52 protein-coding genes and 1 tRNA gene (2 of these 53 only partly in view) are annotated in these 57,671 nt (G+C 46.9%); 35 read left to right on the plus strand and 18 right to left on the minus strand.

Translation table 11 applies throughout. The features are described from left to right. Positions 1-63 carry the 3' end of a MipA/OmpV family protein gene (locus tag HHX48_RS04010; RefSeq protein WP_191022402.1) on the plus strand. It extends 765 nt beyond the left edge of the window, so 63 of the gene's 828 nt are visible here — the last part of the coding sequence; its start codon lies beyond the left edge, outside the window; its stop codon occupies positions 61-63. A gap of 218 nt (positions 64-281) precedes the next feature. Here HHX48_RS04010 and HHX48_RS04015 read toward each other — a convergent pair whose 3' ends face one another. Further along, entirely contained in the window at positions 282-1,322 is a 1,041-nt protein-coding gene (locus HHX48_RS04015; RefSeq protein ID WP_191022404.1) for a zinc-dependent alcohol dehydrogenase family protein, read from the minus strand. A gap of 142 nt (positions 1,323-1,464) precedes the next feature. Between HHX48_RS04015 and HHX48_RS19020 the strand changes: the two genes are divergently transcribed. Beyond that, the gene (locus tag HHX48_RS19020; protein WP_191022406.1) at positions 1,465-1,929 is read left to right on the plus strand and encodes an Lrp/AsnC family transcriptional regulator; all 465 of its coding nucleotides are present in this window, start codon (positions 1,465-1,467) and stop codon (positions 1,927-1,929) included. A gap of 241 nt (positions 1,930-2,170) precedes the next feature. On the opposite strand, the gene HHX48_RS04025 is transcribed toward HHX48_RS19020, so the two are convergent. The 3 genes from HHX48_RS04025 to HHX48_RS04035 form a co-directional block, all read right to left on the minus strand. Beyond that, positions 2,171-2,731 carry a hypothetical protein gene (locus tag HHX48_RS04025; RefSeq protein WP_223857988.1) on the minus strand — a complete coding sequence of 187 codons (561 nt, stop codon included), beginning with the start codon at positions 2,729-2,731 and terminating at the stop codon, positions 2,171-2,173. 816 nt (positions 2,732-3,547) lie between these two features. Further along, entirely contained in the window at positions 3,548-12,091 is an 8,544-nt protein-coding gene (locus HHX48_RS04030) for a GH36-type glycosyl hydrolase domain-containing protein (RefSeq protein WP_191022408.1), read from the minus strand. 329 nt (positions 12,092-12,420) lie between these two features. Continuing rightward, complete coding sequence (locus HHX48_RS04035; protein WP_397541062.1) at positions 12,421-13,134, minus strand: Crp/Fnr family transcriptional regulator; 714 nt, start codon at positions 13,132-13,134, stop codon at positions 12,421-12,423. A gap of 1,281 nt (positions 13,135-14,415) precedes the next feature. Between HHX48_RS04035 and hflK the strand changes: the two genes are divergently transcribed. From hflK to HHX48_RS04070, 7 genes are all read left to right on the plus strand, one after another. Then, positions 14,416-15,483, plus strand: a complete 1,068-nt coding sequence (gene hflK / locus HHX48_RS04040) for an FtsH protease activity modulator HflK (RefSeq protein WP_191022411.1) — start codon at positions 14,416-14,418, stop codon at positions 15,481-15,483. Continuing rightward, the gene (hflC, locus tag HHX48_RS04045) at positions 15,476-16,453 is read left to right on the plus strand and encodes a protease modulator HflC (protein ID WP_191022412.1); all 978 of its coding nucleotides are present in this window, start codon (positions 15,476-15,478) and stop codon (positions 16,451-16,453) included. The genes hflK and hflC overlap by 8 nt, the downstream gene beginning before the upstream one ends. A gap of 162 nt (positions 16,454-16,615) precedes the next feature. Next, complete coding sequence (locus HHX48_RS04050; RefSeq protein ID WP_191022414.1) at positions 16,616-16,804, plus strand: hypothetical protein; 189 nt, start codon at positions 16,616-16,618, stop codon at positions 16,802-16,804. After that, a complete protein-coding gene (gene nhaA, locus HHX48_RS04055; protein WP_191022416.1) occupies positions 16,782-18,149 on the plus strand; it encodes a Na+/H+ antiporter NhaA in 1,368 nt (455 codons plus the stop codon). Before HHX48_RS04050 ends, nhaA begins: the two co-directional genes overlap by 23 nt. A gap of 499 nt (positions 18,150-18,648) precedes the next feature. Continuing rightward, entirely contained in the window at positions 18,649-19,173 is a 525-nt protein-coding gene (locus HHX48_RS04060; protein WP_317983471.1) for an Hsp20/alpha crystallin family protein, read from the plus strand. 79 nt (positions 19,174-19,252) lie between these two features. Next, positions 19,253-20,674, plus strand: a complete 1,422-nt coding sequence (locus HHX48_RS04065; RefSeq protein ID WP_191022418.1) for an MBL fold metallo-hydrolase RNA specificity domain-containing protein — start codon at positions 19,253-19,255, stop codon at positions 20,672-20,674. A 111-nt stretch (positions 20,675-20,785) separates the two neighbouring features. Continuing rightward, positions 20,786-21,052, plus strand: coding sequence for a superinfection immunity protein (locus HHX48_RS04070; protein ID WP_317983472.1), 267 nt, complete (start codon positions 20,786-20,788; stop codon positions 21,050-21,052). Between the two features lie 104 nt (positions 21,053-21,156). Here HHX48_RS04070 and HHX48_RS04075 read toward each other — a convergent pair whose 3' ends face one another. Continuing rightward, complete coding sequence (locus HHX48_RS04075; protein ID WP_191022420.1) at positions 21,157-22,161, minus strand: adenosine deaminase; 1,005 nt, start codon at positions 22,159-22,161, stop codon at positions 21,157-21,159. Positions 22,162-22,504: 343 nt separating this feature from the next. On the opposite strand from HHX48_RS04075, the gene HHX48_RS04080 reads away from it, so the two are divergent. Further along, on the plus strand, positions 22,505-23,836 hold the full coding sequence (locus tag HHX48_RS04080; protein WP_191022421.1) for an NCS2 family permease: 1,332 nt from the start codon (positions 22,505-22,507) through the stop codon (positions 23,834-23,836). Between the two features lie 41 nt (positions 23,837-23,877). Here HHX48_RS04080 and HHX48_RS04085 read toward each other — a convergent pair whose 3' ends face one another. Together HHX48_RS04085 and HHX48_RS04090 are read right to left on the minus strand one after the other, a co-directional pair. Next, positions 23,878-24,132, minus strand: coding sequence for a DUF3862 domain-containing protein (locus HHX48_RS04085; protein WP_191022423.1), 255 nt, complete (start codon positions 24,130-24,132; stop codon positions 23,878-23,880). Positions 24,133-24,321: 189 nt separating this feature from the next. Next, positions 24,322-24,981, minus strand: a complete 660-nt coding sequence (locus HHX48_RS04090; RefSeq protein ID WP_191022425.1) for a TetR/AcrR family transcriptional regulator — start codon at positions 24,979-24,981, stop codon at positions 24,322-24,324. Positions 24,982-25,188: 207 nt separating this feature from the next. Here HHX48_RS04090 and HHX48_RS04095 point away from each other — a divergent pair, with 207 nt between their 5' ends. Together HHX48_RS04095 and guaD are read left to right on the plus strand one after the other, a co-directional pair. After that, on the plus strand, positions 25,189-25,641 hold the full coding sequence (locus HHX48_RS04095; protein ID WP_191022427.1) for a 2-oxo-4-hydroxy-4-carboxy-5-ureidoimidazoline decarboxylase: 453 nt from the start codon (positions 25,189-25,191) through the stop codon (positions 25,639-25,641). Positions 25,642-25,765: 124 nt separating this feature from the next. Beyond that, positions 25,766-27,058: a guanine deaminase gene (gene guaD, locus HHX48_RS04100; protein WP_191022429.1), complete on the plus strand. Its 1,293-nt coding sequence runs from the start codon at positions 25,766-25,768 to the stop codon at positions 27,056-27,058. Positions 27,059-27,141: 83 nt separating this feature from the next. Here guaD and HHX48_RS04105 read toward each other — a convergent pair. Next, a tRNA-Val gene (locus HHX48_RS04105) sits at positions 27,142-27,218 on the minus strand. Positions 27,219-27,353: 135 nt separating this feature from the next. Then, on the minus strand, positions 27,354-28,430 hold the full coding sequence (locus HHX48_RS04110; RefSeq protein WP_191022431.1) for a patatin-like phospholipase family protein: 1,077 nt from the start codon (positions 28,428-28,430) through the stop codon (positions 27,354-27,356). 490 nt (positions 28,431-28,920) lie between these two features. On the opposite strand from HHX48_RS04110, the gene HHX48_RS04115 reads away from it, so the two are divergent. After that, complete coding sequence (locus tag HHX48_RS04115; RefSeq protein ID WP_191022433.1) at positions 28,921-29,304, plus strand: ACT domain-containing protein; 384 nt, start codon at positions 28,921-28,923, stop codon at positions 29,302-29,304. 5 nt (positions 29,305-29,309) lie between these two features. Beyond that, positions 29,310-29,774, plus strand: coding sequence for a PTS glucose transporter subunit IIA (locus tag HHX48_RS04120; RefSeq protein WP_191022435.1), 465 nt, complete (start codon positions 29,310-29,312; stop codon positions 29,772-29,774). 3 nt (positions 29,775-29,777) lie between these two features. Here the strand turns inward: HHX48_RS04120 and HHX48_RS04125 are convergent, their stop codons facing one another. Continuing rightward, positions 29,778-30,209, minus strand: a complete 432-nt coding sequence (locus tag HHX48_RS04125; RefSeq protein ID WP_191022436.1) for an OsmC family protein — start codon at positions 30,207-30,209, stop codon at positions 29,778-29,780. A gap of 285 nt (positions 30,210-30,494) precedes the next feature. Between HHX48_RS04125 and HHX48_RS04130 the strand changes: the two genes are divergently transcribed. From HHX48_RS04130 to HHX48_RS04145, 4 genes are read left to right on the plus strand one after another with little or no spacing between them, the layout of a single operon-like run. Next, positions 30,495-30,848: an ArsC family reductase gene (locus HHX48_RS04130; protein ID WP_191022438.1), complete on the plus strand. Its 354-nt coding sequence runs from the start codon at positions 30,495-30,497 to the stop codon at positions 30,846-30,848. Beyond that, positions 30,841-31,974, plus strand: coding sequence for a succinyl-diaminopimelate desuccinylase (dapE, locus tag HHX48_RS04135; protein ID WP_191022440.1), 1,134 nt, complete (start codon positions 30,841-30,843; stop codon positions 31,972-31,974). The genes HHX48_RS04130 and dapE overlap by 8 nt, the downstream gene beginning before the upstream one ends. Next, entirely contained in the window at positions 31,971-32,645 is a 675-nt protein-coding gene (locus tag HHX48_RS04140) for a M15 family metallopeptidase (RefSeq protein ID WP_191022442.1), read from the plus strand. The genes dapE and HHX48_RS04140 overlap by 4 nt, the downstream gene beginning before the upstream one ends. Beyond that, positions 32,642-32,791, plus strand: a complete 150-nt coding sequence (locus tag HHX48_RS04145) for a DUF2897 family protein (RefSeq protein ID WP_191022444.1) — start codon at positions 32,642-32,644, stop codon at positions 32,789-32,791. Before HHX48_RS04140 ends, HHX48_RS04145 begins: the two co-directional genes overlap by 4 nt. A gap of 6 nt (positions 32,792-32,797) precedes the next feature. Here HHX48_RS04145 and HHX48_RS04150 read toward each other — a convergent pair whose 3' ends face one another. The 4 genes from HHX48_RS04150 to HHX48_RS04165 all read right to left on the minus strand — a co-directional run bounded on the left by HHX48_RS04150 (position 32,798) and on the right by HHX48_RS04165 (position 35,945). Then, the gene (locus HHX48_RS04150) at positions 32,798-33,124 is read right to left on the minus strand and encodes a heavy metal-binding domain-containing protein (RefSeq protein ID WP_191022446.1); all 327 of its coding nucleotides are present in this window, start codon (positions 33,122-33,124) and stop codon (positions 32,798-32,800) included. After that, complete coding sequence (locus HHX48_RS04155) at positions 33,096-33,536, minus strand: HIT domain-containing protein (RefSeq protein ID WP_191022447.1); 441 nt, start codon at positions 33,534-33,536, stop codon at positions 33,096-33,098. The genes HHX48_RS04150 and HHX48_RS04155 overlap by 29 nt, the downstream gene beginning before the upstream one ends. Next, positions 33,529-34,563 (minus strand): succinylglutamate desuccinylase, encoded by a 1,035-nt coding sequence (gene astE / locus HHX48_RS04160; protein ID WP_191022449.1) that lies wholly within the window; start codon positions 34,561-34,563, stop codon positions 33,529-33,531. Before astE ends, HHX48_RS04155 begins: the two co-directional genes overlap by 8 nt. 65 nt (positions 34,564-34,628) lie before the next feature. After that, positions 34,629-35,945 carry a putative bifunctional diguanylate cyclase/phosphodiesterase gene (locus HHX48_RS04165; RefSeq protein ID WP_191022451.1) on the minus strand — a complete coding sequence of 439 codons (1,317 nt, stop codon included), beginning with the start codon at positions 35,943-35,945 and terminating at the stop codon, positions 34,629-34,631. A gap of 434 nt (positions 35,946-36,379) precedes the next feature. On the opposite strand from HHX48_RS04165, the gene betB reads away from it, so the two are divergent. The 11 genes from betB (at position 36,380) to HHX48_RS04220 (ending at position 46,682) form a co-directional block, all read left to right on the plus strand. Continuing rightward, positions 36,380-37,843 carry a betaine-aldehyde dehydrogenase gene (gene betB / locus HHX48_RS04170; RefSeq protein WP_191022453.1) on the plus strand — a complete coding sequence of 488 codons (1,464 nt, stop codon included), beginning with the start codon at positions 36,380-36,382 and terminating at the stop codon, positions 37,841-37,843. A 9-nt stretch (positions 37,844-37,852) separates the two neighbouring features. Further along, on the plus strand, positions 37,853-39,532 hold the full coding sequence (gene betA / locus HHX48_RS04175) for a choline dehydrogenase (RefSeq protein WP_191022455.1): 1,680 nt from the start codon (positions 37,853-37,855) through the stop codon (positions 39,530-39,532). A 255-nt stretch (positions 39,533-39,787) separates the two neighbouring features. Continuing rightward, on the plus strand, positions 39,788-40,489 hold the full coding sequence (locus HHX48_RS04180) for a TorF family putative porin (RefSeq protein ID WP_397541056.1): 702 nt from the start codon (positions 39,788-39,790) through the stop codon (positions 40,487-40,489). A 113-nt stretch (positions 40,490-40,602) separates the two neighbouring features. Then, positions 40,603-41,142 (plus strand): Na+/H+ antiporter subunit E, encoded by a 540-nt coding sequence (locus tag HHX48_RS04185; protein WP_191022457.1) that lies wholly within the window; start codon positions 40,603-40,605, stop codon positions 41,140-41,142. Further along, positions 41,139-41,420 (plus strand): monovalent cation/H+ antiporter complex subunit F, encoded by a 282-nt coding sequence (locus HHX48_RS04190; RefSeq protein WP_191022459.1) that lies wholly within the window; start codon positions 41,139-41,141, stop codon positions 41,418-41,420. Before HHX48_RS04185 ends, HHX48_RS04190 begins: the two co-directional genes overlap by 4 nt. Beyond that, positions 41,401-41,691 (plus strand): cation:proton antiporter, encoded by a 291-nt coding sequence (locus HHX48_RS04195; RefSeq protein ID WP_223857990.1) that lies wholly within the window; start codon positions 41,401-41,403, stop codon positions 41,689-41,691. Before HHX48_RS04190 ends, HHX48_RS04195 begins: the two co-directional genes overlap by 20 nt. Further along, a complete protein-coding gene (locus HHX48_RS04200; RefSeq protein ID WP_191022461.1) occupies positions 41,691-41,963 on the plus strand; it encodes a Na(+)/H(+) antiporter subunit B in 273 nt (90 codons plus the stop codon). Before HHX48_RS04195 ends, HHX48_RS04200 begins: the two co-directional genes overlap by 1 nt. Further along, positions 41,941-42,615 (plus strand): MnhB domain-containing protein, encoded by a 675-nt coding sequence (locus HHX48_RS04205; RefSeq protein WP_191022463.1) that lies wholly within the window; start codon positions 41,941-41,943, stop codon positions 42,613-42,615. Before HHX48_RS04200 ends, HHX48_RS04205 begins: the two co-directional genes overlap by 23 nt. Continuing rightward, positions 42,612-42,917: an NADH-quinone oxidoreductase subunit K gene (locus HHX48_RS04210; protein ID WP_191022465.1), complete on the plus strand. Its 306-nt coding sequence runs from the start codon at positions 42,612-42,614 to the stop codon at positions 42,915-42,917. The genes HHX48_RS04205 and HHX48_RS04210 overlap by 4 nt, the downstream gene beginning before the upstream one ends. After that, complete coding sequence (locus HHX48_RS04215) at positions 42,901-44,367, plus strand: complex I subunit 5 family protein (RefSeq protein WP_191022467.1); 1,467 nt, start codon at positions 42,901-42,903, stop codon at positions 44,365-44,367. Before HHX48_RS04210 ends, HHX48_RS04215 begins: the two co-directional genes overlap by 17 nt. Beyond that, on the plus strand, positions 44,352-46,682 hold the full coding sequence (locus HHX48_RS04220) for a proton-conducting transporter transmembrane domain-containing protein (protein ID WP_191022469.1): 2,331 nt from the start codon (positions 44,352-44,354) through the stop codon (positions 46,680-46,682). Before HHX48_RS04215 ends, HHX48_RS04220 begins: the two co-directional genes overlap by 16 nt. A 38-nt stretch (positions 46,683-46,720) precedes the next feature. Here HHX48_RS04220 and HHX48_RS19130 read toward each other — a convergent pair whose 3' ends face one another. Next, positions 46,721-46,900: a hypothetical protein gene (locus HHX48_RS19130; RefSeq protein WP_191022471.1), complete on the minus strand. Its 180-nt coding sequence runs from the start codon at positions 46,898-46,900 to the stop codon at positions 46,721-46,723. A 49-nt stretch (positions 46,901-46,949) separates the two neighbouring features. On the opposite strand from HHX48_RS19130, the gene HHX48_RS04230 reads away from it, so the two are divergent. The 4 genes from HHX48_RS04230 (at position 46,950) to HHX48_RS04245 (ending at position 50,752) form a co-directional block, all read left to right on the plus strand. Next, complete coding sequence (locus tag HHX48_RS04230; RefSeq protein ID WP_191022473.1) at positions 46,950-47,480, plus strand: hypothetical protein; 531 nt, start codon at positions 46,950-46,952, stop codon at positions 47,478-47,480. Between the two features lie 11 nt (positions 47,481-47,491). Beyond that, positions 47,492-48,430 carry a universal stress protein gene (locus HHX48_RS04235; RefSeq protein ID WP_191022475.1) on the plus strand — a complete coding sequence of 313 codons (939 nt, stop codon included), beginning with the start codon at positions 47,492-47,494 and terminating at the stop codon, positions 48,428-48,430. 83 nt (positions 48,431-48,513) lie between these two features. Beyond that, positions 48,514-50,094 (plus strand): sensor histidine kinase, encoded by a 1,581-nt coding sequence (locus tag HHX48_RS04240; protein ID WP_191022477.1) that lies wholly within the window; start codon positions 48,514-48,516, stop codon positions 50,092-50,094. Continuing rightward, a complete protein-coding gene (locus HHX48_RS04245) occupies positions 50,072-50,752 on the plus strand; it encodes a response regulator transcription factor (protein ID WP_191022479.1) in 681 nt (226 codons plus the stop codon). Before HHX48_RS04240 ends, HHX48_RS04245 begins: the two co-directional genes overlap by 23 nt. Here HHX48_RS04245 and HHX48_RS04250 read toward each other — a convergent pair. Further along, a complete protein-coding gene (locus HHX48_RS04250; RefSeq protein WP_191022481.1) occupies positions 50,745-51,581 on the minus strand; it encodes a delta-class carbonic anhydrase in 837 nt (278 codons plus the stop codon). The two genes, HHX48_RS04245 and HHX48_RS04250, sit on opposite strands and share 8 nt — an antisense overlap. A gap of 427 nt (positions 51,582-52,008) precedes the next feature. Between HHX48_RS04250 and HHX48_RS04255 the strand changes: the two genes are divergently transcribed. Together HHX48_RS04255 and HHX48_RS04260 are read left to right on the plus strand one after the other, a co-directional pair. Further along, complete coding sequence (locus HHX48_RS04255) at positions 52,009-52,728, plus strand: hypothetical protein (protein ID WP_191022482.1); 720 nt, start codon at positions 52,009-52,011, stop codon at positions 52,726-52,728. A gap of 167 nt (positions 52,729-52,895) precedes the next feature. Next, the gene (locus tag HHX48_RS04260; RefSeq protein WP_191022484.1) at positions 52,896-53,909 is read left to right on the plus strand and encodes an NAD-dependent epimerase/dehydratase family protein; all 1,014 of its coding nucleotides are present in this window, start codon (positions 52,896-52,898) and stop codon (positions 53,907-53,909) included. Between the two features lie 85 nt (positions 53,910-53,994). Here the strand turns inward: HHX48_RS04260 and HHX48_RS04265 are convergent, their stop codons facing one another. Both HHX48_RS04265 and HHX48_RS04270 read right to left on the minus strand, forming a co-directional pair. Beyond that, positions 53,995-57,120: an efflux RND transporter permease subunit gene (locus HHX48_RS04265; protein WP_191022487.1), complete on the minus strand. Its 3,126-nt coding sequence runs from the start codon at positions 57,118-57,120 to the stop codon at positions 53,995-53,997. Next, on the minus strand, positions 57,113-57,671 hold the 3' portion of the coding sequence (locus tag HHX48_RS04270) for an efflux RND transporter periplasmic adaptor subunit (protein WP_191022489.1). Its footprint extends 695 nt past the window's final position; only the last 559 of its 1,254 coding nucleotides appear in the window; the start codon falls outside the window, past its right edge; the stop codon is at positions 57,113-57,115. The genes HHX48_RS04265 and HHX48_RS04270 overlap by 8 nt, the downstream gene beginning before the upstream one ends.

The following is a 57,671-nucleotide window of genomic DNA, read 5'->3' on the forward strand; positions in this document are numbered from 1 at the left end:
AGCCCGATTGCCCGAAGTGATTATGAGACCGAAGTGGGGGTTGGTGTTATTTATATATTCTAATCTTGACTGATACGGTGTAAGCAGCGCCTTCGTAAATGAGGGCGCTGGCAAACCCGTTCGGGCGTAGCGTTGTGTCACTTGCGGACATTGACCGTGAGGCAACCGGTGCACCGTTAATCCACAGATCCAGATGCGCTTTCATCCGCTTTCTTGTGCCCTGATGCTCATCGGTTTTTTTCTTTGCCGTTCTGGCAACTCAACAACAGACTGACCATCCCTTAAAATTGCGTCACCACCGTTACGCCAGGTGAACTTGTCTGGTCCATTGATGTTAACGCTGAGATCGATTCTTCAAGGGAAATAGAGCGGCCCAGAAGTTTTTCCGGAGCGAGCGTACCCGACAGAATCATGTTGAGCATTGCATCATACCGATGCGCTTGCATGCCGTGACTACCGAGTATCATAAGTTCATTTGCAACCACCTTATCCATAGGAATAGGCGGCGTAGATTGATCCGCTAGTAACAGCCCTACCTGGATATGCCGCCCCAGGCGCCGGAGTGATTTGACCGAATTAACGGCTGTAACCGGATGACCCAGTGCATCGAGTGAAACGTGTGCACCGCCTTTTGTCAGTTCGAGAATTGCCTCAACGACGTCTTCCACCTGATTCGCATTGATTGTTGCGGCAGCGCCAAATTTGTCGGCTAATTTCAGCGCTTCATCAGATAGGTCGATTGCGATAACGCGCGCGCCTAACGCGGCGGCAATCATAATGGCAGAAAGACCAACACCACCACAGCCGTGAACGGCAACCCACTGCCCAGCCGACACGGCCCCCTGATCAACCACGGCATGGAATGATGTAGCGAACCGGCACCCCAGACTGGCTGCCGTAGAATAGGCCATCTCTTCAGGTAGCGCGATCAAGTTTGCATCCGCATGATCAATGGCAACAAACTCGGCGAATGACCCCCAGTGTGTAAATCCTGGTTGCGTCTGATTTGAGCAAACCTGCTGATTACCAGAGGCGCAATCGCTACACCTGCCACAGGCGCTGATAAAAGGCGAAGTGACGCGGTCACCAACTTTGAAACCACGTACATTTTTGCCAGTAGCTTCAACGATACCCGCAAATTCGTGCCCCGGAACATGTGGTAGTACGATATCCGGATCATGTCCCATCCAGGCATGCCAGTCACTGCGACAAACACCTGTTGCTTTAACCTTGATGACAACGCCATCGGGATGAGGCGCAGGATCATTAACCTGCATGAGCTTCGGTGACTCTCCGAATTTTTCAAATACCACAGCTTTCATTGATTTCCACCTCTCAGTACCATTGATTGAGTCATCTCAGTTTACCTATATGGTGTGAAATTACTTTTCCATTAACTGTTATTTATTACGCAGTCGTGTAAACATCTTTCTTTATAAACACCCAATACGAAGGATTCTTTAAGTGGAGCAGCTTGATAGCAAAGATATAGCGATTTTAAAGCGTCTGCAGTCAGATGGTCGATTGTCCAACGCCAAAATTGCAGCCGAACTTTCAATCAGCGAAGCGGCGTGCTGGAGGCGAACGAAAAGTCTGGAACAAAAGGGCTATATACACGGGTACCAGGCAAATCTTGATCGCCGCAAGCTGGGATATGGCGTTGTTGCCTTCGTACAACTGACATATGTTGATCATGATACTGAGACCACAGCGCATTTTGAGCGGGTTATCAAAGAGTCTGAGCAGGTGTTGTCCTGTCATAATACGACCGGCGATGCCGACTTTTTATTACAGATCGTAGCCAAAGATCTTGATGAGTACAGCCGGTTTGTCGAAGAGGTGTTGAGAAAGTTAAAAGGTGTATCGACGATTAGCTCAAGCTTGTCGTTAAGAGAAATAACCTCATCTACCCGGCTGCCGCTTCGGTGAACCAAATGACATTTTATCTTTATTTGCCGCTGAAAACAGACCGTTGCCTCGGCCATGAGCCATGCACCCGTTGTAACCTTTACTGTAGATAACGAGCCATGCCAAGGGAAAGAATAAAGAAAAATCTCGAATTGGGGCCTTTCCCCCCCCCCACGATTGCGAGTGAGTCAATTTAAGACACCACAAGCGGCAGGTTTTGGCACCTGCGCACGCGTAAATGTCCGTGCGCAAGTAACAAGTATTACTGCTTGGTAATAACGGCTTTACCTTCTAACGCGACCGGCACCATGATATGGGCATAAGGCGTGTCTGCCCACATCACATAGGGGCCGCCTTCATTAGGGTCAGTGGTAATGCCCTTTAACAGCGCTTTTGGAACAATAATCATAAGGTGCGGCCCTGTTTCTACATAGTCTTCCGCCTGTTTATGATTAGGGTGATGTGGCGAGGAATTACTGACGCCCGACCCTGTCGGTTCACCCTGCAACATGTAGGAGATGCCGATTTTGTCAGCAACAAAGTCAGACTGGCTACCAACAGCAGTCATCATTTCCATCCATGTTTCATCATTACACATCGGGGCCTTGTCACCCTCCAGTGTATCTGGTAAACACGTCCATCCATTGGTCCCTTCTTGTAAAATCGTGCCGTCGCCGTCCATCACAGTCGCCTGCGCACTGACAGAATCAGGGGCCGCTGATAATGCGCGCGCTATTTTGGCTTGCTTGGATTCTTCGGCCATTCCCACAGCGCTCAGAGGGGCTATCGCCATTAAGAGTAAAAGTCTTAAGCGGATATTCATTTTTGGTTCCTCCCAGAATGGTGACTCTATTTACCAACTCGTACCAGAATGGCAAACTTCCCTGCGCTGCACGCAATAAAGTCTGTTATTTGCCGGAAAAGTCCAGCCTTAAAAGTATCGTACATTTTTTGTACAATACAATGTTTACTGGAATTATTGCCACTAAACGAAAGCTATACTCACTGCTGCCCCCCCCCGTTCGCATCCTCTCCCTTCCAACCACGCACAGATAAGATCAGACATATTTGTGTCTGTCAGATTCCTAATATAATTGCCTGTATAAATCGTGCGGCATGCTATTGAACCCTGTGACACGTCCTCAATGTGCAAAGTAGCCAGATCAGCCCCCTCCGATATAACCGCGAGCGTTGAGATCGGCTTCTTGTTTATGGCGAGGCGTGTCATCGTTTTGGGTCACCTTTCGCTCATTAAGAACTTTCGCGTCAACCGTCTATTGAGTGCCGGTAGCCCCAATTCAGGTAGATGTTGATTACATCAATCTGCATTATCGTTCACCCGCCTGCTTAGCGAGCGCTTTAGCGTATGATTTTCGAGCGTTAAGCTGTACTGCGCTGATACTGATTTCGTAACACGAGGTTTTAAGATCCACCTCGTTCAACAGTTAAGTTTCATTAACCGGAAGCGGATTGCCTCGGAAAATGAATAGGATCTACATCGTTTTTTACTGACGCTTTAGTAAAGTTGAAGTGTGCCGACCGATTTACCGCTGTGCTTTGCATTTTTGGATTATGAAATCGTTCAATATATTTAAAAATATCCGCTTTGATTTCTATCATTACCCGGCGCTACCGATAGTTAATGCTTATTATGGAGAACGATTTTCACGGCATGACGCCCCGGCTGTACGCAAATACACAACGCTGTCCCCTCCACCATATGATATTCACCATCGATCTGGCTTTCTGAACGCCTGGCGTTTGCGCAGCTTCGTCTGATAGAAATCGCGTATTGAGACTTTTTGGTTTTAATTGTTGCGGTAAATCCCGGCCACGATGAAGGGATACACGGATGAATAATAAGCTTTTTGTTTCTAAGCTGAACACCTAGAATTGCTTCTAACCCTGCTCGGAACATCCAACCGGCAGCACCGGTGTACCAGCTCCACCCTCCCCGACCGATATGCGGCGCGACAGAATAAACATCAGCTGCAACTACATAAGGCTCTACACAATACCTCAGGCACGTCTCAGCCGAATTTGCATGAGTTACAGGATTGAGCATGTCAAACAGCGCATGTGCTGATTCATTGTGATGTAGCTTTGCCAGCGCAAAAATGTTCCACATTGCGGCATGACTGTACTGGCCACCGTTTTCGCGGAAGCCTGGTGGATAGCCTTTGATATAGCCGGGTTCAAGATCGGTATTATCAAATGGTGGTGTAAACAGCAAGCTTATTCGGTATTCTGGCTTTAAAAGCCATTTTTCTACCGATGCCAAGGCACGCGCCGATTTTTCTACAGGGCCGTTAGCCAATACAGCCCAGGATTGACATATAGAATCGATACGACAGGCGTCATTTTCTGAAGTGCCCAGCCACTGGCCGTTGTCAAATATCGCCCGTTTATACCAGTTGCCGTCCCATGCGTTTTCAAGTGCTTGGCGTAAATGCTCTGATTGTGTTTGCCATTGCTTGCATCGTGACTGGTCAAGCGGCGTGTTTCGCATCCGGGCGATGCTTTCAAACTCATCGAGCGCATAACAAAGCAGCCAGCCCAACCAAACGCTTTCTCCTTTGCCTTGGTTGCCCACAGTGTTCATACCGTCATTCCAATCCCCTGTACCCATTAATGGCAGACCGTGCGCCCCAAGCGTATCTAGGCTACTTTGCAAGGCCAGCACACAATGTTCGTACAAACTATCGGTGTTCGTGGATATAGCCGCGACAAAAAATGCATCATGCTCAGACTGTGCTAATGATGGTCCTTCAATATAAGGGATTTCTTCAGTCAGTACAGACGTATCCCCTGTTGATTGCACATAGTTTGCAGTGGCAATCGCCAGCCATACACGGTCATCGGAAATATGTGTTCTCACCCCTTTGCCAGAATGGCTAAGCCACCAATGCTGCACATCCCCTTCTTTAAATTGGCGCCCGGCGGCGCGTAGGAGATGCGCTCGAGTCAAAGCAGGCTGACACAATGTGAGCGCCATCCCGTCTTGCAACTGGTCGCGAAAACCGTAGGCGCCGCTGGCCTGGTAAAGCCCACACCGCGCAAATATCCGACTGGAAAGAGTTTGATATGAAAGCCAGCCGTTGAGCATGATATTCATTGCGCTATCAGGCGTGTTGACATGGACGTTACCCAGTAAATCCGCCCACTTATGCTTAACATCAGTGAGTTCCTCACAAAATGACCGCTTTTGATAACGATGAATAAGCTGATTCGCTTCTTCCAGCGTATCTCCCTGGCCCATAACAATGACCAGATTGTGTTCTGAGTGGCCTTTCAATGTCACTGTCTGCTGTAATACCGAACAAGGATCAAACCCCTCACCTGTTGAACCGGACAATTTTGTTTTCGAGGTAAGCGCCAAAGGATGAGCATGAGTACCGTGTCGCCCGAGAAATTCAGTTCTATCGCCGGTCCAGGCTGTAACAGGTGCTTGCATCATAATAAAGGCAGTTGCACCGGCAAACTCGTTAGACCAGGGGTTTTGGATAGTCATCGCCCCTGTCGCTTGGTCAAACGTAGTGATGAGAAAAGGCGCATTTGCAGATCGGTTTTGGCCTAATACCCACTCTGTATAGCTGGTAATCGAAAGCCTGCGGACTTTAGAAGTAAGATTAGTTATACACACGTTGATCAGCTTAACCGGGTCACTGTTAGTGACCAGATGTGTAGCGGTTATTGTAAGATTATTTGCCTCATGAGAAAACACGCTATAGCCCCAACCGTGCCTAATCGTATAGGTTCCATCATCCCTGACAGGATTACTCGTTGGCCCAGTTAATGTATTCGTTTCTTCATCCTTAATATAAATCGCTTCTGCGCAAGGGTTTGTTGTAGCATCATTGAACCAGGGGGTCAGCTGATTATCTCTGCTATTTTGCGCCCAGGTGTATCCACAACCATCTTCTGCCAACAAGCAGCCAAACCTGTCGTTGGCGACCACATTGATCCAGGGAGCAGGCGTGTTCCTATCAGCCGTCAAAACAATGATGTACTCCTTCCCCTCCTCACCAAAGCCCCCAAAGCCATTAAAAAATTGCAACTTTTCAGGGTCAATATCATTAGCATTACTACCAACGGCGGGCTCGACGGATTCGCTATAGTGAGCATCTGGCTTCGATTCGTTATTTTCTGTCAGCCAGTCCACCTGTCGTCCAATACTGCCCTGACTGGCTGATAACGAAAGTCTTGCGACACTCATCAGCAGCGAGTGTACGCCTGAATGAAGCAGGTCAGAACGCAAAACATATACGTTACCCCGGGCTACTGCATCATCATGTTTGGAAGTGACGTGTGGACGTGCCTGGTTGCGACGAAGCGCCGATTCAATTGTCGTCTGTAAATCCTGGAAATAAGATGCCTGATGTTCATTAATTATTATCAAATCAACAGCTACCTGTTTCATTGTCCAGTACTCGTGAGCACTGAGAAGCAACTCCACCTGGCTCATGTCTAGAACATCATCGATTCGAATTAACACGATGGGCAGGTCACCAGAGATACCCTCTTTCCATAATAATGATTGGTTTTGCAAGTTAGAGTCACGTCTGTGTGCAACGTTTCGATAGCGCCTATCGAGGTAAAGCACGGGCGCGAGCATCTGCTGAAAAAGCGCCGCCTGCCCTGATTCAATATTCATATGTCTTAACTGAACCTGGGCTTGCGTCCAGGCTAAAGTTTTGGCTCTGGCGAAGCCGTTAGATTCGTAGTGTCTGTCGATAAGCTCTATTAGCGCCTGACGGGAAGACGCCACCACTATCCAAAACGAAACGCGGGCGCACCCGCCTGCAGGAACTATGACATGCTTTCGAACAGAGAAGACAGGGTCTATTACCGAGCCCAGTGACTGGCTTAACGGCGTGCTCCCTGACTGCCCTTTTATAGCCATAGCAGCGGCACTATGAATGCTGTTGCCACGACCGATGAATGACTGACGGCTTGTATCATATTGTTCTTTAGCAAACTCCTGGCCTTCAACTACCGCGAAATGTGCAGCCCAGATTTCGGGCTCATCAAGGGTTCGCCGTCGGCGCCGGGCAATCAACGCGCCAGAATCTTTGTGCAGGAAGGTTTGTATAAACAGTTTTGAAAATGCGGGGTGAGCGTTATCGTTCGCTGCATTTCCTAAGACAAGTTCAGCATAGGAAGTCAATTCCAGTTTCTTTGACTTAAGACCGTTGTTATGCAACGAAACACGCCGGACTTCTCCATCATCTTCTCCTGAAACTACCACTTCCATAGTACTGGTTAACGTTTGCTGTCGATGTGAAAATTGCGCATAATCTTCAGCGAAACGTCCGTTTTGGCAATATGCACTGGAGCCAATAGGCTGTAACGTTGTCGACCACAGTTTATCAGTTGCGGTATCACGGATAAAAATAAAAAAGCCATCGCTATCACAGGTGCTGTCAGCCTGCCAGCGAGTGATTGCCATGTTTTTCCAGTGACTGTAACCTGCACCTGCCGCGGTTAACATGACACTGTATCTGCCGTTTGATAGTACGTGTGTTTGCGGCGCGCCAGGTGCTTTGGGATCTAATACTCGTTCTACATTAGTTTGTGTTTTCCTGATTTCTTCTGATGCATTAATTTCCATCGCAGGGTGACTCAAGGCAACGTTACGGGGCAATCTTTCTTGGAGCAGCGAGTTACACGCCTGGATCATTGGTTCGCGGTGAAAGCGGTTGCGCATCAGGCCCCCATGCAACGCATTAAAAATAGCAACGATGGTCATACCCTGATGATGGGCCATAAAATTACGTACGATGCAGGTTGTTGTGTTGGCAGGCAGGCGACTGATGGTAAAGTCCAGCGCTTCATAAAAACCAAATCTGCCGCGGCCACCTAAATCTGCAATCCTGCGATAATTTTTACACGCTGCCTTAGGCTGTATCATTGTTGCTAAACCACTGGCATAAGGTGCAATTACTCGATCTTCAGCAAGCCCGCGTTTTAATCCCAGTCCGGGAACACCAAAATTTGAATATTGATAGGTGAACTCTAAATCCCGAGCAAAAAAAGCCGATTCTGAAATCCCCCACGGCATAGATAGCTGCCTGCCGTATTCTTGCTGACAATGGACTACCAGGCGATTTGTTTGTTCAATCAGGCTACCAGAAGGCGCCCTCATCACCAGTGAAGGCATTAAATACTCAAACATGGAGCCTGACCAGGAAAGTAGCACTGCACCAAAGCCAACAGGCGTCGCGCTGCGCCCTAATCGGAACCAATGTTTGGTAGGAATATCACCTTTAGCAATCGCAAAAAGGCTGGCCAGCCGAGCTTCTGAACCAAGAAGGTCATAACAACCGGCGTCACGGGAGTTCTCCTGTATAGAAAAGCCAATAGAAAGTAACATTCTTTCTTCATTGAGCAATACTTTAAAATTCATCGCCAGAGCCATCGCTCTTGCACGATTGCACATATCGTTAATTCTTTTTGTTAATCCTGGACTGTCATTAAGTATCAGTCGTTTATCGTCATTATATTCCAATAGCCGACGAACACAGGCGTTGATGCAAAAACGAGCATCTTGCGCTTGCTCAGCACCAACCGAATTGATCATTGTGCTAATTTTATTTACCAGAATTTGAACTGGTTGAAGTTCAGTGAGCTCGAAAGCAGGCGATTCCGTCAGTTTCCCATTTAGCTCGTCTAAAAGCTTTTGCAGCGGGTTGGCAACGCTATGGAAAGCATCTTCATGAGTTTGGATCTGCACGCGTAGCAGCCTGACATTATCCTGTAATCCGGCCAATAGCTGATGGTCGTACGCCAGGCTATGCCACTCTTCGCACGAGTTTGCGAGCGCAATCAAATGCCCTGCCAAATTTCCGCTGTCTACAGAAGAAACATATTCGGGTAATAGCGACTCCAGAGATTTGGTACCATACCAGTTATAAAAATGCCCCTTAAATTTTGGCAGTTTATCCAGCGTATCGAAGGTACCTTCGAGTCGCTGCAGTGCAGCGTCTAATCCAATCCAACCGAAATCTCTGGCGCAACATACCGATAGTAAATATAGGCCTATATTTGTCGGAGAAGTCCGATGAGCAACCTGTGGCTTTGGATCTTCCTGAAAATTATCCGGCGGTAACATGTTGTCACCAGGAGTAACGAACTGTTCAAAGAATCGCCAGGTACTGCGTGCGATGTCTCTGAGCTCTTTTCTACAACTATCTGAGGCTGGTAAAAAAGCACTGAAACGAGGACGGCTGATCCAAAATGCAATAGCTGGCGCGCTTATCCATATGAGTGCAAAGGGCAGCACCAGTGGCCATACCGGTGGTAAAACGATGACGGTTAACAGGCACAAAATTATCGACAACGTTGTACCGAAGACCATTCGTTTATAACACTGAGTAATGGAGAGATAAGGGCTACTCTCCTGCTGCGCGGCGGGCATCCATTGCAACATATTTTTGTGGCTATAAATGACACGCACCAAGGTTCTAAATATTGCATCGCAGGTCCACCAGGTCTTATCCGGCAAAAAAACCAGAGAAAGTAGAATATGCTTGCAGGCTAAAAGCGCATCAGCCAGCCACATTTTAAAATGATTGGTGAGCTTTCCCTGACTTTGGCGATAAGATGTCAGTAAAAAACACAGAGGTAAAAAGAAGGGCATTGCGAGGGTGAGCAGTACGACACTCAATAACGTAATGGTCGCAAATAATGGCAGAAACCAGGCAGTAACTATCAGCAGCAACAGTAAAGGTAAAACTAAAGAGCGCCGCAGATTATCCAGTATTTTCCACTTTCCTAATGTTGATGTTTTGTTGCCACTCTTTTTTTGTCTGTCAATTAACCATGGAAGTAGCTGCCAATCGCCCCTTATCCATCTATGCTGACGCTTAACATCAGAATCATATCGGCTGGGAAATGCCTCAATAAACTCAATATCTGAGACCAGCCCTGCACGAGCAAACACACCTTCAAATAAGTCATGGCTTAATAAAGTATTATCGGGCACTCGTCCATCCAGCGAGGCTTCAAATGCGTCAATGTCATAAATGCCCTTGCCAGTGTAGGAGCCCTCATCAAAAAGATCCTGATAAACATCTGATCGCGCACTAATGTATGCTTCAATGCCGCCAGGACTAGAAAAAACATGCTGATACCAGGACCCTTCTCCGTTTACAGGCATAGACGGCGTAACCTTGGGTTGCAAAATCCCGTGACCGGAGACGACACGGTGAAAATGCGTATCGACACGTGGCCGGTTAAGCGGGTGTGCCATTTTGCCAATGAGCTTTCTCACAGCATCACGCGAAAGCTGAGTGTCAGCGTCTAATGTGATGACAAAGCGCACCTTAGGAGGTAACTGCGGTTCGCTGCCATCAACTGCAGTGAAACTCGTCTTACTCGCGCCACGCAATAACCGGTTTAACTCATGAAGTTTGCCACGTTTACGCTCCCACGCCATCCAGCTTGACTCGCCAGGATTGTAAAGTCGACACCGATAAAGCGCATGAAATCGTTGCCCCGTAACATTCTTACCATATTGTTGATTCAACGCTGCTATTTTCTCACTTACCTGTGAAAGCATTCGCGCATCATCCTTAAGAACTTCAGTAGGCGCATCAGCACCATCAATCAATAATATATAAGCAAGTTCATCATCTTTGTATGTAAGATGATGAACCTCTAGTTGATTCACCAGATGCAATAAATCCTGTTCGTTTGTCATTAACGCCGGAATGACAACAACAGTACGAAATTGTTCGGGTACCCCTTGCTCTAGCGCCATAGCCGGCAGCAACCTGGCACTAAGCGTAGATGTAATAAGCCGGTCGGTCAGAAGTATAGCCAGCTCGCTGGCAGGTATCAGAAGCAGAACGCCTACCACCCATATTGTCACTGTAGCTAGGGAAGTCAGAGTGCTAATAGCAATTACCATCAATACGACAGTGAGCAGCGCTATAGACGTTAAATACCCCATCAGCCCACAAGTGGTGTAAAGCCTAAAGAATCTCAACGACAACGGAGGCTCAAACCCGATAATTTTTTCAAAGTCCAGCCGTCCTTGCCCAATAAGGTAAAACCCCGGGTCCGCCATTCGTCTCGCTTCTGTCTCATCGCTTTCATTCCCAGCAGCGCTACGCGCAACATCCAACAATTTCTTTGTAACCTCCAGCTCACTGAATAAGGAGCCCAAAGCGAGTTTTTCTATACAGGTGCGATAGAGATTTCGGGTAGAGAAGTCCATCTGCGAATAGCTGACATGTTTACGAAGCGTCTGTTCGACACAGCTGATTCGTTCGAACTGAACGTTCCAGTTAATATCCGCTATTAGTCGCATACTATTGATAACATTTTGCATGCTTACATTTGCGATACTGTGTTGCAGCGAAGCCTTTTGTACCACATCGGCAAATGACATATTTTGCTTGTCCAGAGCTCGCTCAAGCCATATTAGTGCTGAGGTCATAGACGCATCCTGACCGCGCAAACGTTTCACTAATTGTGCAGCAAAAATATTAGTTATATCGTCGGCCGGATAAGTAACTTGATCTGAAGGTTGCCCTGCACTATCCACAGATAATCTTAAAATAGCGTCTGCCAGTGCATCTGCGTTCATGCGCTCTGTATGACCGACCGCCAATTGTTCTGAAAGGCGACGCAGATTTTCAATAAGTACTATTCGAATGGTAACAGACACTGCCCACAACTCGCCAATAGATAGGGGGACAACCTGTTGATACCGGGTCATGAAGTGATAAAACGTGTTGATATCAAAGTGACTATCAGTATGAGCAACGTATGCCCACGCAATACCAAACACGCGCGGATAACCTTTAAAGGGGCCCTCCAATAACTTAGGCAACTGATTATAAAAGTGTTTGGGAAGGTCTTTTCGCACGTTCCAAATCTGTGCATCTACAACATGGTAGTTATCCAAAAGCCATTCTGATGCCGGTGCAATTTTATCGCCCTCCTTGAGCGCCGAGGCATTGTCATAGTATACCTGGGCCAATACTTTAGCGTTGTCGTCAAGCCGCTTTGTCAAAGCGACAACTTTTTGAGGGTGTAACGCAATTTTCTGCGTCAAGGCCAGGCTTCTGGCATGCTGCGCCAAGCGCTCCATACTTAACAATTCTTCTCGAACAGGATGTGAATCATTCCAGGGAGGAGCAAAGCTGGCAGAACGTCTGGTGGATCGAATTGACATAGAACGCACCTTTAATTCGGATAACAATAAGCCTGTTTACTATGTAAAAATAAACACTGGTCTCTTTGTTGTTGAACAAGAAAGCTTTTCTCTTCAGGGGGAAGTTCGCGTAGATGTCATCTTTTAACAAGTCGCTAGCCAGAGAAAGCACGGTAAGATTATCAGAGTAAGCATAGCGTTGAGTTTGGATGTTGTCGGTACGATATCCCACACATCGTTACATTCGCTGCTATTATGATGAACGGGAAGGTCTGAACTTATTTTTGTGTACTTTCGCGACGCGTATTATCGCGCTTAACGCTAAAAGATAACTGAGATGAGTTGTGCTACTAATTACCCGACTTTGAATCAAAAGCTTCAAGCCTGTCAGTTTCATCCTTAACCACCTGATAACACTCACAGCACAACGCTTCCAACTTTGGTCGGTCAATCACAGTAATATGCCCCCTATGATAGGTTATTATGCCCGCTCGCTGCAGTTTCCCCGCAGCTTCTGTTACGCCCTCACGACGCACGCCCAGCATATTTGCGATAAGTTCCTGGGTCATCGTTAATTTATTATCAGGTAGGCGGTCAAGCGAAAGCAGTAACCATCTGCACAATTGTTGATCTATTTTATGATGTCTGTTGCAAACTGCTGTTTGCGACATTTGCGTTATAAGCGCTTGTGTATACCTTAGCAGTAAAAGTCTGATTTGAGATTCGCTATTAAATTCCTGACGAAGTATCGCCGCAGGCAATCGATATGCAGAACCTGCACTTTGCACAATCGCCCGACTTGGTGTGCTGCCCCCGCCCATAAACACAGAGATACCGACCAATCCTTCGTTACCAACCAGCGATATTTCTGCCGATGCGCCGTCTGACATTACAAACAATAGTGATACGATAGCGTCAATAGGGAAATAGACATACTCTAATTTTTCGCCCGATTCATAAAGTACTTTTCCCAAAGGAAGAGACGTTAAACTGAGGTGTGGAAAAATATGCTCTTTTGAGTTTTTTTCCAGCGCCGACAAAAGTCTGTTTTGTAATGGTTCCATCATGTTGAGTCCTTTTATCGCGTTTAGCCCTTCACATCATCAGCTACGCGTTATTCGATAAAAAATGTTGAGGTGCTGCGTTATTTCTGGTCTGAATTGGCAAGGCAGTGAATAACCAAGAACGGTTTTTTCACTGCACTTCACTCTCTATCTAATCACTTCAGAAGTTAACGGGGAAAGTATAGTCTAAACGCTTGTTCTGTATGTAAGATAACAATACCCCGCCAGTAATTCTCACAGGCTATCAAAATCCAGTTTATGCGCTTGTCCTATTTCTCTGATGATAAATGATAGCCGGTTCAAACGGCTATCATGTGTAATTAGTGCTATTTTGTTGCAAAACCTTGCAGTAAAAAGTTGGTAATTAGTGGTACGAATAACTCTGTATAAGTTACTAACCGCTTACCACGCGATGCTTTTTTTATGATCTCTCATAAAGTTTGAATTAATTACATGTATGTTTGCTATCGAACATACATGTACGATGAAGTAGATTATGCTCATAATATCAAATCAACTGCATAGGCTTGCCCCGATGGCAAAGGTTACGATGAGCGTCGACAATCTACAACCGGCCGCGGTTATGCTATTGAATAGGAAAATCAACGCTGTTGTACCGCTTTTTAATCGTTATTGGCCAAAAGCAATGACTAATAATGGCTGGGTCTTTGAGCAATTCAGATTACTGCCCTTCGACAAAACGCACTACATCAACAAGCGCTGTCACTTACATCTAATAGAGCTCGGTGAAACCACGAACGTTGTTAATCTGCATTGGCCCAAAGTGTTGCTTTTGCAGCAGTAGCAGCATCCCTGATGCGTAGTTCTCAGCTATACAGCGGCACAGGCCCCTGGTAGCTCGGCAACGTAGTCTGAGGTAAGACGCCATAGGACACACCTCGCCCAAAGTACATTGCTTAATGCAATGTCGGAAAACAGCAATAGCAGACTATAAAAGATAGTTACCAATGCCGCTTTTTTTGACCGGTAAATACCCTGGATTGCGTGGGAAGCCGGCGCTATATGTTGCCAGACAACAGTGCAATTACGCACCGAATATATCAATACTCAGGCGACTCGCTTGCTGATGCTAAGCAATAGAAAAAGTGAGTTGCAGTATGAAATCGCACCCACTCACCCAACCAGCAGCGTTGAGAGTATTTTTATCGAGCGGACATTTATCTAGCCCTCATTCAGAAGCTGACTGTCAAATTACTTAGGGGTTTTTCGTGAAGAAGTAAGATTGAAACAATACGCAGACGCTAACCAGAGGCAAACATTATGTCACAAGCCAATGATAATAATTCCCCGCACACACCATGGCAAAGCAGAGAGCCTCCACCAGATATAGATAAGTTGGCAAAGAAATTTTTTGAGCGAATTAAAAGACTAATTCCGGGACGCGGTCGTCCAGTAGCTTTTTTTATTATTTTACTGTTCATTGTTATAGGCGCCAGTCTGTGGAGCGCAATTTATACCGTTCCCAGTGACTCTGTCGCCGTAGTGCAAAGGTTCGGTAAATACGTTGGCGATGTTTCGCCGGGTCTGCACTTCCGCTTTCCCTTTGGTATCGAAACTACTCAAATTGTTCCGGTAAAAAGACAATTGAAACAGGAATTTGGATTTACCACGCCCGACGCCACCGATCCGGTGCAAAGTCCACGTGAGAATGACGCACAGCGCGAAACTCAAATGGTGACAGGTGATTTAAATGCCGCGTTAGTTGAATGGGTGGTGCAATACCGTATCTCCGACCCCGTCAAATTTCTATTTGAGGTGAGAGAACCCAGTGAAACATTACGCTATGTTTCTGAATCGGTAATGCGTGAAGTGGTTGGTGACCGCACAGTAGATGAAGTGATTACTATTGGCCGACAGCAAATTGAATCTGAAGCCCTGATTAAAATGCAGGCTACATCAAGCAAATATGCCATGGGTATTAGTATCGACCAGGTACAATTAAAGAACATCAATCCCCCCGAACCCGTTCAGGAATCTTTTAATGAAGTCAATCAAGCCCAGCAGGAAAAAGAAAAGCTGATAAACGAAGCGCGACGAGACTACAACAAAGTTATTCCTTTAGCAGAAGGAGAGAAGGATCAGCGTATTCGGGAAGCAGATGGATATCGTCTAAAACGCATTAACGAAGCAAAAGGTGATACTGCCAGATTTAATGCGCTCTACTTTGAATATGTAAAGGCACCAGAGGTCACGCGTAAGCGCATCTACCTCGAAACCATGCAAAAGATTATGCCCAACGTCACCACTAAGTTCATTCTGGATACTGAATCTCAAGGCATATTGCCACTACTTAATCTTGATAGTGTTGAGGTTGCACGCCATGAATAAAACAACCTTATTATCAGTGACCGGCTTCGTACTTATTGCTGTGTTGATAGCATTAATTAAAGGTGCGCTGTACACAGTAGGAGAGGTAGAACAGGTCGTTGTTACCCAGTTTGGTAAGCCTGTAGGAGAGCCTATCGTAACAGCGGGCTTGCAATTTAAGATACCATTTATCCAGCAGGTTAATCCTATTGAAAAACGTGTACTGGAATGGGACGGCAATCCTTCTGACATGCCTACCAAGGATAAGCTGTATATCTCTGTAGATTTGTTCGCACGCTGGCGAATCATCGATCCATTACAATATTTTTTACGCCTGCGTGATGAACGAAGCGCGCAATCCAGGCTTGATGACATACTTGGCAGTGAGACTCGAAACGCTGTAGCCAAACACGAGTTGATAGAAATCATCCGAACTACCAAGGACCGTGTTCCACAACGCGACGAACTACTTACTGATGCCGAAAAAACACTCAACATGGGTACTTTGGTACCAATTAACAAAGGACGCAAAGTCGTAGAAAATGAAATTTTTCAGTCGGCAGCCGAAAAGGTCAATGTGTTTGGCATTGAACTGTTGGATATCCGCTTTAAAAGGATTAACTACAACGCCAGTGTGCGACCCAAAATTTACGACAGAATGGTGAGTGAACGACGGCAAATTGCTGAGCGCTTTCTTTCTGAAGGTCATGGCGAAGCTGCCAGGATCCGCGGAAACCGCGAGCGCGATTTAAACAAAATTCAGTCGGAGGCCTATCTGCAGGTTGAAAAAATTCGAGGACAAGCCGACGCCATTGCCGCACAGATATATTCTGATGCCTATAATCAAAGTGAAAAAGCTGTCAGCTTTTATGAGTTTACCCGAACCATGGCCGCTTTTCCTTCCATCGTAGACAATGGCACAACACTCATATTATCAACGGACAGTGAGATGTATAAATATATTAAAACCTCAACCTCAGAGGAAAAATAGCAAACAACCGCGACGTGCACTACTAATGATAAAATGTTGACAAGGCGAAATGGTATCTAAGGCGTCGGCACCGGTTTGTAGTTAACACCTGACTGATAAGTAGTTACTCGGTCTCGTTTTCAATGCTTCTGGCATCAACGATAAAACCCCGGAGAGTAGCGAATGAGTAAAGATGATAATTGGATTAAGTTTACTATCTGGTTTACCAAAACAACGACGATTATCTGCGGTTTTATGGGTACCATGAGCAAAAAATGGCAGGATGCCATTTTTCATGGCAACGTTAATCTTCATCAAATGACAGAATTGTCTCAGGAGATTAATCCTGATGAAACTACGAACCATTTCTAAGTTCTTGCTTGCAAAAAGCAGAGGAAATGCAGAACAGCTACCGCAGTCTCCTATTGACTGGATAACTCAACCCTTAGGCCGTTTCTTCAAGATAGAGGCAGCAGCAGGACTAATATTACTTCTGTTTACGCTGCTGGCGCTCTATTTAGCCAACTCCGGTTTCAGTTCAGAATTTGCCGCACTATGGAAAATTCCTATTGGGATCTCTATCGGCTCGATCTCATTTGAACGTTCTCTGCACGCATGGATAAACGATGCAGTTATGACGCTCTTTTTCTTTCTCATCGCATTAGAACTCAAGCGTGAGTTGGTTTTAGGAGAGTTACGTAAACCTCGACTCGCATTGTTGTCAATTTCCGCAGCGATTGGCGGCATGATAGTACCTGCAAGTATTTATCTTCTTTTCCAGTTTGGCGAAGTCGGCCAGCGCGGTTGGGGAACCGTAATGGCAACGGATACAGCGTTCGTTATTGGTTGCCTGGCATTACTGGGGACCCGAATACCCAAGAGTCTGCGCATATTTATGTTATCGCTGGCAATTGTTGACGATCTTGGCGCAATAATAGTCGTTGCACTGGGCTATGGTAACAACCTTGACTGGTTGTTTATAGGGTGTGCTTTTATCGGCTTCGCACTGATTAAATGTATGTCTTCTTTAGGCATCCGTAGTTTGGCTTTGTTCTTCGCTGTGGGTTGTGTTATTTGGCTATTTATTGATGCTGCCGGTATTCATCCTACCGTCACCGGCGTAGTGCTTGGTTTGATGACACCGACATCTAAGTGGGTTAACGAGAGCAAACTGTATGATATTGTCAATGCGCTGTGGAGTCCGATAGCGACGGAGCAGAAAAACCAGCACGCTTTTCGTAGCAGGCTGTTAAAAACCGCAGAGGCCGCTGCTCGTGAAGCATTGTCCCCGGTAGAAAGATTAGAAATCTTACTTCACCCTTGGGTTGGGTTTGTTGTGATGCCACTGTTCGCGTTCGCTAATGCAGGTATTCCCTTGAGTAACCAAGACATGCCAACTTCGATTATTCTGGCAATATTCTTCGGTTTTGTGCTCGGTAAGCCTGCCGGAATTTGTTTGTTTAGTTGGTTTGCCATAAAAACTAAGCTTGCCGAACGCCCTGCAGATTTATCTTGGGGATTAATTTTGGCGGGCGGTATTTTAGCCGGTATTGGTTTCACTATGGCAATATTTATCGCTAATTTAGCTTTCGCTCCTGCGTTAATTAATGCCGCGAAATTAGGCATTCTCGCAGCCTCCTTATTCTCATCTGTTATCGGTATCGCGTTGTTATTTTTTATTACTCGACATCACACTGCCAGCAAATTAAAAGAATAAAGAGCCCGTCGAAAAGAGGTGACTGTCATATCAGAAGGGTTGCTAAGTGGTATATCGTAAGCTTGAAAGCTGCGCATTGGGTTGTTTGATACCCCCTGTCATTTGGTTACCGCCTTACCTGATATTGAAGTGTTCAGGATCTTTTGACCAACATCGGTGTAGCTATTCGGGATAAATTTCTCAGATTAATTTAGCGTAAGCCACCATTTTATGAATGCAGTCTCTATTCGTAATAAACAGCCAATTGAATCGCCGCTTCTTCAAACAATACTTATTCATGTTTAAGCGCAAAGAAAAATACGAAAGAATGGGATTGTCAGTCTTCAATGAATAACATGTAGTAAGCGCGCAGATCTAGAAGTCTCTCACAGACTAAAATAAGAGAACAACCACTCGCTCCTTTCTTAGAAATTTGCTTTCAAATACCGGGCACTAACGTTTTGTCTCTCTTTTATCTTATAAACCTTGATCTTGCTCAACAGAACGACGATGCGAGCTTGTGCAATGTGAAATTCAGCCCGATACTATGATCACTGGCGGTATGTACTACCAGTCGACCATGCAGTTACTGGTCGTTGTTTCTGGCAAAATTGAGGAGACAGCGATGAACAAACTCTCAAACCAAAACCGATTTGATCTCGACAGTTTATTTGATCACTTTCTCAGTCCCCTTTCCTCTTCCGACCCGGGCTTTTTCAGCCCCAGAGTTGATATTACCGACAAAGGCGACCACTTTATCATCGCCGCTGAACTGCCCGGTGTTGATAAAGAGAATATTCATCTTGAGCTGCACAATGGCGTGCTTACCCTAAGTGCTGAGGTGAAACAAAATGAGAAAGAAGAAAAAGAAGGCCGGGTAATACGTCAGGAGCGGCGTTACGGGCATTTCCAGCGAAGCTTCACCGTGGGCGATGCCGTACAGGAAAATGATATTACTGCATCGTTTGAGAACGGCATTCTTAAGGTAACTGCGCCTAAAGCGCAACAGACTGAGCCTCAAAAACGGCGTATTGATATTCGGTAACACCGACACCACGAAGCTGGCCGCCTGCTGGATGGGGCGGCCACCTTCATCATTAATACTGTTAAAAAATGGGGGCAGTATGGCAACTCTCACCTTCCTTGGCGCGGTAAATGGTGTCACCGGTTCCATGCATTTATTAAAAACAGCCACCAGTACCGTACTTTTAGACTGTGGTCTGTTTCAGGGCGGTCGTAAGGTAGAGGCAAGCAACAATGACCCCTTCCCTTTTGATGCCACATCCATTGATGCGGTGGTGCTTTCACATGCACACCTGGATCACTCAGGCCGGCTTCCGCTGCTAGTCAGGCGTGGCTACAAAGGCCCGATTTATATGACGCCGGCCACCAGCGATTTAATTGATGTCATGTTAAAGGATGCAGCCTCCTTACAAATGCGGGATACCGAGTGGGAGAATAAACGCCGACTTCGTGCGGGCAAACCGCAAATTGACCCGCTCTATACGCTGGACGATGTCGAGGACACGCTGGCACTATGCCAGCCTCTGCCTTATGAGAACGAGCTAGCTGTTACCCGTGATATTACGCTGAATCTGCGTGAAGCGGGTCATATTCTGGGCTCCTCCATTGTTGAATTATTCATCAGTGACACATTACCAATCCGAAAGCTGGTTTTTTCCGGCGACCTGGGCAATGCGCAGGCTGCTCTACTCAGAGATCCCGCCAGTATCACACACGCCGATGTGGTGTTGATGGAGTCGACTTACGGGGACAGAGAGCATCGCTCCATTGCCGACACCCTGGATGAATTTGAATCAGTCATTACTCGCGCATCTGCTGACGGGGGAAATATTCTGATCCCATCGTTTGCGGTTGGCCGGACTCAGGAAATTATTTTCAGGTTAGGCGCTCTGTACCAGCAAGGTAAGCTGCCGCAGCAACTGATATGTTTAGACAGCCCCATGGCAATAGCAGTAACTGAGATATATCACCGCTATCAGGATGTATTTAATCATGAAGATATGCAGCTGATGAAGCGCTCGGGCGATAATGTCTATTCTTACAAATACAAAAGTCTGCACAGCTTTTTACCCACACTACGCTACGCGGTGACTACGCAGGAATCAATGGCACTGAACCGGGTAGAACGTGGCGCTATCATTATTGCCGGAAGTGGCATGTGTAACGGTGGCAGGATCCGACATCACTTAAAACACAATTTGTGGCGACATCAATCTCATGTGGTGTTTGTAGGCTACCAGGCCAACGGCACCCCGGGGCGCTTGTTGGTGGATCGCGCGAAACGCATAAAGATGGCTGGCGAATCGATTGCCGTCAATGCTCAGATTCATACATTGGGCGGCTTTTCGGCGCACGCCAGTCAGTCACAGCTTATTGACTGGTTTTCACATTTTGACACTCCCCGCCCCCCTTTGTATCTGGTCCATGGTGAAGACGATGCCAAAAAAGCGCTCAGACAAGCCTTATTGAAAGCAAACTGCCATGCAACGATCCCTGTGTCAGGGCAAACTATCGATATTTAAACCGCCACAGGCAGTGCACGACTACTTTTTTCCCCGTCGAGGATAAAAAACTGTAATATTGTTCACTGAAGCAAGACTAGGGATAGAACACTGAAATAAGGAGAGTTAAACGTGAACGATATATTAACCCAGTTTGAAAATGCATCAGCATTACAGCTTTCGGTCATCATTCTGGCGATGGGGCTGGTGTGGTTTTTACCCTTTTTGCTGGCGCTGGTTTTTAATCGGCGTCAAGCCAAATTAATTGCCATCGCCTGTGTACCGGCTGGCCTGTCTGTTGTTGCCTGGTCAGCACTGATGGTGTGGTCTGTGACAGGTAAGGCGGCTGAAAAATATTTGCCCAAGCGTGTTAAAGCCAAATTGGAAGCCGGCGGTTAGCCGGGACAGATAATAACGAACCGACTATGCCGCACGTTGCTGCAGCCAGCGCGCGGCGTAGTTCAATATCCGCCACTTTCTACGCATACCGTCATCTTCTCCGGTTAGGAAAAGTGACGGTTTACTTCTTTAATCCAGTGCGCTTTTTCATCTTGTGTTAAAAAGCTGGCTTTAAAGCTGTTTATTACCAACGCCTGTAACTGATTTTTGGTCATACCCAGTGCTGCATCCAGCGCTTCAAAATTACGATTCAGATAACCGCCAAAGTACGTAGGATCGTCTGAATTAACGGTAACCAATAACCCCTTATCCATTAGAGCGAATAACGAATGCTGACGCATATCATTAATCACTTTCAGCTTAAGATTACTCAGCGGGCACACCGTCAGCGGTATCTGCCGCTTTTTCAGTAACGCAACTAACTCCGGGTCTTCCAGACAGCGAACACCATGGTCAATTCTGTCTACACCCAGTGTGTGAATAGCTTGCCAGATATAATCGGCGGGCCCTTCCTCACCGGCATGTGCCACGATGCGAAATCCCAGCCTGCGGACCTGGGCAAACACGCGCCTGAATTTTACCGGAGGATGACCTTTTTCAGAACTATCCAGGCCCACCGCATCAATGTAACGATAATAAGGCTTAGCCTGTTCTAACGTATCGAATGCTTCTTGTTCGCTCAAATGGCGCAAGAATGACAATATGAGTTTTACACTCATTCCCCACTGCTGACGGGCTTTATCTATCGCTTTTAAAAAACCCGGCATAAAAATATCGTATCCGATATCGCGCTCTGTGTGGGTTTGCGGGTCGAACATTATCTCGGTATGAACAATGTTTTCTTCTTTGCATTTACACAAGTAAGACCACATCAAAGCAAAGAAGTCGTCTTCATCCAGCAGCACGCTGGCACCGGCATAGTAAATATCCAGAAAGCTTTGCAGATTGGAAAACTGGTATGCCGCTTTGATTTGCGCCACATTTTTGTATGGCAGAGTGATGTTGTGCTTGGCAGCCAGAGACCACATAAGTGATGGCTCCAGCGAGCCTTCAATATGCAAATGCAGCTCAGCTTTGGGTACCGAAGAGATAAGAGAAGATAAAGTCATAAGTTCGCTTTTAAATATTGGCCCTGCCGGGCGCTGTTGTTACAAACCGATAACATGCAATGTCTTGCACCTGACTGTTGGTTCCAGCACAATTGCGCATTGTTCACCGCGTCTGATGATATTGCTTATTTATTCTAGTCATTAAACGCATGTCTTAAAAGCCATTTTCAATTTACTCAATGATATGGTTGCCAGGAATGTTTTACATCTTGGCTATAAAGCCATCCTTCGCGGTGCTGATTTGTGTTCAGCTCAAGGCACCCTACTACCTGACCAAATGGTCAATGTACTCGTTGTCCGCAGTGCTGTACACCCATTGTCATTTTTCAGTACGAGTAAATCCATGTCATCATCATTTCTGGACAAATTTTTTAAGCTTTCCGAGCACGGCACGACGGTCAAAACCGAGATGCTTGCCGGCCTGACCACATTTGCAGCCATGTCCTACATTCTGGTGGTGAACCCCGGTATTCTTGGCCTTAGTGGTATGCCGGTTGAGGGCCTGATCACTGTCACTGCACTTTCTGCCTGTATCGGTACAATGTTGATGGCAGTGATGACTAACTACCCCATCGCACTGGCGCCGGGTATGGGGCTCAACGCATTTTTTGCTTTTACGATTTGTATGACCCGGGACATTTCCTGGCAGGCGGCACTGGGGATTGTTTTCTGGAACGGAATATTATTTTTGCTGCTGACCCTTACCGGCGTCCGAACCAAAGTGGCAGAAGCCATCCCGGCATCTCTTAAAATAGGCGTACAATGCGGTATCGGCCTGTTTATCGCATTCATCGGCTTGCGAAATGCCGGGCTGGTGGTTGATCATCCGGCAACGTTTGTCACGCTGGGCGACTTATCAGAACCATCAACCATGCTAGCGCTGGCTGGCATTTTACTGACAATCGTAGTTGTTATAAAACAAATTACCGGTGGTATTTTATTGTCGATTATTGTGCTGAGCATCATCGGTCTGTTCATTCCCACCGCTGACGGGATGCTCACGGCCAGGCCGGATGCTATTGTCGGCGTGCCCCATGGCATTCAGAAAACCTGGATGGCGATGGACTTGTGGTATCCGATTGAGCACTTCTCAGAAACCTGGGACCTGATTTTTGCGCTGATGTTTGTCAATATGTTCGATACTATCGGCACGCTGATAGGCGTCTCGCGACGCGCGCATCTGCTGGATGATCACGGAAAACTGCCGCGTATTGGTTCAGCGATGAATGCTGACGCAACCGCAAGTATTGCCGGCGCTGCGTTAGGCACCTCACCGGTAACAAGTTACGTAGAGTCAGCAGCCGGTGTATCTGCAGGCGGTCGCACCGGACTCACCGCGCTGACCGTTGCGGCCTGCTTTTTACTGTCACTTCTGTTTACCCCGTTGATGGAGGTGATCCCATTAATGGCCACGACACCAGCGCTTATCATGGTGGGCATTTTAATGATGGACTCTATCCGGCAGTTGGATTTTGATGATTTGGGAGCCTTGGCGACAGCATCGGTGGCGCTACTGGCGATGCCGCTTACTTTCAGCATCAGCGAGGGGATTGCCCTGGGCTTCATCACCTATGTAACGGTGATGGTGGGTACGGGCAAGGCACGTGAGGTTAGCCTGCTTACCTACGCGCTGGCATTGATTTTTCTGCTGCGTTACGCACTGGATTTGAAATAAATCTGCCGCGCCTGGCTACTATGGTGCCGGGCGCGTGGCGCTTAGATACCTTCGTAAGAGAAAGTCACTGCCTGATCATTCATAAACATCACTTTGATGTGTTTACTCTCTTCATCACCCCAGAGACAACTCTGCGTGCCCAGTGAGCGACTGCAGCGTTCTGCTGAACCCAGTACATCTTCCACTTCGGCCTGCGACATTCCCATTTCGAGTTTATCGTAATTTTCCTGAGTCAGCTTTGAACACCCGGTCAGCATCAAAAGCACACCACCAACGATCATTATCGTGCGTTTCATTTGTCCTTCACCTGTCTTTCACACTACCAGACAGTTATTACACGTATTAGTTATGCCTTATCTACACCAACGTGATGACTAGCGGATAAAATTTAATACCTGAAATCATCTGTCTGATACATTCACAATAAACGATACATCCATCATGACGTGGGCTGATGTTATTGGCAACGAAAAATCGCCGTATTTTTACTGTCCATCTGACACCGGCGTTTCATACTTTTTTGGCACTGTCAGACCACATCCTTTTAAGACCATATTAATCAACGTGTTGGTGGCGGTATTAAAATCGGCCCTGGTCATTTTCTGCCCCTGAAGATGTGTTATCTGAGTGGCGAAATCGGCATAGTGCTGCGTGCTTCCCCAGATATTGAACAACAGAAACGCCGGATCGACCGGATCCATTTTTCCAGCATCAATCCATTGTTGAATGACCGCTACGCGAGACGCCATCCAGGCCTTATGCGCCTCATTAAAAGCCTCGTTCAGGTTTGGGGCACCATTTATAATTTCCATGGCAAAAATGCGTGAGAGTAACGGGTGTGTTTGCGACAAAGTCATTTTTTCGCTGATGTACTCGGCCAGGGTTATGGCCGGATCGTCCTGACCGGTAGCCTGATCGAAGCGGGAGTTCCAAAGTGTCAGGATGCGCGACAGGATGGTTTGATACAACGCCTGCTTTGACTTGAAGTAATAAAGCACATTGGTTTTTGGTAAACCTGCCGTATCGGCAATTTTTTGTACTGACGCCCCACCAAAACCACATTGTGCAAAAGTCTGTTCTGCGGCCTGTAATATCAAGCGACGATTTTTATCACCTACGGATGACCCTGCTGTACTTTTTGCCATGCCTGACCCGATAGCTGTCAACACCTCTACAAGGGGTGTCAGATTTCAAAAAATAAGGCGCATAATAGTGCCACAGTATTTTTGCAACGCAACAATACATGTACATGCAGCTTACCTTATTCATCCACAACGGTAATGGCGGTGTATAATGTTAACAAAGCAAGATCGTAGTCTGCTTGACTGTAATGCAAGAACAAAGGAAAGACGATGACACTGGATAAACTCAATACTATGTCTCTTGCCGGCGCCGCAGACTGGTTCAGCCATATTTGTGCAGCCAGAAGCTGGATAAGCTGTATGGTCGAAAGCCGCCCATATCACTCTGTTCAGGCCGTTCAGGAAGCCGCAGTAACACATTGGAAATCACTTTCAGACAGTGATTATCGCGAGGCGCTGGCCGCAGAACCTTTGTTGAAAATAAGCATGATTACCGACGATGTCAGCGCTGATAAAAAGCTGAACTTTAATACGATGAATATGGAGTATCTTAAAAAGCACGGCTTCATTTTTATCACCTCGACCACTGACAAATCAGTGGATGATGTCATCAACGAACTCGATGAACGCCTAAACCAATCGACAGATCAGGAATTGTCCACCGCGCACAGCTGTTTTGGTGAGCTTATAAAAAAACGCATGCAAATACGTTTGGACCGGTAACCTCAATTCAAAAAGATGCCCCCTTGCTCTGGGGTGAAAGCCCCTGTAAACTCCCGCAGCAACCGCTACAGCGCTTGCCTGATAAATTTTTTTTGTTTTTTGTTGTAACTATTCGAGGCTGTCAGTGAGTAAACACGACCTATTTCGTGCTGGTATCGTGCACTTCCCCCACCCAACCACCCAACCGGACACAGAGGCTGAATGCTTCAGTGACGGGGCGCTGGTTATTGCGCAGGACAAAATTGTCGCAATGGGCGAATATGCAGATATCTGTGACAGGTATCCTGACGCAACACAGCATGATTTTCGCGGCAAATGGATTGTACCCGGTTTTATCGATAGCCATTTACACTTCCCGCAAACTGAAATGATTGCCTGTTATGGTAAACAGTTACTTCATTGGCTTGAGCAGTATACCTTTCCCACCGAAAGTAAGTTCTCTGAGCCTGATTATTGTCGGCAGGTTGCGCCTGCCTTCATCAGACAACTGATTAAAAATGGAACCACCACGGGTCTGGTGTTCTCATCGGTGCACGCGGATGCTGCCGATGCGTTATTTGAGGCTGCCTCTGACATAAATATGGGTATCATTGCCGGGAAAACCTGCATGGACAGAAACTGCCCGGACTGGTTACAGGATTCGGCAGACACCGCGCAGCTGCAAAGTGCACAGTTAATCAGTAGGTGGCACAAAAAAGGCCGAAATCTTTACGCCCTAACGCCACGTTTCGCCCCTACCAGCACTGAAAATCAGATGCATGCGTTAGGCGAATTGGCACAGCAGTATCCTGATGTCTTCATACAAACTCACCTGTCTGAAAATATGGATGAGATTGAGTGGGTAAAATCATTGTATCCTCAATCTGATGGCTACCTTGATGTTTACGACCGGTTCCACATGGTGCGCCCCAGAGCCGTATTCGGACACTGTATTCATATGACAGACAACGAATGGTCAAGGCTGGCAGAAAGTGGCGCAACCGCCGCATTTTGCCCGACATCTAATTTATTCTTAGGCAGTGGATTATTTAATCTGGATAAAGCACGGCATGCGGGCGTGCACCTGGCTCTGGCAACGGATGTTGGCGCTGGCACCAGCTTTAACTTGCTCAAAACGTATGGCGAAGGCTATAAAGTGGCGCAGTTAAACGGTCAGACTTTTTCAGCGCTTCAGGGGCTGTACAGTATGACGCAAGGGCCAGCTGTAGCCTACGGTTTAGATGACAGCATCGGCAACTTGAATCCGGGTACCGTCGCCGACTTCGTGGTGCTTGATCCGGTGTTTGATGAGCTCACCGCGATGCGTCTTGAAAACAGCCATTCTGCCCAGGATATGCTATTTGCCCTGAGCATGCTGGGTGACGATCGGGCGATATATCAAACCTGGATTGCCGGTCAGTGCCAATATGAGAAATAGTAAAATGCCCTAATCAATTGCGGGGCGTCGTACGGGTGCGTTTCAATGAATGCGGCGAACGAATAAGTAGAACGTAAGGAAAGTGGTGCGTCTACCCTGACTCGAACAGGGGACCTCTACCATGTCAAGGTAGCGCTCTAACCAACTGAGCTATAGACGCATAGGTCGTTAACGGCTGATGCGTTAAGATGGCGCGTATCATAACGGGGGCATTGCATTCAATCAAGGCATTTTTTGCATTGTGTGAACTGTTTGCTCATTTGGTGAGCGTATCTTCCTAAAATCACACCAAACGCTAAAAACAATTAAAGGGTAACGGCTTTACGTCATCCATAATCGTATCGTTTTCAACCTGTTGCATAAAATGGTCGCCCAGCCTGTCAGACTCACTGATGACAGTCTCCCAATACGGTATGCGTTGTTCCGGGCTCATGGTTTCAAAATCTTTTCGATCCGGAATTTTCTGATACGGCAAACTTTCCACAAAGCTGGCTGAGGGCACGACCATAACCACGCTATCATAACTTGAAGCATGCACCAGACGCTTTTTAAGCGCTTTATCAAACCACCCTGTTACTGGTCTTGGATAAAAATGCGGATACAATGCCAGCCCTTTATGCGGACCGAACGCCAGGTCAAAGTGATAATCAATGATGCCGCCATCCCGATAGACACCTGGTTTGGCGCCAATGATATTCGTCACCCCGTCCAGCACCATAGGTATCGAGCCGGAGGCAAGCAGCGCATCTTTAATATTGTTGAATCCCAGTTCAGCACGCTCGGTTTTAAGCCCATATGGATCGTAAATTTCCAGACTACTGTCTGGTGCTGAAAAGAGGGTTCGCGTAAAACTGCGCTGGAGATGTTTCCTGTGCAGAGCGTTCGCTGCTGCGCTTAATGCCAGCCCCGATAACTGTGAAAGTTTTCCTTGTCCAGATACCAGCCCTTTACAGCGCGCTGCGATGATATGTGCTTTAAATCTGGGATTGGTCAATACATCCTCCTGACCATGCTCTCCCAGCATATCGCTTAACAATGATTTAGCTTTTGCAGTGATCTCCCGGGATGTTGGCTTGTCTGAGTAAACGGTATTGGCGTAGCGCGTGGCCAGACGATTGATGGCGGCCAAAGGATCCCGCTGCACTGCACAAACTGCTCTGAAAGCCCCTGCTGACGAACCAATAATCTGCATTTGTCCGCCCCGGCTGCTGAAATACTCAGGAAACATGACTCTGTCGAGCCCGGTTAATACAAACCATTTGGGACCACCGGATGCCCCGATAAAATAATCAAACAGCAATGGATGAAAACCATGTTTCTTGAGCAAGCGCAGGGCCCGCGGACCTGCAAAAATATCTAAAGGAGCACTCACATCTGTCACCACAACTTATTCATCACTTTAAGGTTAATGTATCATTTTTACGCGGCATGCTGGAATTTGCGTTTCAAATACATATTTATCACAAAATTGTATTTCGGTTTTCATACATCATGTCCCTCCGATCGCTGATCCGCGGATTGGAATACTGCATCTTTAACGACTTAAAATTTATACGATCAGCAGCAAACTGTGTATATAACTGGTCTGATGTCAACTTATATAACCCCGTTTTTTTTGAAAAAAAGCCGGTATTTTTAATGTCAGCAGCTAGACACAGGAACAGGAAAATGCTTGGGAATAAGTGTTTTTTATCCACTGGGTAAAAATTACACAATATTTTTAAACCTTTAAAATCATAATGTTACAACCAAGCCCCAAACTACTTAACAAGGTTATCCACAGAATGCGTGGATAACACGTGGCACTTATCCCAAGATAGTGATTTAATACCTATCTCTTCTGGCAGTTAAAGTTGCAAACCATGGCTATTCAAACGCTGGCCGTTTTACCACAACAATTCAACATCCACGCGATGGAGCCTGATGAGGTCATTCCGCAGAGTGTTTTTAACAGTGATATCTATTTCATTGGTAAAACCGGCGATCAACTTTCCCTCGTTGTTCCTGACACCCTTGAAATTGATTCTGTGGATGTCGATAAAAACTGGCGAGTCCTTGAATTAATAGGCCCTTTACAGCTTTCTATGGTAGGGATCATGGCGCAAATCGGCCAGGTACTGGCAAGAGCAAAAGTCAGCATTTTTATCGTTTCCACCTTTGATACAGACTTTTTCCTGGTAAAAGACAATAAACTGAGTGTAGCGGTAAGTGCGTTGCGTCAAGCAGGATATACGGTGAACGAATAACGGCTATGTCAGTATCTCCACGCCGTATCGATATCCCAAGCCCTGTTTCAGGTACATTATGCAATGGTTCAGCGCCTGTCAGTATGTATCAGACGCTGTTCGACGCTACAGTTTTCCTCAATGTGACAGGCTCACAGCTTTTTGCGCCATTTGACGGGTACCTCAGTCAGGTTGATCTTCTGAACTACAGTGTTCGCTATACCTGTTTAAATGGTCTGCAGTTCTGGTTTAGGATCGGAAATGCCACGCGCAAACTTCACACTCAGGGGTGTCAGGTTATGCAGCCAGCAGGTAAGAAGGTTTCAAAAGGAACATTGCTTATGCAATTTAACCCTGCACTTCTCAAACAGGTTGATTCGCTGACAGCCATGATTATGCTCGTTAACGCGGCAAAGTTAAAACAAGTAGATATAAAAAAAGCCAGGCAGTACCTGGCTTTAGAAGATTCTTTGATGTCGCTGGAAATTTAGCGCTTAGTTAGAAAAATTATACTCTAACGTAATTTCAGCCTTTAATAACTTTGAAATCGGGCAATTTTCTTTCGCATCTTTCGCGATATTTGAAAATTCACTTTCATCGATTCCACTAACTTTGGCATCCAGTGTAAGCGCTGAGCGTGTAACAGCAAAACCGTCACCGTCTTTTTCCAGAGTAACTTCCGCATCGACTTTCAGCTCACCGCTGTCATAGCCTGCATCGGCTAATGCAAATGATAATGCCATTGCATAACAACTTGCATGGGCACCGGCGATCATTTCTTCCGGGTTAGTACCAGGCTTGTCTTCAAACCGCGTGTTAAAACCGTAAGGTTGTTCAGAAAGCGCACCACTTGCCAGGCTTACATGACCCTGACCTTCTTTACCCAGTGGCTGATAATGTGCTGAAGCTGTTTTTACAATCGCCATGTTATCTCCTGTGTCGCTATAATGAATTACGTGTTTTACAACTTGCTTAGACAGATGCACAGGGCATGCCGACTCGCCTCATCGTCGCAACAAGTCAGTGAAGACGTGCCCTGGAGCCGATATTCTTAAATTCTTTGCGTTGGTCAGAAGCGATATAGCTGTAATAAGTGCAGCGACTCTGTACCTTTTGCAGCACACTTTTTATTTACAATTCTTGGGTAAGCGTCGTTTTGCATCGCCATAAATGAAGCGATAAACTGCTGAAAAATGTTTAGGAATAGATGAATGACAACGACGCTTTATGGCATTAGTAATTGCGACACGATAAAGAAGGCGAAAAAGTGGCTGGAGACAAACAACATTAACTACCAGTTTCACGATTTTCGTAAAGACGGGTTAAGCCGTCAGTGGCTTGAGCAGACTGAGGCAAAACTCGGTTGGGAGACCTTATTAAACAAACGCGGTACAACGTACCGTCAGCTGGATGAGCAGACTAAAACGAATATGACCAGAGACACTGCGCTGGACATTATGGCTGACTCCCCCGCCATCATTAAACGCCCCGTGCTGAGCCACAACGCATCACTTTATGTTGGTTTCAAATCTGATGACTATGAGGAAATTTTCAACCATGAGTGATTCAAGCGTCATTGCGCTGGCTAAAGATTTGATCAACAGAAAATCTGTTACGCCTGAGGATGCCGGATGTCAGGAAATGATGCAGGCAATCCTGGCCTCAGCAGGGTTCAAGAACGAAAGTCTGGTGTTTGAAGACACCACAAACCTTTGGTCCAGACGCGGCACACAAGGCCCGCTTCTGTGCTTTGCCGGGCATACTGATGTTGTTCCCAGCGGACCTGCCAGTGCGTGGCAAACGCCCCCTTTTGTCGCCACCGAAAAAGAAGGCTACCTGCATGGACGGGGCGCGGCAGACATGAAAGGCAGCCTTGCCGCAATGCTGACAGCGACATCGCGATTTGTCAGTGATTATCCGACGCATCGGGGCAGTATCGCCTTTTTGATTACCAGTGATGAAGAAGGGCCATTTATTAATGGTACAACCCGCGTTGTGGATACGCTGGAAGCCAGGAACGAAAAAATCGACTGGTGTATTGTGGGCGAGCCCAGCAGTACCGAGTTTGTTGGTGATGTGGTTAAAAACGGACGCCGTGGATCACTGACCGGTAATTTAACGGTTCAGGGTATACAAGGTCACGTTGCCTACCCTCACCTGGCACGCAATCCTGTTCATGAGGCCGCACTGGCGTTGTCAGAGCTTGCCCGCACGCACTGGGATGATGGCAATACGTTCTTCCCCCCCACCAGCTTTCAGATCTCTAATCTGCATGCGGGTACCGGCGCAGGAAATGTTATTCCCGGTGAATTGAACGTCTGTTTCAATTTTCGATTTTCTACGGAAGTTACCGATAATCAGCTTATCGACAGAGTCACAACGATTCTGGATAGCCACAACCTTGAGTACTCACTGGACTGGACCTTTAACGGCCAGCCTTTCCTAACTGACAGTGGTGAGCTGGTTGATGCCGTTCAGTCAGCTATAACATCGGTGACCGGCTCGCCGGCTGAGCTGTCTACGGCCGGCGGCACTTCTGACGGACGCTTTATTGCACCTACCGGTGCGCAGGTTATCGAGCTTGGCCCGGTAAATGCCACCATCCACAAGATTGATGAATGTGTGAAGATGAGCGACCTGGAATCACTGGAAGAAATTTATTATCAGACTATGGTGAGATTGCTCGCATGAGTACTGCCTGGTTAGGTATCGATAATCCCTGGCTGTGTGATGCGGGTAACGGTCACCGCTTACATTCTGATGTTGTCGGCCCTTTCGTCGCTTTGCAGGATGCTGCCAGGGCCGACGGCGTCGATTGCCAGTTGGTCAGCAGTTTCAGAGATTTTAACCGACAGCTGAGTATCTGGAACCGTAAATGGCGTGGTGAACTACCGCTATTAGACCTGGATGGCGTACCGCTAAATCATGCCAGACTTAGTGACGTTGAAAAGCTTCATGCCATACTGACCTGGTCTGCCCTGCCCGGCGGAAGTCGCCACCATTGGGGGACCGATATAGATGTTTACGATAAAGAAAGCGTTATGAAACGTCGTCATGATTTTTCTTTGGTTGATGCAGAATATCGCGACAACGGCCCCTGTGCAGCGCTGGCTCTGTGGCTGGATGAACATGCCGGCTCCTACGGATTCATGCGACCTTTTTTAAACTGGCATGGCGGAGTGGCCTGTGAGCTGTGGCACTTATCGCATCAGCAAACCGCTACCCGCTTCGAGCAGTCGCGATGTTGCGCAACACTTGCTGATGCCCTTCGCAACAGTGACATGGAAGGCAAACAGATTGTGATCAAACACATCGAAACCCTGTATGAACAATATGTACTGAATAAGGGAACTTCGTCATGAGTCTGGGTTGGATAATTTTGATCATCGCTTTGGTGATCGGGTTGATCGCCGGCAATATTCTGCTGCTGCGCGCAAACAAAAAGTTTAACGTGCCGCCTGATTACGAGCCACGTAAGTACGATGATGACAATGAGGATAAATGGTAGCGGGCACTACAACCCCGCAGCCCTTACCGCTGTACCGCTGATGCTGACCATCAGCATACTGCCCTTATCGCCCATTACTTCATAGTCAATATCAATTCCGACCACCGCATTAGCGCCCATATTGCGCGCTTCCTGCTCAAGTTCTGAAAAAGCCATTTTACGCGCTTTTGTCAGCTCGTCTTCATAGGCCCCTGAGCGTCCGCCGACAATATCTCTGATGGAAGCAAAAAAATCTTTGAACACATTGGCGCCCATGACCGCTTCACCAATAACGATGCCGTGATACTGCTCTATAGTATGGCCTTCAATCGTTGGGGTGGTTGTCAGTATCACTGGATCTCTCCTTAATCAGATATTGTTGTAGATTATGTTTATGCCGCTGCAAGGCATCGGCGGTATAAGGTACAGCTGGCTGACGCCCCCACACAGGCGATGGCCAGGCTATATCATCGCTGAACCGTGCCACATGATGTACGTGTAGCTGCGCCACCACGTTTCCCAGCGCCGCAACATTGAGCTTTTCAGGTAGGTACAACGTTGTCAGCGCACGACACACCATTGCTGATTCTTTCAGAAACTGATGTTGTTTCGTTTCGTCCAGCTCAAACAGTTCACGTACACCAGGTTCTCTGGGCACCAGAATCACCCACGGAAACTGGCTGTCATTCATTAAAAGTGCGCGGCACAGGGGCATGTCGCCGATCAGTTCAGTATCCGCCTGTAACCGGCTGTCCAGTTCAAACATTGTCGCTGCCTAGTGAGGTGGGTACCACGGTCAGGATTGCCCGTTGGCCGATAGCGACATTGGCATTCGGAAAAACAATCGCCTCACCATCCTGCTGCGCCACATATTCAGCACCGGTTTCTGTGGCTAACACTGTTCCGGCCTTAAAGTCTGTGAAGTTGGGCGTATCATCGGCAAAATGCAGTTTAAAATCTTCTTTTTGTTTATTGATCACCTGATTGACGGTGTAAATCTCAACTGTTTCCAGATCCACCTCGGGCGCGTAATCTGCCTCAGCTATCAATGCGGTAATGGCCACACGCGCATCCTCAAAGCGGGACATGTCATTCTCACCAAACGGCCTGACCTTACCCAGTTCAACGGTAAATGCATGTGCCTGGTGAACGTGGCTTGAGTAATAGCTAAAGGTCGTTGTAGGACTCTGACTTAGCAAAATCGTTTTCACGCCGCAGGCTGCCAGAAATGCAATTTGTTCTCTGCTGTGCGTCCGCTCATGCAAAAACGGATAAACGGCAAATTTTTCGTTTTTAGATTCACGGATAGCGGTATGCAAATCATAATGAAGGCGTTCTGCGCTGGCACCCGCAAAAAAAGATGTAACCGCTTCCTCCAACGCTTTAGCACGATGACGCTCCGCATTAATCAGCCCCTGTCCGTCAGAATGCGCGCCGCTGAACAACCGGTTCATATTTTCATCGACAAAACGTTCGGCAATATCCATTGCCGGCAGATTACCGAATAAAAAAAGTATGCGGTGAGCCGGTGTCATTTTCTGCGTCAGTATGTTGGCAACCCACGCATCACATAATTCAATCGGCGCGGTTTCGTTGCCGTGAACGCCGCAGGATAACACGATGCTTTTTGGCGTATCTGCAGGTTTTGCCGGTTCAAATGCAATGATACCGGGCGCCTGAATATTCACCTGCACACCGTTATCCAGCGTGAAAGACAATGGATGTTCGAAAGAAGAAGGCTGAGTGCGGGAGCGATGTAAAAAATCACCGGACTGAATAAGTTCTGCTTGCATGGAATTTAAAATCGTTGTTCAAACCGATGCCAAGTCTACCCAGATCCTTATCTAAAAGCCAAATCCTACTGCGTTAACTTTTGCCGCAAGGGCGAGCTACCAATGATTATTTCCTGATGGTACAACGCGATAAAATCGCGAAAGGGAACGGCTTTGGAAAATAAAAAGCCCTGCCCTTTGACCACATTCAGACGTCTGAGTATGTGTAAGTGCGCTACCGACTCGATGCCTTCAGCCACAACTTCACAGCCCTTTGCGTTGCCAATAAGGCACGCTGCCTGAAGAATGGCCTCATTCATAGGATCGCGATGCAGTTGTAAGACAAATGCTTTGTCTACTTTCAGCGATGAAATTGGCAAATCACGAATTGCTGTAAGATTTGAGTAGCCCTTGCCAAAATCATCAATGGCGACACCCACCCCGATCTGGCGCAGCTTGGTAATCTGCTCTGTGACCATGGCAGAGTTGGACAAGGCAACATCTTCAGTCAGTTCAAGCTCCAGACGCGATGGATCCAGCGCAAAATCGTTACACAGGGTCTGAATTTGCGGAATCAGCTGACTGTCGTAGAGTTGCGTTGGAGAAATATTTATCGATAACGGTATGAAAATATTTTGTTTGGCCAGATAGCTTAGTGCGCAACATGCCTGTTGTAGCGTCCAGTACGCCAACTCCCGCATCATTTGATAAGACTGCGCCGCCTCAATAATGGGGCCGGGCAAAATGATACCATCTACCGGATGGTCCCACCTCAGTAAGCATTCAGCACCGACAATTTCAAGGGTTTGTAAATTGACTTTGGGCTGAAAATACAACGCAAGTTCGTGTTGACTGATCGCCCGATGTAAATCAGCTTTCAGCGCAACACGCTGCCCGGTCGCAAAGTCAGGTGACGACCCGCTGGCAATAGCAAAGCGCTCATAACGATTCTTTTTGGCTTGCCGGAGCGCATTCTCGCCCTGGGTAATAAACGCAGAAACACAAAAACGTCTCTGACGACCTACCACCGCCCCGATATGAAACTCGGCAATAAAAGTGTGTTCAGCGTAACTTACTGGCGTGGAAAAATGCGCGTTGAGCGCTTCTGCTCTTCGACGCATGGCACCAGAGGTCGTGCCGCTGGTAAACATAATGGCAAACACGTCACCGTTTAATCTGCCAAACGCCGCGACATTGTCAAACAGGCTGGACAGCCGGTTTGCAATTTGAAGTAAAAGACGATCACCTGATGCCAGGCTCATGCTGGTGCTCACATCAGAAAAGCCCGCTACATCAACAATAAGTGCAGCACACCTGTCACAGGAAAGCCCTACCGCTTCAGCGCGTTGTATAAATGCAGTCCGATCCGGAATAGCTGCCAGTGATTTAAAAAGCGTACGCATTAATTACTACAACAACAAACATGTTACTTCCCGATGGGCCCTTTAACACCTGGTAGACATACTCCTTATAGCGGCATCTCTATAAGGTTCTTTCAAAACACACGATTCTCAAACCTGTATCAAACACACTACCACGCTTAATAGAACCATGCCCATACCGAATACAAATTGAGCACTAGTTTACTGCAAATTTAGGGGGGTGCATCTGAATACGATTAATACCGGATCATTGCGACCAATAGCATGGCCAGCCCTCTCGCGAAATTGCTTTTGCTTTTTTCCTTATGTAAAAAGTGAGCCGTTTTGCAGGCTGTTTTTGTATATAAGCTATATACTTAATTTCAGTTTACGAAACGGACCATCGTGACCGCCCTGTTGGAATCGCGGCAGACTGAGCAAACGACATCACGTCTCAAATAACGATGGAGTAAACTATGAGCCTTCCCCGCTTACAGAATTTCATTGACGGCCAGTTCATGGCAAATAAAAGCGGTGAGACAATTACTGTCCTGAACCCTGGTACTGGCGAAGCGATTTACGACATTGAGGTCGCTGACGAAACAGTGCAAGAGGCAGCAATTGAAAGCGCCAAAGCAGCATTTAAGAAGTGGTCAGCCACCCCAGCTGTTGAACGAGCCCGCGTCTTGCATCGCGCAGCAGCGTTATTGCGCGAGCATAATGACGAACTTGCCCGGCACGAAGTGCTGGATACCGGCAAGCCGCTGCAGGAAGCGCGTGAAGTTGATGTTGTCACCGGTGCCGATGTAATTGAATTTTTCGCCTCATTAGCTCCCACGCAAGTCGGCCAGCAACAGGATTTGGGGGGCGACTTTTATTACACCCGCAAAGAACCACTTGGCATATGTGCAGGTATCGGAGCCTGGAACTACCCGATTCAGATTGCCTGTTGGAAATCAGCCCCTGCACTTGCAGCGGGTAATACGATGATTTTTAAACCTTCTGAGGAAACCCCTCGCGGTGCCATTGAGCTGGCCAAAATCTATATTGAAGCCGGTGTACCGGCTGGTGTCTTCAATGTCGTCATTGGCGACGGTAAGGTCGGGCAATGGCTTACCCAACATGAAGATATCGAAAAAGTTTCCTTTACCGGAGAAGTGGCAACGGGTCGCAAAGTGGTTGAGTCAGCCGCGTCGACCCTGAAAGATGTCACTATGGAGTTGGGTGGTAAATCGCCGCTGCTGGTCTTCGAAGATGCCGATATATCTCAGGCTGTATCAGCCGCGATGCTGGGGAATTTCTTTACCCAGGGCGAAGTGTGCACCAATTGTACCCGGGTATTTGTTCACGAGAGCATAATGGATGCATTCATGGAAGAGTTGGTATCGCGCACCACTAATAACATCCGTGCTGGCGATCCAATGGATCCCGAGGTGAATTTTGGTGCAATGATCTCCAAGCCTCACCTTGATCTGGTTATGGATTATATTGAAAAAGGAAAAAATGAAGGGGCGCGTCTGGTCACCGGCGGCAATACAATGTCACCGGATGATGCGAAAGGCGGCTTTTTTGTTGAACCTACCATTTTCGCCGACTGCACTGACGATATGACTATCGTAAAAGAGGAAATATTCGGGCCGGTGATGAGTGTACTGTCATTTCGCGATGAGGAAGAAGCAATACGCCGCGCAAACAATACCCCACTTGGACTGGCTGCCGGCGTCATGACACAGAATGTGACCCGGGCGCACAGAGTTATCCATCAATTGCAGGCTGGTATTTGCTGGGTCAACAGCTGGGGCGCGTCGCCAGCAGAAATGCCGGTTGGCGGTTATAAAATGTCAGGAATCGGTCGGGAAAATGGCATCGAAACGCTGAATCAGTATACCCAGACTAAATCTGTTTATATGGGCATGGTCGAACTCGAAAGCCCGTTCTGAGGAGCCAAAATGGAAACATATGACTATATCATTGTGGGTGCCGGTTCTGCAGGCTGTGTACTGGCTAATCGTTTATCAAAAGACAGTAACAACAAGGTGTTACTAATTGAAACCGGTGGTAGCGATAAAAGTATTTTTATTAAAATGCCTACCGCGCTTTCGATCCCGATGAACACCGAAAAATATGCCTGGCAGTTCTATACCGAGGAAGAACCGTATCTGAATAAACGCAAAATGCATTGCCCAAGGGGTAAGGTGTTGGGCGGCTCCTCATCAATCAATGGCATGGTGTACGTGCGTGGCCATGCCCGGGATTTTGATGAGTGGGAGCAAAGCGGTGCAAAAGGTTGGGACTATCAGCATTGTCTGCCTTATTTTAAACGTGCCGAAGAGTGGTACATGGGTGGCGATGAGTACCGCGGTGGTGAAGGACCGCTGGGTACCAATAACGGCAATGAAATGAAAAACCCGTTATATAAAACATTTATCGAAGCCGGTAAGCAGGCGGGTTACGCCGAAACATTTGATTATAATGGCGCACAGCAGGAAGGCTTCGGCCCTATGCATATGACCGTTAAAGACGGGGAGCGCTGCTCGTCGTCGCGGGCCTACCTTGATCCAATCAAAGACAGAGACAATCTTACCATCATCACTCTTGCAACCGTGCACAAGGTATTGCTGGACGGCAAGCGGGCAACCGGCGTGCGTTATCAGGAAGATGACGATATGTTTGATGTCACAGCCAGCAAAAAAGTGATTCTGAGCGCAGGCTCTATTGGCTCACCCCACCTGCTTCAGTTATCAGGCATTGGCGATAAAACCCATCTGGCCAAAGCGGGAATAGACTGCATCCACCACTTGCCCGGCGTCGGCGAGAACTTACAGGATCACCTGGAGTTTTACTTCCAGTTTCGCTGCAAACAACCGGTTAGTCTTAATAGTGAACTGGGCATGGTATCCAAAGGGCTTATCGGCGCGCGCTGGATGTTATTCAAATCAGGTCTTGGTGCAACGAACCATTTTGAATCCTGTGGTTTTATTCGTTCTAAAGCCGGCGTTGAATGGCCGGATCTGCAGTATCATTTCTTGCCTGCGGCCATTCGCTATGATGGCAAAAGTGCTTTTGATGGCGACGGCTTCCAGGTCCATATCGGCCACAATAAGCCGCGCAGTCGCGGTTTCGTCAGAGCGAAGACAGCCAGCGTGGATGATGCACCCGCTATTCAGTTTAATTATCTCCAGCACGAGGACGACATTGAAGGTTTCAGGGCGTGCGTAAGATTAACCAGAGAGATTATCGGGCAATCGGCGTTTGATGAGTATCGGGGCGAGGAAATTCAACCCGGTGAAGATGTACAGACTGACGAGCAGATAGATGCGTTCGTCAGAGAAGCTGTGGAGAGTGCTTACCATCCATCCTGTACCTGTAAAATGGGCGAAGATGAAATGGCTGTAGTGGACTCTCAGACACGGGTACATGGGATCGAAAATCTTCATGTCGTAGACTCGTCTGTGTTTCCCACGATCCCCAACGGAAATTTGAACGCCCCCACAATAATGGTCGCCGAAAAAGCGGCAGATCACATTCTAGGCAATACACTGTTGCCGGTAGAAAATGTGCCCGTTGTGGAAGAGCAAAACTGGCAAAGCGTTCAGCGAAGCCAGTCTTTATCAGCCTCACAACCTTAAATCGCCAGGACAGCAGCGATGCTGTCGAACAAGGCGATTCAGGGCTGCGTAATCAACAGGTAAAGCGTCTGGCTTTACCTGCATCGCGCACGACCGCTCAAGTCGTGCGATAAAATCGAGAGGCTGACCATTACTCTTGCTGTGTGGAACCCCCTTCTGCGCAGCGCAAATACGCTAGCAGGACGTGCATCTGCCAACTTTTTTGCACAATAACTGACCGTTGCTGTTTAACCTGAACCATACGGGGACAACAAAATGAAAATAATGAAGATAAAACTGGCATCTGCAGGTGCGCTTTTACTGTGCCTGCCAGCTCAGGCCGACTGGTCCAGCACCGTTACACTGGCATCAGATTACATGTTCAACGGTGTCAGTCAGACTCAAAATGATCCGGCGCTGCAGGCAAGTCTTGATTATGCCGCTAGTCAGGGCATTTATTTGGGCGCGTGGACCTCAAATGTCGATTTTGGTGGTGAGACGGAACAGGAACTGGACTTTTACGCCGGTCAGTTTAAGCAGCTATCCGAAGACTGGACATTGGACTACGGTATCGCTTATTACACCTATCTGGGAGATTCTTCATCCAGTGATTTTAACTACCCTGAAGTATGGGCGAAGTTTGGCTATACCTGGGATTGGGGGGTAACTGAATTTAACGGCTGGTACTCCTGGGACTACTTCGGATACGGGGGTGGCCACGTTATTGGCATGCTCGCTCACACATTTACCCTGGCAGAAAATCACGCTATCAGAATTAATGTTGACACCTCTAATTCTCTTGATGGCGACCGATGGCTGTGGAATGGCAACGAAAAATCGTATGTCCATTATCGTATCGCCTATCAGACAAGCTGGAAAGGATTTCAATTTGAAGTGGCGGCTGAAGACACAACCCTTGATCGGAATACCGCTGATGAACGGATAGTAGCAAGCGTTAGTCGCACATTTTCATTTTAAAACCGTGAAGGTACAACCTGAGCGAAACTTAATATTTAGATTTCTTATAAATATAAAATCGTATGCTATAAATATAAGTAAGGTCGTATATCGATTCATCAGGAGTATGTAAAATGCTCGGTCGCAACGACGTCAGCATAGCGAGAATTAAGCGCAATAGCACTTCTGTGGCAAGTGTGGTTACTACATTTTCTCTATGTATTGGTTTTTGGCTTGTATTGGCTGACGATGAAATCGTTTCATGGGTGTTCGGCGTTGTTGCGGCTTCGACCTCTACGTTTATTCACTACCGTTTAAAGTTACCAGGAGTAGGCTATTCATTTGGGTTGCCGCGCCTATCTGCTCTTGCCCGACTTCTTTTTTTCTTTCTTCGGCACTCTTTGCAAGGCGGAATAGATACTGCCAAATTAGCGTATCAGCGCCAACCTTGCGCTGAAGAATGTGTGTTTCAATACCAGACAAAACTAAAGTCCGAAAAAGCTAATTTTCTTTTTGTTCAAATGATAAGTCTTATGCCAGGCACACTGGGGATCAAATTAATTAAAAATAATGTTCTCATTCATTCACTTAGCAGAGAAGCAACCAGTATTGGTGTTTTACAGGATAGCGAAGCGGTAATCAGTGCGCTTTTTGAAAGACGGACGTCACAATGAGCAGCCTGTACACCATAGTGGCTGCAGCGCTCTTACTGTGTCTTATCGCGGGCCTGGCAAGAGTTATCAAAGGACCTGAAAACACCGACAGAATGCTTTGCGTACAGCTTTTCAGTACAACGGGGGTAGGATTTCTGCTGATACTTTTTGTAATAAAAAAAGACTCGGCAATTCTTGATACCGCGCTCGTTATGGCCTTGCTGGGGTCATTAGTTTTTATTACCTATGGTGTGTTTAAACAGCCAGGCGGCCAGGCGAATGACCATGATTCTGAATAGCTTTACAGTAGCCTTTTTGTTAGCCGGGCTGTTCTTTTTTGTCAGCGGCTCAATAGCCCTACTCCGTTTCCCGAGTAGTTTGTCACGTCTGCATGCCCTGACTAAAGCAGACAACCTCGGATTGGGGTTAATTGCATTGGGCGTGCTTTTTCAAACATATTCGTTGCTTCAAGCAGTTCAAATTTTACTGATCTGGGGACTCGTGACCTTTTCAGGCGCGGCTGGCGCATTTTTTATTGCGCGTAAACACTATAAGGACATCATCAAATAATGTTAATCATTGCAGACATGATGCTCATTATTTTTACGATCATTTGCGGGCTGGGCGCGACGATGTCATCAGCACCTTTTCGCAGTATTACCTTTTTCATTACTTTCGGTCTAGCGATAGCCCTTTGCTGGGTCCGCCTGGACGCGCCGGATGTAGCCCTGGCGGAGGCGGCTATTGGGGCTGGGTTGAGTGGTATAGTTTTTTTGAAAGCATATAAGATTCTGTCCAATAGCACTGATCAGGAGCGCGATGATGACCAAACCATTAGTTAACGGTCAGCGATTCACTGCTTTGATATGTCTGGCCATGTGTATCATCAGCCTTATAGTCGTAATCCCGGTTGGTCCATCTTTATCTGCCGCCTCCTTGATACAAGAGCATCTCAACAATAGCGGGGTAGAAAATCCCGTAACGGCAGTCTTACTTAATTACAGAAGTATAGATACCTTACTGGAGCTTGCTGTTATTTACGTAGCAGTATTACCCGTTTGTGCGTTGAGTTTTAATCAAATAACCACTGTACGTTGTGTACATTCAGATACTGTACTGCGGGGATTAACATCAGTTGTTGCTCCGGCAACAATTATTACCGCTATCTATCTGTTATATAATGGAACGCGTTTACCAGGTGGTGCTTTTCAGGCAGCCGCACTACTGGCGGGCTTATCAGGCTTGATCGCGTTTTCCGGATTCCGACACTTCTTGAAGCAAAAGGCGCTCAATAATACTTTGATGGTATCGGGAATATTGATATTCACTGCAATCGGGTTTTCCCATTATATTCTGCCTGCATCCTTTCTGGCTTACCCACGTGAATACGCCACAACGGTAATTATTACTATCGAGATATTTGCAACCGTTTCTATCACAGCAATTCTCGGCCGTTATATTAGCGCACTTCCTCAAGCAAGAATAAGTCTATGAGTGAGCAATCATTATATACCGTTTTGGGTATAGGGCTTTTTTGGTTAGGTTTGTATCGAGCACTTACTGTTAACGCTCTGCTCATCAAAATTATCTCGTTTAATGTGGCAGGTGCCGGAACTTTTATGATTTTAATTGCCTCTGCATACCATGATACTTTGCCGCCTGATGCAATTCCTCACGCCATTGTCTTGACAGGCATCGTTGTATCTGTTGCGACATCCGCCTTAGCCATTTTACTAGCGCTTCGCAGCCAGTCCTCCTCAACTACCAAAACATCAGCTAATGACCACCATCGTTAACTATGAGTGGATTGTCATTTCCCTGGTATTGATGCCGCTGGTTTTCAGCTGTGTTACGTTTGTATTTAGTAAACAGGCTTGTAATATCGTCCTTTTTTGCACAAGCCTACAGTGTATTTTATGGTTACAAGGCATACTCTGGATGCCCAATGAACCTTTTTCTATCTACATTGGTGGTTGGCAGCCTCCTTTGGGCATTCGGCTAAGCGTGACCGGAGCAGGTTTACTTCTGACGGGGTTTAGCTGTTTTCTTTTCTTATTAATAAGTTTTTTTGCGCGCAGCCAGGCCTCAGCAAGCTTCCCCAGAACATTCTGGCCTCTACTTTTAAGCTTACAAACGGGGATCACCGGTCTTTTCTTTACACACGATTTATTCAACGCATACATTTTTCTAGAGATAACTGGTATTTGTTCTGTGGGACTGGTCGCCCTTTCTCCAGGTGACAAAAGTTATAAAACTGCGTTTAATTATTTGTCTGTAAACATTGTTGGCTCTCTATGCTTTCTATTTGGCGTGGCGCTAATATACCGCACCTATGGGGTATTGGACTTTATCATGCTTGATGCCGCAATAGATAGCGCACATGTCTCCCCTATCGCCTACCTCAGTGTATTCATGATCATTACCGGGCTTGTCGTAAAGTCAGCACTGGCTCCTTTACATGGATGGTTACCCGAGGTGCATGGTTCGGCAATGCCGCTGGTCAGTGCACTCTTATCGGGGCTGGTCGTAAAATGTGGGATTTATTTATTTTTTGTCCTCTGGTGGACAACGTTTTCTTCTCTGATAACTCCGCCATTGATATGGGTACTAAGCCTGTGTGGTGCGGCGGGAATTATTATTGGTACGATCAGAGCTCTGCAGGCTGACCACCTAAAACAGATGGCGGCATACAGCACGGTAGCGCAAATTGGTTATCTGTTTTTATTCATGCCGATCATTTCGCAATCAGAGCAGTTGAGCACAGAGATATTCGCCGGCTTTTTGCTATTTATCGTGGCTCATGGATTGGCTAAAACCACTTTATTTCTTGCTGTAGGCTATTTGAAATCCGTTCACAATTGTGTAACCCCTAGCTCGTTAGCAGGTTTTGCTCAGCAACAGCCTCTAATTGTCGGCGCGATAGCGGTTTCTGCGATTTCGTTGATTGGCCTTCCGCCAAGTGGTGGATTTACCGCCAAATGGGCGTTACTTTCCTTCCATGCTTCGGCTGGTTCATGGGCGCTTTTTACCACAATACTAGTAGGCAGCATTTTATCTGCCGTGTGCTTTTTTAATATTATGATCCACGCGATATCTGCTCCACCAGCCCCCGAATACGGGGAGACAATAATCACCAACGGACTACTACAACAGCGTGTCATAATCGTTTTGCTCTCGGTGCTTACTGTATTATCTGGTTTTTGCTGGCCTTTGTTTGCACACTTTTTGCGATGGGGAGCAACATAGTGGCTGTAGAGTCTTGGCTGCCTGTTTTCATTTTGCTGGTTGCTTTTGCTGCTGGTTTTTGCTGTTTATTGATTCCAGAGCGGCAGCGTATTATCCGTAATGTGACCAGTCTGGGATTTGCGCTAATCGGAATAGCATTAATCATTACCACAGCATTCGGTGTTGCCCGAAATGCTGACTTTACGGTAAAAATCCCATTTTTCACCCAAGCAAGCATTGCTCTTCATGTTGATGCATTATCTATTCTTTTTCTAACGCTTACCGGCGTACTGTGGTTACTCACCAGTATTTATGCAATTGGTTATCTCACGCATTATAAGAACAAGTCGCGTTTTTTTGGTTTTATTCATTTAAGTGTGGCGGCGACTTTGGGCATCGCGTTGTCAGCCAATCTGATCACGTTCGTTATCTTCTACGAAATGCTGACACTGGCTACATTTCCGTTGGTCGCTCATAAAGGCAATGATGCTTCGCTTAGCGCAGCCAGATTATACTTGCGATATACAGTTGTTGGTGGTGTATTGTTGCTTGCCGGCACAGTCTGGCTCAGTGCTGTGGGTGGCCCCATGCCTTTTACGCCCACCGGCGTACTTTCAACACTTGAAATATTTAGTGACCTCGAATTAACAATTATTTTTGCCCTGCTTATAACCGGTCTGGGCGTAAAAGCAGCGCTTGTCCCCTTACATAGCTGGCTGCCCGCTGCGATGGCGGCGCCTGCACCGGTCAGTGCATTACTACACGCAGTCGCTGTGGTGAAGGCTGGTGCGTTTGGTATCGTGCGAGTAGTTTACGATATTTTCGGAATTGAATTTGCACGTGATCTAGGGCTGACATTTTACCTGGCCATTGCAGCCAGCATCACGATCATCTATGGATCGTTACTTGCGTTAATACAAACCGACATCAAAAAGCGCCTGGCCTTTTCAACGGTCAGCCAAGTCTCCTATATAGCGTTAGGCACCGCTATCGCAGGCCCAATAGCAACGATTGGCGGCCTAATTCATTTAGTACATCAAGGACTTATGAAAATAACGTTGTTCTTTTGTGCGGGTATTCTTGCCGAGCGGTTAAATATAACCTCCATTGATCAATTAGACGGGGCCGGCAAGCAACTTCCACTTCCTATGATTGCGTTTACAGTGGCCAGCCTAGGGATGATTGGGGTCCCTCCTGTTGCCGGTTTCGTTTCCAAATGGTATCTGAGTAATGGTGCTATTGAAGTTGGCGCTTTTTGGGTATTAGGTGTATTAACAGTAAGTGCGCTTCTGAATGCGTGTTATTTTTTGCCATTATTATACCGCATATGGTTCAAGTCCGTACCAGTTGAACGCTTAGTAAAAACCCACTCATACAGCGTTTTAATGACAATACCAGCTGTTATTACAGCTCTGTTTGCCTTGCTGGCAGGTTTACTCGCTAACTTTTCGGTCAGCCCTTTGAACTGGGCCAAGCTTATTGCCTTTCGCGAGTACGCTCGCACATTTGTTTATCCTGATACAGAATCCATCCATACGGACTACCTTCTGCCTGTTATAATTGTGCTGCCTCTTGTCTGGCTTGCCTGTTGTTTGGCAGCAAAAAAACAAAACCTGTTAAATACGTGGTCAGCCCTGATTACATTGCCAGCCATTGCCCTGGCTTTATCTGGCAAAGAACTGCAGTTTTCGATGGGGAGTCTGTTTTTCTCCAGCGACTTTTCGCTCCATGTCGAAAACCAGTATTTCTTATTGCTATGCGGAATCGTTTGGACTTTCGCGCTGTTTTATGCAAAAGGTTACCTTTCTGTATCATCTGCCAAAACAACATTTTACGTATGGGCGTTACTCGCCTTATCAGGCAATATCGGTCTAATTCTGGCTGATGACTATTTTGCTTTTATCACCTTCTATACCCTGATGAGCCTGTCATCTTACGGCTTGGTTATTTTCACTTTACGCAAGGATGCAAAGACCGCTGCGCGTTCTTATATTCGATGGGCCATACTTGCTGAGCTTTTACTTTTTGCAGGTTTCAGTTTGCTTTCTCAGTGGCAGCTGGATTCATCGAATATCGGTCTTCAGCCTGTTTCACAGATCCTGCTTCTAATCGGTTTCGGAATAAAGCTGGGTATGTTTGGTCTTCATTTTTGGTTGCCACTTGCCCACCCAGCAGCTCCTGTCCCCGCCAGCGCTGTATTAAGCGGCGTTATGGTAAAGGCAGGCCTGATTGGAATATTAAAATTTTTGCCAGAAATGTCGCCGGAACTTGGGACGTTCCTGATTTATATTGGCGTATCGGGCATTCTGGCTGGTGCGGTCGCAGGTCTGTTTTAGCAACACCCAAAAGCGATACTTGCTTATTCAACCATCAGTCAGATGGGGGTTATTATTACTGCATTAGGCTCGGCTGTCGCTACCAGCCAGGATTGGACTGTAGTGACACTTTGTCTGGCGATGTATTGTTTACACCATGGGATAGTTAAGGCCGCGCTGTTTTTCAGCGTAGCGGCGGTTCCGGCAAACCAGAAGTGGTCAGTTCGTGATTGGCTCACCGTTGCACTGCCTGCTTTAGCTCTGCCAGGCCTGCCTTTTACTGGCGCCATGTTAGCCAAAGAGCAACTCAGTGCGTTTACAACGCATTCAGTTGCGCAATTTGGTCTGACTGCATCCGTCGTGGCAACCTCAATGCTGATGCTTCAATTCATCGCAAAGCTACGACTACAGGCCTCCCCCTCAACCGCAAGATCAGGCAATGTCAAAATAGTCGCTTTGATGATGAGTGTAGCCTCGCCGTTCACGCTTTGGTTAGTGCCAGGTGTCATCGAAGCCGTTGCGCTGACATTTGACACGCACAGCAAAGCGCTTTTACTTACACTTTTGGCAATTGCGGGTTATATGCTTTTTAACAGATGGAGTAATCCTGACGTACTCGATTTACAGGGATTAAAGGCTTTGGCACAGCACAAAGTGTCATTCCTGAAACTTCCTGCTTTTACACTTCCTTCATTTTCAATACCTCGCTTACTATCGAAGTTAACGTGGCGAGTTATCTCGATAAGATTTGAGTATGGGCTTATACTTTTTCTATCTGGCATGCTTTTACTACTGATTTTGAACTTGATGTTACCGTAGGGGATCAAAGAATGAAGTCGTTAAAAAAACTGTTAGTTATCGTAGACGAAGAATCTCCAACAGCCGATAGCAAAGCTATAAAGTGCGCTATCAGACTTGCTAAACGAAATGGCGCTACTATCAAGTTGATAGATGTCATACAGGCTCCCCCCCTTGCTGTAAAAATGTATCAGGGGATTATGAGTGCTACCGATCTGACTGAGCTTGTCAGAGAAAAGCGTTCAAATATTCTTGATACTCTGGCAACCAGTATCAGAGAGGATAGTCTTGATGTCTCATTTGAAGTTCTTGAAGGTCGCCAGTTTATTGAGGTAATCAAACGGGTGTTAATTGATGAATATGATCTCATCATCAAAAGTGCCCATCCTGTAAAAGAAAGCTTCGACAGTAGCGATTTTCATCTGATAAGAAAGTGCCCATGTCCGGTATGGTTGATTAAAGAATCAAGGTTCGATCCCAGGGAAGATATATTGGCCTGTATCGATCTAACCCAGGAGGAATCTGAGGAGGGCCAACAGTTGAACCGCCTGATACTGGATTTAGCGGCCTCCCTGGCTTCCATGGAGGGCGTTTCGCTTCATGTGCTTACGTGCTGGTCGCTGTACGGTGAGTCTATGTTTAAAAATATGCCTTCTTTAGGTGTTAACAACGACAAACTCGAATCTATGCTTCAAACTACAGGTCGCGAAAAAAGACAGCAGTTACAGGACATTCTGAGCGACTATCAGAAGTGCTCCACTTTTCCTCACCTGATAAAAGGCCAAGCTACTGACTGCATTCCTGCGTTTATTAACAGCCATGAATTCAGCACCGTCGTGATGGGAACTGTTGGCCGTACTGGTTTGCCCGGCTTTTTAATTGGTAATACATCAGAAACGGTGTTATCCAGAATTGACTCATCCGTTATTACTGTAAAACCGGATGGCTTCGAAACCCCGGTTAGACAATAAACGTCCAACCGGGTTGTCAGACTCAGCATCTGTCGATTACTTCGTATATGAGTATCGTCAATACCGAGCAAATCTAAGCATTCATGTATAAAAAGAAGCTGCTTTTCTTCGGACTGATCTCTACCCTAATCCTACTGATAGCATTAGGAAGTGCAGCGGTGTCTGCACATTTGACCCGAGAAAATTTGCAGCAGAGCCAGATTGCTCAAAATCTACTTACCGAACACCTGCAGCTATCCAGTACCTCATATCGTTTGTTCAAGCAACTTACCGATGAATTGCTTTTCGGTCGCGGTGCAAATCAGGCCAAGGTCAGGAATAAGCAGCAACTAATTAACGAGTCACTAATCCGTATCAAAATGCTGGAAGTTGTTCAACGAAAAGCGCTGGGTAAGGAAGTAACTGCAGGCAGTATTGAAGACACAGAAGAGCTTCGTCAGTTACTGACGAATATCATTGATGAGTTTAATGCCATCACGGCTGACAATCTGGCGCAGCCTCTTGGGCAACAATCTCGAGTACAATTTTTACTTGAGGACACAATTGACAATCAGTTTCGTGAAGCAATAAATGCTGCTGTGGCGAGACAAACCCGAGTAGTTACGACCATCAATACAAAGATTGAAGTCTTAAATACGGCCATCGTTTGGGTCACGATTGGGCTTGGTGTACTAACAGGACCTTTTATAATTTTAGGCTGCTTTTGGCTGTTTAATTCGCTTTATCAGCCTTTAACAGTTCTAAAAAGCGGTACGGATGCTATCGCGGCGGGGAATTATAACTTTCGTTTGCCGCAAACTCTGGATTCTGAGTTCAGTGATCTGGTAAGAGCCCTCAATGCTCTGGTGGAAAAGCTCGCAATACACGAAGCAAAAGCGCAAGCCAACAGAAAACAATTAAAATATGAGGTTGCACAGCGAACCCGGGAATTAACTGAAGCGAACAAGCAGCTCACAAATATAGACTCACGGAGGAGGCAGTTTATTGCTGATATTTCTCACGAATTGCGAACACCATTAACTATTATTCGCGGTGAAGCGCAGGTGACACTACGCCAGCAAGCGCTGTGTGAAGGCGATTATAGGGAAACACTCACCGCAATATTGGAACAGGCGGTAAGTTTAAGCCGGCTAGTTGATGACATGCTGCTTTTGATTCGCGCAGAAATGCAGCAATTACATCTTGAGCCAGAATACACAAAACTTTCACAGCTGATTGAACATCAGGTGCAATCATGGCAAAAAGTTTATGCAGAACGCCAAATTAGTTTTGTACATCAGATAGCGCTAGAGCAGTCTCTATTTATAGATAAACAACGCATTGCGCAAGTGATAGCAATTTTACTGGAAAATGCGCTTAAATATTCCCGCTCCGACAGTCCGGTTCGCGTCGTCCTACATGCAGGTACCCACGGATATACCTTTTCTGTTGAGGATGAGGGCGATGGTATATCTCCGGCCGACCAAGCGCAGATTTTTGAACGCTTTGTGCGTTTGCGCGGCACAGGAAGTGGCCTGGGACTGGGCTTGCCAATCGCTAAAGCGATTATAGAAGCGCATCAGGGTTCAATTCAGGTGACCTCAGAACGTGGACATGGCGCAAGATTTTCTGTTTTTTTACCCTCTCAACAAAGTAATCGTAATGAAAATATTAATCGCGGATGATGAGCAACAGTTATCAGGTTTTTTGAAGCGGGGGCTGGAGTCTGAACATTTTGAGTGTAAGGTAGAAAATCAGATTGATAATCTGGTAACCAGTGCGCGACGCTTTCAGCCAGATATTATCCTGCTTGATCGAATGTTCGGTGATATGGACAGTATTACTGTTCTGGAATATCTAAAGAAGTTGCCCGAAGAGCCGTTAATTCTGCTATTAACGGCAGTGGATGATGTTAAAGATCGTGTGGAAGGCTTGAAGGCTGGCGCTGACGATTATCTTTGTAAACCATTTGATTTCGACGAGCTATTGGCCAGATTACAGGCTTTAAGTCGACGACGCGCGCCCTTAAACTCTTCACAGGCTCACGGACACAAAGTGGGTAACCTTATTTTGGACACAGACTCTCGAGTTGTAAGTGTGAATGAAAATGAGCTTACACTGACCAAATTGGAATATGACTTGTTGCTTTATCTGGCCGAGAATATAGGTAAAGTGCTATCGCGGGAGAGGATTTTAAGCCGAGTGTGGAAAGCACACTCAGATCCGCTTACAAATGTGGTAGACGTTTATATCAGCCGACTGAGAAAACAATTGCCAGCAGAAAGCCGCGTTGTGCTTGAAACACTCCGCGGCAATGGCTATCGACTAAAAGAAATCAATTAGCGGCTGACAGGTATTCTGGTTTAGTCACCAGCTTCCTGACACCATGGGCGCCTTTTTCCTGGAATGGATTATCCTGACACCACTGACCTACGGTAGCAATATCTGTATATATCACCTCAGGACGAACACTCCAGCTGACTTTTACCGGTGAGGACTGCTCGTTATATGAAGGCCCGGTAGTAGAACCCAGATATTCTACAGGTTTGCCTGTGTTGGTGGGGATATTTACAGCCTGGTCGTAGCCATTTATCTGGCGCACTTCTGTTAATGTTTTAAAATCTGCTGCCTTATTGTCATTAACCAATACCAGCACCTGCGCTTCAACCCGTAATTGCGGGTTGGCAACATTGTCACTCAAACAGGAACTTAATGTCGCGCCCGGATCGACATTTGCTGTCGAATATACATAGTGCAACTCGATGGTATCTCCCGGTTTAAGACTTTTACCGCTTACCGGGCAAACATTTTGAGTGAAGGGCTTTAACTGCGAATCTGTGAGCGAGCCACTGTAACCAAATCCATCCTGCCATCTATCACCTGCTGGCGTAGTAAACTCCCCACCCTGATGTTCGGCAGAAGCATGGAAGTGTATATTACACAAATTCATACTCGTCCGGTTAGGTGCAGCCGAGAACACCCGTTTATTGCTGCCATATAACTGGTCGATATTTCGGGGCGACTGCGGACCGTAGTCAGTCCCCTCCGGTCCGTAAACAGAACTGCTTTGTGTCGCTAACGCACCATCTGATGATATCGCCTGCGCACTGTCTACCGTTGTTGCAAGTGTTGAGATAACCATGATTGATGTTAGAGCAGATAGTGTTTTCATACTTGTTTCCTCCAGTCTTTCATTAAAGCGTAATAGAAAAGCCTGTCTGAATCTTTGCACCCTCATTAACAGAACATTAACGGCGGATGAATTTTGTGTGAGTGATACAATCGCTTTATTTATCTTTATGTATCAACGACTTTCATATCACGCTTCTACAAGTTTTGGGTTGCCAGGTACATTTTGCTACCCATTTTCGCTTATACCTCGTATGCTAAGAACTGATATAAACCGAAGGGCTTTTGCCTCGGGTCTTCAAAATGGACAACGATATCTTGCAGGAGGCAATATGAAACACGTAGTAACGGTATTGGTGATGGCAGCCGCCTTTGTCGCGGGCTATTTCATCGGCCAAACTTCTCAGCATGACAACCCCACGACCGAGTAAGCAGTCGCTCAACTGGATAAGCAATCTTCCCCGGAATCTGTGAACTCAGTCGCACTGCCACAATCGGCGCCTGCCGTGAAAGCTGAACGTACCACAACAACGGCGAAACCTTTTCAATCTTCCGTAGACGACGCTGAGCCTGCATCCTCTGTCAATTCTCATTCCTTTGCTAAACAGGTGGTTGCAAGTACAACACCCGTTAATTTGCGTGAAGATGTCTCACGGGATGTACAGCGCAAGCAAGCGGCTTTGGACTATCCCGTGGCGCAGGAAGAACTGGAATACTGGAGCACAAAGCATAAGTCTGATTTGAAGGCCTACATGGACACTCATCTGGGCGAGGCCTCGGACTTTATGTTTGAAAAAATCTTGCAACAAAATGATTTGCTCGATAATCCGCTTGCCAGCGATACGATTGAAGATGACATGGCATGGCGACATAAAATGGAGCAGCAGCTTACCGATTTAATCTGGTCACTGAATACTGACGAGTCATTGTCGATAGAAAGCCTGGTGTGTATTCAAAAGCAGTGTGAAATTACGCTAATGGCTTCAAAGCCCCATTCGGTGGCCAGAATGCATATGGAAATTACCTCCCGTACTGATCAATTGGGAATCATCAAAGACTCCCCCAGCCCAATCTCACTGATGCTGGAGAATGAAAATTTCTGGATGTACATGCGTTTGAAGTTTTCTGCAAAGTTTCAATGCGTAAGGGCTCTGACGCTGCTTACACGATTCTGCTTTTTTTTCAGATAGTCCTGGTACCAGTGAAATAATACCAGTCAGGATTCAGATACCCATATCGCTGTCCAGTGTGGGTATCGAGCGCGATAAATGCGAAATCCGTCTTAAATAAACCGGTATCGCAAACTATCACGGTATGCGCCGCGTAGGGATCAGTGTGAATAAACAGGAGATCCCTAATGACAGATAAAATTTTGTGTGTGGCAGGAGCCAGCGGTCTGGTTGGCTCTAATATTGTAAAACAGGCACTGCAAAAAGGTTATCACGTCCATGGCACAATGCGTGATGCCAATGACGAATCCAAAACAAAATATCTGATGGCATTGCCCGGCGCGGCTGAGCGGTTATCTTTGTACAGCGCTAACGCCGAAGACAGCCACACCTTTGATACCCCACTGAAAAATGCTGACGCGGTATTTATCGCTTGCTTCCCCCCCATTTATAAAGCGAAAGATGGTACGCCAGCAAAAGAGCTGGACCGTGAACGTGGGTACGATGAAATAATTCGTCCGGTTAGGGACGGTTGTTTACATATTCTGGATGCAGCCAACCGCCAGGGCGTGAAGAGTGTTGTTTTGTGCTCATCGACTTCAAGCACAAACCCGCCAGAACCCGTGGAAATTAAAACTGAACAAAATGCGGTGTCTGATGCAGAGCATCAGATGGACCAGAAGAAATTTACCTCTGCCGAGAAAATCGTCATGGAGGATGCTGCCGCCTATTTTTGTCAGGAGCACGGGATGCGTTTGTGTGTCATGCTTCCAACAATGATGACCGGGCCGGTAATTATGCCCCAACACCTTGAGGGTGACAGTCACGCTCGCTTTATTGAAATGCTCAATGGCAAAAATACGCATCACGACACGGTGCCGGCTGGTTCTATGTCAATGTCACATATTGAAGATGTTGCAAAGCTTTTTGTGGCCGCCTATGAGTCGGATAACGCCCAGGGCCGATATTTTGCTGTCTATGACAGCTGGAGCTGGCAGGCAATTTACGAAGAGGTGGCGAAACATGTGCCGGAAAGCGCGCTTCCCCAACCACTGGAGGGTGAGCCGGAAACACCGACAAAGTTTGATTTTTCTAAAAGAAACAGTCTGGGTGTAACAATGCGGGATATTCCAACCACACTGGAAGAAACCTTTAACTGGATGAAAACCGACCCGTTCAACGCAGTATATAATCAAAAATAACCTGTGCAGGCTGTGGAAGTACTTACACAGCCTGAAATACGTTCGGTTATTCTTTGCAAGGGAAATCACATCTCTTTACAGTCTGTCAGGAAGACTTTGATGTGTCAGCATCTGACAGACTACCCATACCAGATTTTATATCCTCCAGTATAAGATAAAAGCACGGCACGATGATTGACATAATCGCCGTGGCAAACACAATACCGAATCCCAGTGAAATGGCCATGGGAATTAGCTGGTAAGCCTGTCTCGATTGCTCGAGTATAATTGGCGTTAAACCTCCGAATGTGGTCATCGTCGTCAGTGCAATAGGACGAAATCGTCTGACACCGGCTTCAACAATGGCATCATACACCGGAATCTCGGTTGCTCTGCGGTTGGCATAATCCACCATAATCAAAGCGCCATTTACCACTACACCCGATAAAGCCACTAATCCCATCAGACTGACTATAGATAAATCGTACCCGAACAGTACATGACCGGCTACCGCACCGATGGCGCCAAATGGAATCGCGAGCATGACGATGAAAGGTTGCGTATAACTTCGAAAGGCGATAGCCAGTAAACTGTAAATGACAAACATTGCCATAGAAAATCCAATCCACAACGTGGAGGTGGACTCGCGCATTTCCGCCTGTGAACCACGAAATGTCCAGGTCAGACCGGGATATTCACTTAATAATTGAGGCAGCACCTCCTGATTTATGGCATCAAGCACCTGATTAACTGCACCGGCAGGTTCAACATCCATGCCTACGGTAATAACCCGGCGACCATCCCTGCGATCCAATGCGCTGTATGACTCAGACTCTTTCAGTTTCACCACATCCATAAGGGGCACCTCACCGCCGGAGGGCGTCATGAGAATGAAGTTATCAAGAGTACTTTGCTGTTCGCGCTCTGTGCGTGGCAGTTTAACCCTGACTTCAACTTCGTTGGTGCCCCGTAACTGGCGCAGCGCTACTGCACCATAAAAAGCATCACGAATCTGGCGTCCCACATATTCGGGCGTTAATCCCAACGCTTCGCCCGCCGGTAACAAGGTAAAATCAAGCTGCATTTTACCCGGACGATAACTGTCGTTGACATCTCGGGTCTGTGAGAATGCTTTCATTAACTCCACAAAGCGCTGGCTGGCCTGTCCCAGCATCTCAAGATCATTGTGGCTCAAATCAACACTGATGTCGTCGCGCCAGCCGCCGGGGCCGCGCTCTGTTTCAAAGGTAATTTGATTAACGCCCTCAATATCGCCAATCTGCTCCCGCCACAATTCGATAACCGCAATGGCACTCATAGTGCGCTCATCCGGCGGCAGCAAAACAATCTCTACATCAATAAAGCTTTCTCCACGGACATTGGTTTTTATGCCTTCCGCTACCTCAAAAAGATTCTCACGCTGAAACATGTCATACGTCGCGTTGGTGATATTCTGCGCCACCTCTGCAGCTTTAGCATCGGTCGTACCCACTGGCAGCCGAACTCCGGCTTCAATTTCATTCGCCGCCTCTCTGGGCATCATGATGATACCCAGGTGGTCGCTGGTGGCAAAGGCGCCGGTGACCGCCAGCAAACATAGCGCGCACACTAATGTCAGATAACGGTGCCGCAGGCATCGGGTCAAAAAGGGTTTATAGCGATTTTTGATGAAGCGTTCCAGCCCGTCGGCAAATCCGGCTTTAACGCGCGCAACAACTGACGGCGATGTGGACGCCTTTTCCCGTTTGCTGTGCGCTAAGTGTGCGGGCAATATGAATAAAGCTTCGACTAATGAGATAAGCAAAACCGTGATAACCACTGCAGGCAATGGCCACCAGAACAACCCGGTGGTGCCGGGCATAAACATGACAGGCAAAAAGGCAACAATGGTTGTCAAAATGGTGAATGTCACGGGGGCGGCAATATCCTGCGCCCCTTTTATGGCCGCTGACAAACCATCTATGCCCTGTTGACGGTATTCATGTATGTTTTCGCCCACCACAATGGCATCGTCCACCACAATTCCCAAGACCACCAAAAAGGCAAACATCGAAATCATATTTATGCTGACACCGATCATGGGTAAAAACATGATGCCACCCACAAATGAGATGGTCATTCCCATCATGATCCAGAAAGCCAGGCGATACTCCAGAAACAGACTCAGAATGATCAGCACAATAACGATGGCCATCCAGCCATTGTCCAGCAACAAAAAAAGGCGGTCATTAAAATCTTCAGCTCGGTTGCTGTCGATGCGGTAACTCACCCCTTCTGGCAGAGTGTTATCCAGCTCGGCAAAAATACCTTCTACGGTTTGCGCTATCTCCAAAGGTGACTGCTGCCCTACCCGGAATATTTCAATCTCTACACTTGGCTGCCGGTTAAATTGTGAGTGAAACCCCGCTTCCTCAAACCCGTCGTAAATCGTTGCTATATCGGCCAAATACACAATATCGCCGGATTCATTGGTCACGACCGGGATCTGACCATATTCTTCAGCCCATTGTTTGCGCTCTTTGACGCGGACTAATATTTCACCTTCGTTGGTTTTTATTTCGCCGGCAGGCACATCCTGCGATGCCTGTTCGATCATTTCGGCAACCTGGGATAGCGTAATGCCGTATTGTCTTAATGTCTGTTTAGGTATTTCAACATGCGTCACGTAGTCGGGTACGCCGCCTATTTCTACCTGCGTTATTGCAGGTTCGCTGACCAGCCGATCTCGAAGTTGTTCAGCCAGCTTTCGCAAGGTCCAGATCTCCACATCACCATAAAGGCCAAGCTCCATAACATCGCGCTGCTGAACCTGCATACTGACTTCCGGCTCTTCTGCGTCAACCGGAAAGGTTCGGATACGGTTGACCGCCTGATCAATATCCTGAAATGCCTTCATCCGATCCAGACCGGACACCAGCTCCAGTGAAATCATGCCACTGCCTTCACGTGCCGTAGAAGTCATTTCCTTGATCCCCTGAACACCCCGAACGGCCTCTTCTACCGGTTGCAATATGCCTTTTTCTACCTCTTCAGGAGACGCTCCGGGATATTCCACCATCACTTCAACAATGCCCAGCTCAAACTCTGGATATACCTCCTTTTGAATGGTGAAGGCCGTAATAATGCCGCCGCCCAGCAGCACTAGCATCAGAAGGTTGGCCGCGATGGAGTTTCCGGCCATCCAGGCAATGGGATTAAACCGGCTGCGATGCTCAACGTTGCCGCTACTCATGCGCATCTAACCGGTTTTTGGCTGAGTCGGTTTTATAATGGGCTTGATTCTGAGCAGACTGGTTGCCGGTTATTCTGACCTGCGCCCCATCGCGCACGACAGCCAGGTTGGTAGTGATTATCTTATCGCCTGGCTCGATCCCCTTGTCAATATAGGCATATTGCTCATCCCGATAGATGACAGATACTGTTATAACCTGAAGCAGATTATCCTGTGCTACCCAAACTGTGTTGTCCTTTCTTACATAACTGACTGGAAGACGGATAACATTTGAGAGCGTTTTGGCCGGCAAACTCACCCTGACATAACTGCCAGCGATGACCGGTGCGAAAATATCTGCGTCTTGCTCACTAACCTGCGTTAATAACGGATCTTCGACCTCTATCAGAACCGTTGCCATTCGGGTCTGCGCATCAAGTGTGGTGACAACTTCTTTAATTTTGCCTTCGCGTGTGACGCCGTCGCCCCAGACAGTGCTGTTTTGAATTTTAACGCGCTGTGAGTCGTTATCAGATTTATTATTGGTGGGCCGGGCCAGCCACTGTAACTGA

Source organism: Salinimonas profundi, from assembly GCF_014750655.1.
GTDB classification, from domain to species: Bacteria; Pseudomonadota; Gammaproteobacteria; order Enterobacterales; family Alteromonadaceae; genus Alteromonas; species Alteromonas profundi_A.

What these genes read in the sequence shown, in the direction of transcription:
- HHX48_RS04015 (WP_191022404.1), bottom strand. Translation starts at nt 1,322, where the DNA reads ATGAAAGCTGTGGTATTTGAAAAATTCGGAGAGTCACCGAAGCTCATG.
- HHX48_RS04025 (WP_223857988.1), bottom strand. Translation starts at nt 2,731, where the DNA reads ATGAATATCCGCTTAAGACTTTTACTCTTAATGGCGATAGCCCCTCTG.
- HHX48_RS04030 (WP_191022408.1), bottom strand. Translation starts at nt 12,091, where the DNA reads ATGTCAATTCGATCCACCAGACGTTCTGCCAGCTTTGCTCCTCCCTGG.
- HHX48_RS04035 (WP_397541062.1), bottom strand. Translation starts at nt 13,134, where the DNA reads ATGGAACCATTACAAAACAGACTTTTGTCGGCGCTGGAAAAAAACTCA.
- hflK (WP_191022411.1), top strand. Translation starts at nt 14,416, where the DNA reads ATGTCACAAGCCAATGATAATAATTCCCCGCACACACCATGGCAAAGC.
- hflC (WP_191022412.1), top strand. Translation starts at nt 15,476, where the DNA reads ATGAATAAAACAACCTTATTATCAGTGACCGGCTTCGTACTTATTGCT.
- HHX48_RS04050 (WP_191022414.1), top strand. Translation starts at nt 16,616, where the DNA reads ATGAGTAAAGATGATAATTGGATTAAGTTTACTATCTGGTTTACCAAA.
- nhaA (WP_191022416.1), top strand. Translation starts at nt 16,782, where the DNA reads ATGAAACTACGAACCATTTCTAAGTTCTTGCTTGCAAAAAGCAGAGGA.
- HHX48_RS04065 (WP_191022418.1), top strand. Translation starts at nt 19,253, where the DNA reads ATGGCAACTCTCACCTTCCTTGGCGCGGTAAATGGTGTCACCGGTTCC.
- HHX48_RS04075 (WP_191022420.1), bottom strand. Translation starts at nt 22,161, where the DNA reads ATGACTTTATCTTCTCTTATCTCTTCGGTACCCAAAGCTGAGCTGCAT.
- HHX48_RS04080 (WP_191022421.1), top strand. Translation starts at nt 22,505, where the DNA reads ATGTCATCATCATTTCTGGACAAATTTTTTAAGCTTTCCGAGCACGGC.
- HHX48_RS04085 (WP_191022423.1), bottom strand. Translation starts at nt 24,132, where the DNA reads ATGAAACGCACGATAATGATCGTTGGTGGTGTGCTTTTGATGCTGACC.
- HHX48_RS04090 (WP_191022425.1), bottom strand. Translation starts at nt 24,981, where the DNA reads ATGGCAAAAAGTACAGCAGGGTCATCCGTAGGTGATAAAAATCGTCGC.
- HHX48_RS04095 (WP_191022427.1), top strand. Translation starts at nt 25,189, where the DNA reads ATGACACTGGATAAACTCAATACTATGTCTCTTGCCGGCGCCGCAGAC.
- HHX48_RS04115 (WP_191022433.1), top strand. Translation starts at nt 28,921, where the DNA reads ATGGCTATTCAAACGCTGGCCGTTTTACCACAACAATTCAACATCCAC.
- HHX48_RS04120 (WP_191022435.1), top strand. Translation starts at nt 29,310, where the DNA reads ATGTCAGTATCTCCACGCCGTATCGATATCCCAAGCCCTGTTTCAGGT.
- HHX48_RS04125 (WP_191022436.1), bottom strand. Translation starts at nt 30,209, where the DNA reads ATGGCGATTGTAAAAACAGCTTCAGCACATTATCAGCCACTGGGTAAA.
- HHX48_RS04130 (WP_191022438.1), top strand. Translation starts at nt 30,495, where the DNA reads ATGACAACGACGCTTTATGGCATTAGTAATTGCGACACGATAAAGAAG.
- dapE (WP_191022440.1), top strand. Translation starts at nt 30,841, where the DNA reads ATGAGTGATTCAAGCGTCATTGCGCTGGCTAAAGATTTGATCAACAGA.
- HHX48_RS04140 (WP_191022442.1), top strand. Translation starts at nt 31,971, where the DNA reads ATGAGTACTGCCTGGTTAGGTATCGATAATCCCTGGCTGTGTGATGCG.
- HHX48_RS04145 (WP_191022444.1), top strand. Translation starts at nt 32,642, where the DNA reads ATGAGTCTGGGTTGGATAATTTTGATCATCGCTTTGGTGATCGGGTTG.
- HHX48_RS04155 (WP_191022447.1), bottom strand. Translation starts at nt 33,536, where the DNA reads ATGTTTGAACTGGACAGCCGGTTACAGGCGGATACTGAACTGATCGGC.
- astE (WP_191022449.1), bottom strand. Translation starts at nt 34,563, where the DNA reads ATGCAAGCAGAACTTATTCAGTCCGGTGATTTTTTACATCGCTCCCGC.
- HHX48_RS04165 (WP_191022451.1), bottom strand. Translation starts at nt 35,945, where the DNA reads ATGCGTACGCTTTTTAAATCACTGGCAGCTATTCCGGATCGGACTGCA.
- betB (WP_191022453.1), top strand. Translation starts at nt 36,380, where the DNA reads ATGAGCCTTCCCCGCTTACAGAATTTCATTGACGGCCAGTTCATGGCA.
- betA (WP_191022455.1), top strand. Translation starts at nt 37,853, where the DNA reads ATGGAAACATATGACTATATCATTGTGGGTGCCGGTTCTGCAGGCTGT.
- HHX48_RS04180 (WP_397541056.1), top strand. Translation starts at nt 39,788, where the DNA reads ATGAAAATAATGAAGATAAAACTGGCATCTGCAGGTGCGCTTTTACTG.
- HHX48_RS04185 (WP_191022457.1), top strand. Translation starts at nt 40,603, where the DNA reads ATGCTCGGTCGCAACGACGTCAGCATAGCGAGAATTAAGCGCAATAGC.
- HHX48_RS04190 (WP_191022459.1), top strand. Translation starts at nt 41,139, where the DNA reads ATGAGCAGCCTGTACACCATAGTGGCTGCAGCGCTCTTACTGTGTCTT.
- HHX48_RS04195 (WP_223857990.1), top strand. Translation starts at nt 41,401, where the DNA reads ATGACCATGATTCTGAATAGCTTTACAGTAGCCTTTTTGTTAGCCGGG.
- HHX48_RS04200 (WP_191022461.1), top strand. Translation starts at nt 41,691, where the DNA reads ATGTTAATCATTGCAGACATGATGCTCATTATTTTTACGATCATTTGC.
- HHX48_RS04205 (WP_191022463.1), top strand. Translation starts at nt 41,941, where the DNA reads ATGATGACCAAACCATTAGTTAACGGTCAGCGATTCACTGCTTTGATA.
- HHX48_RS04210 (WP_191022465.1), top strand. Translation starts at nt 42,612, where the DNA reads ATGAGTGAGCAATCATTATATACCGTTTTGGGTATAGGGCTTTTTTGG.
- HHX48_RS04215 (WP_191022467.1), top strand. Translation starts at nt 42,901, where the DNA reads ATGACCACCATCGTTAACTATGAGTGGATTGTCATTTCCCTGGTATTG.
- HHX48_RS04220 (WP_191022469.1), top strand. Translation starts at nt 44,352, where the DNA reads ATGGGGAGCAACATAGTGGCTGTAGAGTCTTGGCTGCCTGTTTTCATT.
- HHX48_RS04230 (WP_191022473.1), top strand. Translation starts at nt 46,950, where the DNA reads ATGTTAGCCAAAGAGCAACTCAGTGCGTTTACAACGCATTCAGTTGCG.
- HHX48_RS04235 (WP_191022475.1), top strand. Translation starts at nt 47,492, where the DNA reads ATGAAGTCGTTAAAAAAACTGTTAGTTATCGTAGACGAAGAATCTCCA.
- HHX48_RS04240 (WP_191022477.1), top strand. Translation starts at nt 48,514, where the DNA reads ATGTATAAAAAGAAGCTGCTTTTCTTCGGACTGATCTCTACCCTAATC.
- HHX48_RS04245 (WP_191022479.1), top strand. Translation starts at nt 50,072, where the DNA reads ATGAAAATATTAATCGCGGATGATGAGCAACAGTTATCAGGTTTTTTG.
- HHX48_RS04250 (WP_191022481.1), bottom strand. Translation starts at nt 51,581, where the DNA reads ATGAAAACACTATCTGCTCTAACATCAATCATGGTTATCTCAACACTT.
- HHX48_RS04260 (WP_191022484.1), top strand. Translation starts at nt 52,896, where the DNA reads ATGACAGATAAAATTTTGTGTGTGGCAGGAGCCAGCGGTCTGGTTGGC.
- HHX48_RS04265 (WP_191022487.1), bottom strand. Translation starts at nt 57,120, where the DNA reads ATGAGTAGCGGCAACGTTGAGCATCGCAGCCGGTTTAATCCCATTGCC.